Raw genomic sequence first — 56,181 nt, 5'->3', positions numbered from 1 at the left:
GCGGTGCTCGGATGCGGCAAGCAGGCGATCGCGGACCTGATCGACGTGCGCGCGCGCGAAGGCGCGCAACTCGCGACGATGCTGCTCGCCAACGTCACCGAAATGGAGACGATCGTCGTGAAGATCACCCCGCTCGTGCCCGAGCTGATTGCGCGACATCAGCAGAAAATCGTCGAGCGTCTGCAGGAAGCGCTCGGCATCGCCGCGCCGGATGCGGCCGTGACGATCGTGTCGCGCGAAGAGATCAACGAGCGGATTCGCCAGGAAGTGACGATGTACGGCATTCGCATCGACATCGCCGAAGAGCTGTCGCGCCTCACCGCGCACCTGAACGAAACGCGTCACGTGATCGAGAAGGGCGGCAAGGTCGGCAAGCGGCTCGACTTCATGATGCAGGAGCTGAACCGCGAAGCGAACACGCTCGGTTCGAAGGCGGCGGCGAAGGAACTCGCGGATTCGTCGATGACGCTGAAGCTCTTGATCGAACAGATGCGCGAGCAGGTACAGAATCTCGAATAAGGCTGGAGCACCACACATCATGACCGACCACCATCCACGCGAAACCGGCGCGGCGCGCCATTCGTACGCCGGCGCTTATCCCGGCAACCTGTTCATGGTCGTCGCGCCGTCGGGCGCGGGCAAGTCGACGCTCGTGAACGCTTTGCTCGCGAGCGACGACGCGATCCGTCTGTCGATCTCCTACACGACGCGCCCGCCGCGTCCGAAGGAGCAGGACGGGGAGCACTATCACTTCACGAGCGTCGAAGATTTCATGCAGCGTCACGACGCGGGCGAGTTTCTCGAAAGCGCGGAAGTGCACGGCAACTATTACGGCACGTCGCGCGTGTGGATCGAGGAGCAGATGAAAAACGGCCATGACGTGCTGCTCGAAATCGACTGGCAGGGTGCGCAGCAGGTGAAGAAGCAATTCAACAACGCGGTGGAGATTTTCATTCTGCCGCCGTCGCTCGAAGCGCTCGAAGAGCGTCTGAAAAAGCGCGGCCAGGACGAGCCGAACGTAATCACGCGACGCTTGCTCGCGGCGGGCGGCGAGATCGCGCACGCGGCCGAAGCGGAGTACGTCGTGATCAACGAGAATTTCGATCGCGCGCTGGCGGAGTTGCAGTGCCTCGTCGGCGCGACGCGCTCGCGCTTCGCGTCGCAGTACGCGCGTCACACGCAGCTTTTCATGCAGCTCGGCATCCACCTGCCGCACGCGTGAGCGCGGCGTGGTGTCAAGCACATAAGGTAGAATAAGCAACATACTGAGAAGGAACCCAACATGGCCCGCATTACCGTCGAAGACTGCCTCAAACAGATCCCGAACCGTTTCGAACTCGCGCTTGCCGCAACCTATCGCGCGCGTCAGCTCGCTCAAGGCCACACGCCGAAAATCGAAAGCCGCGACAAGCCCACCGTCCTCGCGCTGCGTGAAATCGCATCGGGTCAGGTCGGCGTCGAAATGCTGAAGAAGGTGCCGGTCTAAGGCGCACGGATTTTCGTTTTCGACTTGCCGGTATTCGCCACACCGGATTGCTCAACGTGCAGAACTGCGTCCAACCCTGACCGCTACCGGAGGCGACCATGAGTGCTACCCCGCCCACCGCCACGGAAGCGGAGCACGACACCGACTCGCCGTCCTCTGCACGCAAGTACATCGACGCGGTCCTCGAGCAGTCGTTTCGCCATCTGTTCGGGCCGACCGCCACGCCGGAGCAGCCGCGCCGGCATGACGTCGTCTCCATCGCCAATCTGACGTCTGCGCTGTCCGGCTATCTGCAGCCGGAAGAGATCAAGGACATCAAGGCGGCGTTCCACTTCAGCGACGAAGCCCACCTCGGCCAGTATCGCCAGAGCGGCGAGCCCTACATCACGCATCCGGTCGCCGTCGCGGAAATCTGCGCGGGCTGGAATCTCGACGCCCAGGCGATCATGGCGGCGCTGCTGCACGACGTGATGGAAGACCAGGGCGTGACCAAGGCGGAGCTCGCCGAGCGCTTCGGCGCGAAGGTCGCGGAGCTGGTCGACGGGTTGTCCAAGCTGGACAAGATGGAGTTTCGCAATCGCGAGGAAGCGCAAGCGGAGAACTTCCGCAAGATGCTGCTCGCGATGGCGCGCGACGTGCGCGTGATCCTCGTGAAGCTCGCCGACCGGCTGCACAACATGCGCACGCTCGGCGCGGTGCCGTCGGAGAAACGTCGCCGTGTCGCGCGCGAAACGCTAGACATTTACGCGCCGATCGCTCACAGGCTCGGCCTGAATAATACCTATCGCGAGCTGCAGGACCTGAGTTTCGCGAACTTCAACCCGCACCGTTACGCGACACTCGAAAAAGCCGTGAAGGCGGCGCGCGGCAATCGTCGCGAGGTGGTCGGCAAGATTCTCGAATCGGTGCAGCGCGCGATTGCGGACGCGAAGCTCGACGCCGAAGTCACCGGTCGCGAGAAAACCATCTTCAGCATTTACAAGAAGATGCGCGACAAGCAGCTGTCGTTTTCGCAGGTGCTCGACGTGTATGGTTTTCGCGTGGTCGTCGAGAGCGCGCTCGAGTGTTATACCTGCATCGGCGCGTTGCATGCGCTTTTCAAGCCTGTTCCGGGCAAGTTCAAGGATTACATCGCGATCCCGAAGGTGAACGGCTATCAGTCGCTGCACACCACGCTCGTCGGCCCGTTCGGCGCACCGATCGAGTTTCAGGTGCGCACGCGCAAGATGCACGAGATCGCCGAGGCGGGCGTTGCCGCGCACTGGCTGTACAAGAACGGCAGCGCGGATCTGAACGACGTGCAGATGCGCGCACACCAGTGGCTGAAGTCGCTGCTCGACATTCAGAGCGAAGCGGGCGATTCGAGCGAATTCCTCGAGCACGTGAAGATCGACCTGTTCCCGGATGCGGTCTACGTGTTCACGCCGAAGTCGAAGATCATGGCGCTGCCGCGCGGCGCCACCGCGCTCGACTTCGCGTACTCGATCCACAGCGACCTCGGCAACCAGTGCGTCGCGGTGAAGATCAACAACGAGCTGTTGCCGTTGCGTACCGAGCTGAAGAGCGGCGACATCGTCGAAGTCATCACGGCGCCGTATTCGAAGCCGAACCCCGCATGGCTTGGCTTCGTGCGCAGCGGCAAGGCGCGCTCGGCGATCCGTCATTATCTGAAGACGATGCGTCTGAACGAGTCGGTGCAGCTCGGCGAGCGTCTCGTCGATCAGGCGTTGAAGGGCTATGGCCTTGCGCTATCGGATGTGACGCCGGAGGCGTGGGAAAAGCTCGTGCAGTGGACGGGCAACAAGAACCGTCAGGAAATTTTCGCGGACATCGGTCTCGGCCGGCGGGTCGCCGCGGTGATGGCCAAGCGCATCGAAGTGCTGATGAGCGGGCGCGACGCCGACGACGACGGCTCGCGCTCCGAGTCCGGTTCGACGCCGCACGCGCCGCCGGTCGTCATCACCGGTACCGAGGGCATGTCGGTGCAACTGTCCGCGTGTTGCCGTCCGATTCCGGGCGACGACATCATGGGCTATATCGGCATCGGTCTCGGCATGGCGATTCATACCACCGACTGCCGCGTCGCGCAGCGTATCCACCGGCGCGATCCGGGCCGCTGGATCGACGTCGCGTGGGCACCGCAGCCGGGGCGGCTGTTCGATGTCGCGGTCAAGGTACTGGTCAAGAACACCAAGGGCGTGTTCGCCCGCGTAGCGGCCGACATCACATCGGCGGACGCGAACATCGTCCATATCGCGATGGACGAAGATCTGTCGCAGGAATCCACGATTCTGCGCTTCGTGATCCAGGTCAGCGACCGGGTGCATCTGGCCAATGTGATGCGGCGCGTGCGCACGAATCCCGATGTGATGCGCATCACGCGTGAGCGGCCGAGCGAAGAGGGGCATCACCGCCACGACGGCGGCATGCGCATCGACCGCGAGCGCGCGGACTACTGAACGGCTTCCGGCTGGGCGTCGGCGCAGCTTGGACTGGGGCGCTTCACGCCAGTCAGGCATCTTTCGTCCGGCGGCTCAGGATATAACTCAAGGCAGGTCTCACCTGAACTCCAGGGGGAACGCAGATGAACGTGTCCGACCTCGCTGACGTGGCGCTCGATTACTGGGTGGCGCGCAGCCTGCACGACTTCGTGCGCGAAATCTACTTTACCGATAGTGGCGAGACTGTTGCGATCCGCGGCAACGATCGTGGTCGTCCGTGGGACGGGCGTTTCACGCCTTCCGCATCATGGGAGGCGGCTGCCGTTGTGCTCGAGCGCGCGATGCGGATCGACGTGCGCGAGCAGAGCGATAAAGGCGCGGTATGCGTCGCTGAGTTCAAGGGCGGGCAGCGAGCCTCGGAGGGAATGGGCGACTCGCTGCGCATTGCTTTGCTGCGGGCGTTTGTCGTGAGCCGTTTCGGCGATACCGTCGACGACGTGCTGCGCGAGCGCCAGGCACTGACCGGCATGCGGACCGACACGATCAGCGAGCAAACGGTGGGCGGGGTCGTCGAGGACTTGCCGCACCCGGATGGGCAAATTGGGGATATCCAGTCGCCGCCGCGATGAGTTGCTGCTGGCGCACGGGCACGGCATGGTGCGCCAGAAAAAACAAAGGGCCTTCCGGTTGGAAGGCCCTTCACAGGTGGTGCGGCTGGCAGGATTCGAACCCACGACCCCTTGGTTCGTAGCCAAGTACTCTATCCAACTGAGCTACAGCCGCACGCAAAACGGTGATGCTTACTATAAAACTGATGAAACCTGAGAGCTCCCTGTAAGGGCGCTCTCGAATAAGGTGGCGCGGCTGGCAGGATTCGAACCCACGACCCCTTGGTTCGTAGCCAAGTACTCTATCCAACTGAGCTACAGCCGCACACAGAAACGAGATTATAGCCAACAGATTTGAAAAACGGAAGCCCATCACGGCGATTTGTGTCGCCGGCCCGATCGTGTAACCTTTTATGAGATTGTTGCTAGTTGCTGTTAACGGATGATTATGAACAAGGCCTTTGTCAAAGAGTCGAGCGAAGACAACGATGACGATCTCGACATCGCCCAGCCCGACGTGCCCGCAGGCACCAAAAACTACATGACTCCCGCCGGTCATCGGCGCATGCGTGATGAATTGCTGCATCTGATCGATGTCGAGCGGCCCGAGGTTGTCAAACTCGTGTCGTGGGCGGCGTCGAACGGCGACCGCTCGGAGAATGGCGACTACATCTACGGCAAACGCCGTCTGCGGGAAATCGACCGGCGCATCCGTTTTCTGACCAAGCGGCTCGATCTAGCCGAGGTCGTCGATAGCAGCCGGCAGGAAAACGTCGACCAGGTGTTTTTCGGCGCGAGGGTCGACTATGCGACCGAGGACGGCGAAGAGCATCAGGTGACGATCGTCGGTGTCGACGAGGTCGACCTGGACATCGGGCACGTAAGCTGGATTTCGCCCATTGCGCGTGCGCTGCTAAAGGCTAAAGTCGGCGATACGGTCACGCTGTTCACGCCGGCCGGTCCGCAGTCGATCGACATTCTCGACGTCAAGTATCCGTTGCCTGATAGCGGCCGCTAGGCCTCTGGCGAGGACCTGGGCTCACGTGCACGCACGCGGGCCTGCGCACAAAGCGGCAAAAACCCACGTCGGCACGGACATAAAAAAAGGCGCCGCGAACGGCGCCTTCTCTACTGCCAGTCCTTGCGCAGTGCTTAGAAGCGGTGACGCAGACCTGCGGTCACAGCGACTTGCTTGTTGTTGCCCGAAGCACCGCCCACGCCATTGATGTAGGCGTTAACGATCGAGTCTTCGTTTGCTGCCTGATACACGCCTTGCAGATACACGTCGGTACGCTTGGACAATGCGTACGCGGTTTGCAGGTTGACCTGGTTCCAGTGCACGTGCGAGCTCGACAGGTTGGCGCGGGTGTACGTGTACGCGCCAGCGATGCTGATTGCCGGCGTCAGCGCGTAACGGGCGTTGGCTTCAAAGTTCTGGAACTGAGCGCTGTTGGTCGGGAAGCCGATGCCGCTCGTTATGCCCGATGCGGCCGCGCTGATACCTGCCAAGCCATGCAGGTTCGTCTGCGAGTACACGAGGCCGACCGTTGCCGGGCCGAACGCGTAGTTGGCGCCTGCGCCCCACGTTTGCTGACGCTGAGCGAAGAACGTGTTGTCGCCCGACACCGCGCCACCCGAGTTGAACGCAGCGGCTGCGCTGTTCGCGCCATTGCTGTTCAGTTGCATGTACGCAGCGGCAACGTTCAGGCCGCCCCAGTTATACGACGCGCCCGCACTGTAAGCGCGGTTGTTGGCGAAGCCGGCAGCCTGGTTCGAGAAACCGTACAAGCCGCCAAACTTGAAGCCGCCGTAGTTCGCGCTCTGGAATTTGGCCGAATTGTTGATACGGAACGAGTTGTTCAAGTTGTCGTTGTCGAACGGGTGCGCGAACTGCGTGCCGCCGTACTGCGTGCCGGTCAGTGCCAGCGGGCCGACGTAGTCGACCATGCTGTCGTATTGACGGCCGAGGGTCACGGCACCGAACTGGTCGCTCGACAGACCGACGAAGGCCTGACGGCCGAACAGACGGCTGTTCTGCTTGAGCGTGCCGTCATTGATGCCGAAGCCATTCTCCAACGTGAAGATGGCCTTCAGACCGCCGCCCAGATCTTCAGCGCCACGCAGGCCGAAACGGCTGCCGTTCACCGAGCCGCTCGTCATCGCCACGTTGGCGCCGTGCTGGTTACTACTCGGATTCGGATGCTGGTTGTTCGTATAAGTGATTCCGGCGTCGATCAGGCCATACAGGGTGACGCTACTTTGCGCGTGCGCTGCCGTTACGAAAACGCCCGACAGGGCAGCGACCATGAGTGTCTTCTTCATTGATATAACTCCAAGAGCGAGAGAGATATAAAACCCTGGCTTAGGAGACCTTCACGCGAGCGCTGCGAGAAGCGGAATCCGCGTGAGAAGCGCGTTGACCAGATCCGCGCCGGTTTCCGATTAGGCAGAGTGTAGAGAGACACTTCCGGGAGTTGGCGTTCCGATTCGCGCAATAAAGTATTACGCGAGAAGAAACGATCGTTAATCGCCATTCGAGCCTTATGGATAAAGGCTTTGCGCCGACTGGGCGGATTCGGCGTCTGAATTTTCCTAAAGCGCGTTGCTGATTCGCGACACCGAACGATGCGGAAAAACAACGGGAAGAAATGCGGGAAAACGATTGTTGTTGTTGCGGCAATAGACGATTGTTAATTGTGTGAATAATCGAACTTGCATATGACCGCTATACTGTTATCTCTGCTTTCCGAAGCAGACTTTTTCGTTGACGAAAAAGATCTCCAAACCTTTGTCAGCGCGACCTTCCAGTCGCGCTTTTTTTATGGCGGACGAGTTTCGCGAATGTCTCTAATGAGCGGGCGCAGTACCTTCCACGTCGTCCCAGTCCGCCTGCGCGGGCACGCTCCAGTCTTCCATCACATAACGGCGCGCATCCATTGGCGAGGAGAGCAGGTTCTGCCAGTGGTCTCCGTGCCACATCGGATCGAAGTCGAAAACGGTGCGTGAATCCCCGATCTGTGCGGGCTGGTCTGATATGACCTTTGCGTGCGAATGAGTGAGCCAGGTGAAGAGACGGTGAATTTCCTTGGACAGCATGGCAACCTCCTGAAGCGCATCGCTACAACTGACTTGCATCATGCGAGTGAGGCGGCGCCGCAACAAGTCGGACAAACACTTACGCAAAGATAGACTTTGTTACATTCGTATTGCATATTTTCGCAAATTTTCCCGTTTGCGGACTCGGATTATTTTCGTTCAGGTAAATTTGACGCGCCGACCTATATCCGTGTAGTTTGAAGTCTTATCTTTTTATACGCTAAACGCATATGAAAAGTTTACTTGCGGTCATTCTCTGTTCCCCGTATAACGGCAAAGCCGAATTTGATTGGCTGTTTCTGTCTTGATCAGATATAGGCAATTGAATCGGGGTTGGATCGATTCAAGGGCAACGCCCGCTTTGGATAAATCACCGAGGGAAAACAGGAAATGGAAACTGGTGTCGTCAAATGGTTCAACGATGCTAAGGGTTTTGGCTTCATCACGTCGGATGTGGGTGGCGAGGATCTGTTCGCACACTTTTCGGAGATCCGCAGCGAGGGCTTCAAGTCGTTGAAGGAAAACCAGCGCGTGTCTTTTGAAGTCAAGACCAGCCCGAAGGGCAAGCAGGCGGCCAACATTCAGCCGCTGTAAATGCGCTGGGCTGGGCGCGCCGCCCGCGCAATCGGGAGCGAAAAACCCTCGCCGTCGCGCGAGGGTTTTAATTTTTATCTAGATGTCTCCCCAGGTCGGATCTTCGGTAACTGCGTGGTTCAACAATACGCATTATTGTCGGAAGATAATCCATCGAAACGAATTGACTACGTCAGGATTAATGGTCTGGTTTAAGCGTCTGCGGGATTTCAGCGCAAAATCGACGGTCCATGCCGACGCAGTTTCCAGCTGCGCACGCGGCGCTGTCTGGATGCGCAACGTCCAACTGGTGCATACTTGCCGCAAATTCATGCGCCCGAATCCCTTGTCCCATGTCTGAACTGCTTTCGCCGGAACCGGCACTCGATGCACCCATCGTTTTCGTAGATCTCGAAACGACCGGCGGCTCCACGAGCGAGCACCGCATTACTGAGGTTGGCGTCGTCGAAGTCGGGCTGGCCGGCGTCTCGCGCTGGAGCAGCCTGATCGACCCGCAGCAGCCGATTCCGTCGTTCATCCAACAGCTGACCGGCATCACGAACGACATGGTGCGCGGCGCACCGACGTTCGAGTCGATCGCGCCCGCGTTGTTCGAGCGTTTGAACGGCAAGCTGTTCGTCGCGCACAACGCGAGTTTCGATCGCGGATTTTTACGCAGCGAATTTCGTCGCGCGGGAATCGCGTTCGATCCGGACGTGCTGTGCACGGTGCGGCTGTCGCGCGCGCTGTTTCCCGGCGAAAAGCGCCACGGTCTCGATGCGCTGGTCGAACGCCATGCGCTGGTGCCGTCCGACCGCCACCGCGCGCTCGCCGACGCCGATCTGATCTGGCAGTTCTGGCAGCGTCTGCCGACGCTCGTGCCGCTGGAAGCGCTGCGCGCGCAGATCGAGCGCACGACGCGTCGCTACCGGCTCGCCGGCGACATCACCGAAGATTTGCTCGACACCGCGCCGGCTGGCTGTGGCGTGTATGCGTTTTATGGCGAAGACGATGCGCCGCTGTATGTCGGTCGCAGCGTGCGCGTGCGTCAGCGGCTGCGCTCGCATCTGACTGGCGAGCGGCGTTCGTCGAAGGATATGCGGCTAGCGCAGCTCGTGCGACGCGTCGAATGGCACGCGACTGGCGGCGAACTCGGCGCGATGCTCGCGGAGGCGCAGTGGATCGCAACGCTGCGGCCGGGCCACAACCGCTTGCCGCGCGTGACGAAGAGCGATCCCGCGAACGCGCCGTGGCCGTTCGAGGGGCCCATCGTGTTCGAGGAGCGTGAGGACGCGCAGGGTATCTTCCACGTGGTCGATCGCTGGCGCTACCTCGGGCACGCGCCCTCGCTCGTCGCGGCGGCGCAGCTGCATGCGTCGATGCTGGCTGGGTCGTTCGAACTCTCGACGTACCGTATCCTGCAAAGCCATCTGGCGCGAGGCCTGCGCGTGATGCCGTTGAGCGTGTCGCGCAGCCCTGAGTCGAGCATCGTCGCGTGACGCTTATGCGACGTGCGCGCGCCGTGGCGTTACCGGAATCAGCCGGTGGCGCCGACTCCGCCCGTTTCGCACACGTGACCTAGTGCGTGCGTCAACGCGCTCGAATGCGCAGAGTCATAGCGCGTCAGCGCCTTCCAGTTAGCCAGCGATTGCGCGACCCGCGACGGACAATCGTCCGCCGCGCGCAGCGGCTGCACGCGCGCCAGACTCGCCATCAACGACTGTGTCAGCTTGTCGAGCTGCGGTCGGGTGCTGGTTGCGAGATCGGGTGCGGGACCTTGCGGTGGCTGGGTGCGACGCCAGTTCGCGAAGAGCGCGTTCTGCACGTCTTTGCTCGCATCGATCTGATCCTGGAAGAACGCGCGGGCGAACGCCGGGTCGACGTTTGCCGCCGCGGCGCGCTTTTCCACCTCGGCGAGCAGCGCGTTTTCACGCGGCGTATCGGTGATCGGCTGGTGGTTCGCCCACTTCCAGCGTGCGACCGGTTCCGCGAGTGCAAGGCGCTGCGAAACCAGCGCGATCAGGCTCGTGAGCGCGGTGTCGTCACCGTCGGCGAGGGCGGGGGCGGGCGAGAAGGCGAAGGCGGCGGCGATGACGAGCGCGCATGACGCGCCGAAGCGATGCAAATGGTTCATGAGGTGGACGTGGCCGGGCGGCCGTTGACGGAAAACCAGAAGAATAAATGATGCGCCGCAACCTGCGAGCACCGGGTCGATTCACACGGATCGTCGGGGGAAGTGGGCGAGAGAAGGACGCGCGTACACGCTCGAGCCGCGTGGCCCAGTGCAACTGCTGTGCTCAGGCGAGCTGATCCAACGTCATGACGGAGATGTCGGACGCGTAATGAGGACGCGAGTATTCGCTGCGCGTGAAATCAACGAGCGCGAATGCTGCGCCGCGCCAAGGAACCGTTACTTCGGGTCGCACGACTTGCGTTGTTCGTCAAAGAAAGCGCGAACATGCTCGGGCAGCTCGGCTCCCAAAAACTCGACGGCCACAGGTTCCGGATCCGGGTAAAGAACTTTGTCCGGGGTCGGAATCTTCGGTGGTTTGGCATCCATGATCTTTCTCCTTTGCGAATCGATTATCGGCCTCGTTCCCTGCATCGCACCAGTGTCTGATGCGAGTCATACACACTCTGTTGCTTTAACGGCACAAGCCGACACACCAGCGGAAGGATTGAATAAAATTTATCGTCTGACTATTGCCTGCGTTTCGCGGTCTGCTTGATCCGCTTAATTGCCAGCGCGAAATCAACTCCTTCCCGCTCCTTCTGCCAGTCCCTCTGAGCCTTGCCCAGCGTAGGGTTTAGCACGACCGATCGATATTTTCGCCGCGCTGCATCTAACGTTGTCGCATGACTAAAACGTGACAAACTTGTGCATTGCCGCATCAACAGGTTTTTCGCTTTTCCTGAGCTGAACGTACGCAATTTGCCGATTGCATAACTTGCAGTCTAATTCTTTGTAAACGACCCATTCCCCATCGCGTTGACCGTGCAAAACACTATTTAAAGATTTGGTCGTTAATCAACTGACTGACAGGGGTTGGCAAACAGATTCCCGCATTGCTGTGACAAAAGGACCTCATTTGGTGACAAGTCATGCGCAGCGCACCGGGCCACCTATGATTGAAGCGACTACTGATGGCTCGACGTGCGCTGGCAGACGGACACGCGAGGCGCAGCGCGGATGATGACGTTGTTCATGTTCGGGGAGAGGTCGCGATGGAAAACGCTGTCTACTGGAACGGATGTCAGGTTGGCATCGAATGCGCTGGCAGGATCTTGTGGTTCGCGTCGGCACCCGCGCAAGCGATAGCGGCATACGGCGCGCCACGCCAGCAGCCGAGCGCACAGGCCGATACCGTCGTTGCGCGCAACCTCGCGATGCCACGGTCGTACGACCCGCTCCACGTTCCCGACCAGGCTGGCCATGCGTTGCGCCACGACGTCGCGCCGGACGCGGCGCAACGCTGACCGCAAACGGCTGTATCAGGCCCGAAGCGACTCGTCGGCGCACCCTCGAGACCTTACCGATCAGGTGGGGTGTTAGCGCACACACCGCGTTGCGGCGAACTTATACGATGCAATTGCCGTGCTGCCGTCGGCCTCTCACCCGTTGTCGGGTGAACCGGCAACCACACCCGCATCAGTCTGCAAACAGCCGATACCGAAGGCCGGCTGCGCGAGGAGGGTAGGCCTGTCTCGCAACCTCGTTGCGTCAACACTATTTGCCGCTGGGAGCCGCGCATCGCGTGGCCGCACCTCTTTTACCTGGCGCTGCGTCGTGCTCACTTGCGTGATCGCCGGGCAATTCAATGCGAAAGATCTACGGCCTGACTGGGCTGCGTGCATTCGCGGCGTTGCTCGCCGTCGTTCATCACTTTGCCGACAACGAAGGGGGCTGCCACCGGGCATTGTTCAACTCGTCGATAACTGGGCTTGGGGCGTTGACATCTTTTTCATGCTGCGCGGCTTCATCCTTGCCTATACGTATCTTCCTTCGCGAGCGACCGCGTTCGGCTGGGTCGACTATCGATCGTTTATCGTCAAGCGGTTTGCGCGCGTGTATCCGCTGTATCTGGTGACGTTTCTGGTGTTCGTCGGCCGATGTTTCGTCGCGAAGCGAACTGGAACTTCGTGTCGTGGTCGATCAGCGCCGAATGGTTCGCCGTTCTGTTTCTGTTTTCGCTGTGCGCGAGAGTGCTGAGCCGGCTGTCGCGCGTGACTTTCGGTGTGATCGTGCTGGTGTGCTGGCTGACGTTGTGCGTGTACTGCTTCCTCTATAACGACGGCGATGTCGGGCTGACCACGTTCGGTATGCTACGGATCGTGTTGCAGGCATGGCGCGGGACATCTGGGATGACTTTGCCCGACGAAATGGCGCTCCCAGAGTGCGATGCGAAACTACCCACCGAGGCTGGTGAACCGGCGAATCGGGATAACCGGCAAACGGCGGCGCAGCGGATAGCGGATGAGTTGTTCGAGCGCGATACCGCAAATGGTTGTCGTGACTCGCTCGCTGGCTATTCGCAACGGGTGGTAGAGGAAATGAACGAGCGCTGGCGGTGTTTCAACGCGTATTTGCGCACGAACTGGCCACTGCGCTCCGCGATGCCAATGCGGCGGTTTCGGCAAATCTCGTACGTGGGTCGCATATGCGTGCATTGATGCGTCGGACAGCGAAGCGCAGGACGGGGCGCGATGAGGCGCCTGAAATCTATTTCCACGTCACGCATACCATGCACTAGTACTTGCGTGGCCTCGCGCGAGCACGGAGAGGAACTTCTGGTTTCGGCCCAGTTTGGGTCGTTCAACAAACAAGAGTTGAGTCCTGATCTCATTGTCAACGAGCGAATCCGGCATCCATCAGCGGCTCTTTTAGCGGTCGCGGTTTAAGCGCGTACAGCACCGCATCTACAGCTCGTTCCCAGATGACCAGCGCGTTCCTCCTTGCCCGTCCGCTCAGGCGACGAAGTGTAGTTGAACGAGCCAGTTTCAGCGCTACGCCGGTTGAGCACCTTTCCTTACCGGCTTCACCTGAGTGGAGCGAAAGGCCTAGTCGCGAGTGGCGCGCTGGATTGCGCCATACCTATCAATGCGCGGATCTTTGCGGCAGGCCTTTCGGTGCGCTCAAGAATCGGTATAAGCGGATACCGCACCACTCCGAATACTCCACCAAATAAGTTGTGACTGGCTTGAATTCAACCGGCCTTAACTCACGATGCACCACTGGCAGCGAGCTTGACAAATAGTCTGGCTGCTTCGTTGCCATGGGACAAAGCGCGCAGTGCAAGGGAGAGCGCTAGCTGTGCGTCGTGGGAGGCCGCGCTACGATCCTGATCGAAGAGCTTGACGGCGTGGCGCATATGCTGCGCCGCCTGCATGTGAAGCTCCACGGCCGCCGCATGATGTTTTGCCACGTCCGCGGCACTTGCGGCTGAGCCTGTCGATGGAGGCGTTATTGATGGCGTATTGGCGCTGTGCGCGCCAGCGTCGTGTGCCTGATCGATCGCATGCAACGTGTGGCCATGGGCCATCATCGCCTGATGTGCGGCGTGGGCAAAGTCTTGACCGTCATCGAAATGCCGCGACGCCTCGCGGTGATGTCGCGCGGCCTGCTCGTGGTGCGACGCCGCGGCTTCGAGATGACCTTTCTTGCTGTGCTTCGTGTTCATGCCGGCTCCTGTGCAACTTCAGGACTGGTTCGGATGGCGACCGATTCGAAGACACAGTGGCAGGTCGCAACAAGATCCTAATCTACACGCCCTTGCGCCTTCTGTGGCATTTGCGTCTCGCGGAGAATCGTCGCGCTGTGGCGATCACCGCGCGGTCAGCATCCGGAGGATTTTCTGCACGATGCGCTCATGCTGCTCCAGCGCCTCATCGAGCGTACTTGCTCCATAGCTCGTGTTGTCTCGCGCTTCCAATCCGGCGATGCGCGTCACGAATAGCGAAACCTGCCCGGTTTTCGGTTCGGACACACCGCGGAAGCGGGTCGTGACCGTCACGCCGGATTCGTCCAGCAGCGTGCGGCGGAAGACCAGTTCGTTCTCAGTCATCCAGCGCGACCACTCGCCGCGGTCGAACACCTCGACAGGCCTGCTCTTCGCATCGAGGACATAGAAGCGTTTCCAGCTCGACGGGACGGAGCGTGCTTTCATATTTCAATGCGAAGGCGTGAGCAGGAAGCCGATCGCCTCCCGCCACGAGGTTTCGTCGACGCGGCCCATCCAGTCGTTATGTTCAGCCGCCTTCACCACCATCAGTTGTCTCGGTTCGGCCAGCGAGTTGTAGAGCGCTTCGCCGAAGCGCGGGACTGCTGCGCGCTTGCCGCTATACTTCCCCCTCCACCAACGGACACGTAGCCGGCACGCATGGCCACGTTCGTGCAATTCGTCTTGCAACTGGACCAGGACCTCGAAGCGCTGCTGGTCCGGCATGGGCCGTTGGCCTACGCAATCCTCGGGGCGATCGTCTTCTGCAGTGTCGGCGTACTGCCGCTCGTCATTCTGCCCGCGGACATGCTCCTGTTCCTGTCCGGCGCGCTCGCTGCCGTCGGCGTGCTGCAGCCTGTGTGGCTGGCGCCGTTGCTGGTCGCGGCCGCGGTTGCAGGAAAAGTGTTCAACTATGCGCTGGCACGTGCCGTCGCGTCGGTATGGAACCCGAAGCGCAGCGGCTGGATCGACAAGGTGACTGCGCGAACGCGCGCGCTCTACGTACGTCACGGCGCCGCGCTGCTGCTGTACTCTCCGTTCATCGCAATCGTCCGGGCGGTCGCGCCCGCGCTCGCCGGCGCGACGAAGATGCCGTTTCGCCGCTTTGTGCGCTTCGCGACCGGCGGCGCGGTGATCTGGATATGCTCACTTGCGGGTCCCGGGTATTTTTTCGGCAACGTGCCGTGGGTCCGCTCGCACCTGCCGGCTGCGATGGCGATCGTGATCGGCGCGGGTGTCGTCGCGCTCGTCGTCAGCCTGCTGTGGCGAGGACGGCGCAAGCGCCGCACCGCCGACCCGACGCTACCCGACGAAAAGTCCCCCTGCGACTGACGCGGCGGCCCACAACCCGCCAGGCAGCGCTGCTCGCGAGGAAACGCATGGACCCGGGCCTGCTGAAATGCACATGTGCGGCCGTGCTCGCCACACTGCTCGGGTGGGGACTGTATGTCGGCCGCCCCGTGCTGGTGCCAATTGCGTTCGGCATCATCGCGACGTACGTGGTCTTCGGTCTTGCCAACCTGCTGCGCCGCATTCCCTACCTCGGTGCACGCCTGCGGGACGGCCTGCGCCACGCGATCGCTGCGACGCTGATGCTCTTCACGGTCTACCTGTCGGTCGACCTGCTGCTGTCCGACAGGGACCGGCTGATGGCCGTCGCGCCGAAGTACGAGGCGACGCTGCTCGTACTGTTTACGAAGTTCGCCGCGCTGCTGCACATCGAAACGGAGGCCAACTGGGCTGCGATCCGCCGCGACCTGTTAGCGAGCGTCAACGTGCAGGCGATCATAACCGCCACGCTGTCGTCGGTGTCGTCGCTGCTCGCGGCGATCATCGTCGTGCTGCTTTATGCGACGTTCTTTCTCATCGAGCACGCGAAATATCGCCGCAAGCTCGTGAACTTCGCGGGCGACTCGACGCGGATCGTGTCGGTAATCGACGAGATCAACTCGAAGATCGGCGTCTATCTCGCGATGAAGACCCTGCTCGGCGCGATCCTTGGCATCGCGAGCTGGGCCTGCATGCGGCTCGTCGGACTCGAATTCGCGGGGCTTTGGGCGGTGCTGGCCGGCCTACTGAACTTCATCCCGTATGCGGGCTCGTGGATCTCGGTCGCGGTGCCGACGCTGCTCGCCGCGCTGCAGTTCGGCCAGTGGAACGCGGCGATCGTGCTGTTCATCTCGCTCACGCTCGCGAACTTCGTGGTCGGCCATCTCCTCGAACCCGTGGCTGATGGGCGGCTCACTGAACCTGAGCCCGCGGTGATCCTGATCAGTCTGGCGGTGTGGTCGTCGATCTGGGGCATCGCGGGCGCCTTCCTCGCAGTGCCGATCACCGTCGGCCTGGTCATTGCGTTTTCCACGTTCGAATCGACACGTCGTTTCGCAGTTCTCCTGACGAACGATGACTAACGTTGTTGGCCTGTCGGTGACGTCCGTTAATTTCAGGGATACTTCGTGCGCGTGGCGCGCGCCTCATCACTCTCATAAAGGGATGCGATACTGGCGAACCGAGGACGTATGTCCGCTGGACCTTTAGATGGGGACGCTGGCGCCCGTTATGCGATGGCCAACCGCTTCGGGTCGGGAGCCGGTGTTCCCTTCGCGCTACAGCTGTAGGCCGCCGCCTCGAAGGGGTTGGGCGTCGCGGGCAATCGGTGCCTCGAGGAGACAACCAAACTCGCGGGCAAAGTCGACGGAGACGCGCGCGTGGACGGCACCCTGCTTGTCAAAGAACCGCTGAGTTCCTTCGAGAGTGAACACACCTTCATGCCAGATGTTTGGATGGATGTAGAGGCCCTGCTGTCCATCAAAGCGAAAGCACACGAACTTCTCTGGCGCTATGTCGTCCCCGGGCAGCGCCAAGGGAACGTAGAACGGGCGATGGTCGAGAGGAAAGAACAGTTGTCCACCGTCTGGGTGGTAGTTCGCGTGCCAAAGCAACATGCGCTCCGGTACATCGGTGTTGTCGTCACGGGCTGCTTCAGGCTCCACTGCGTACGCAAGGATGTAGTTGCCGCCCACAGCCTCGTTTCGACCGTACAGAATGTCCCCGCGCCATTCGCTCACAAATGTGCCTTCGGTCGTGCCTGCCTCATCACCGGTTCCAGGGTCAACGGGCCTTGCACCCACTGCCGGCCACTGCACAATCTCGATCGAACACTCGCTCGGGTCTGCTACAAGCCTGCCGAATCCATCAAGCGTTGTGGGGGTCGCATCGACCACGGGCATTGACACGCGCCGAAGGCCAGAAGGAAGGCTGGGATTGAGGTAATCGATTTCTTGGGTCATTGCGGCAGTCTACAGGAGTAGAACGTACCGACTGCCGATGGTCGAACAAAGAGTTTGACCGCCGCTTGTCCACGTGGAAACGGCCACTGGCGCAACGTCGGACCTGACGTCGGAAGTGGGTCGAGTGCAGCCCGTCGCGGCCATCAGGCGGCGCGATGGCAAGAGTATGAAGTCTGATGGTTCAGCACTTTGGCCACCGAAACTTCAATGCTCAAACCAGCTGGCCATAAGAACGTAACTCGGCGGCGAAGTCCAGCGTTTTCCGTGCGTTCGAGTCTAGCCAAGCTTGCCCAAGCCCAGCTATTTCCGTTTCCCAACAGCACGGCAAATTGTGTCCGTCCTGAAGGGAGGAGCCTAAACATTTATTTGCTTTTCGAAACGCACTACTAAGATGAAGTGTTGGGCGGTTTGGCGGCTTTCGGGCTTGCTTTCCTGGTCGCAACATCCTGCGTTCCGCGACAACGACTTTTTCTGAATAGTCGTGACAATTCGGTGACACCGAAGAGGAGGATGTATGTCACACGGAACGCAGACCTGTCCGAGCATCGCGGTCATGTTGCGCGGCCTTTACGCACTACTGCTGATCGCAATAGCGCACCCCGCCGCAGCGCAGATCATCAGCACCTTCGCCGGCCCCGGTCTCGGCGGCGTGGGCGCGCCCGGAATCCAGGCCGAAGCCATCACGGCGGACCGATGGGGAAACATATATACAGCCGAACCGACATATCGCGTTGTTCGACGCATCGATCACAAAAACGGAACGGTGACTATCATTGCCGGCACCGGGCAAGAAGGCTATAGCGGCGACGGCGGCCCTGCGACGCAGGCCATGCTCGACTATCCGACAGGGGTTGCGCTTGACAGGGCAGGGAACGTATTCATTGCCGAACCGTTCGCCCATGTAGTGCGAAAGGTCGATCGGGACACCGGCGTCATTACCACGGTTGCTGGCCCGGGTGCTCCCGACGTGCCCAATCGCGGCGACGGTGGGCCGGCCACGCAAGCAACCATGTATGCAAACGATGTCGCCGTGAATCGGGAAGGCGATCTGTACATTGCCGATTCGGCGGTCGGCCGCATCCGGCGCGTGGACCATCAAACAGGAATTATCTCGACCGTCGTCGACCTGGGCAACACCTACATCGTGACCATGGCCTTCGACCCGCACGGCGGCCTATACTTGGTCGATCCCGCTCCGCCAAATGTCGTCCGATTTGACGCAAGAACTGGAGTTGTCGCCAAGGTAGCCGGCGCGGGGGGCTCCTGCCAGGAGGTTGGGAGCCCGGCGTGCTACAACGGAGATGGCATTCTGGCGACCGACGCGTTTTTGAACTTCCCGACGCACATCGCATTCGACTGTGCGGGCAACCTGACGATCAGCGATACCTTCAACTTCCGCGTGCGCCAGGTGGATAGGCAAACCGGCATCATCACGACGATTGCCGGCAACGGGCAGGACTCTTACGGCGGCGACGGCGGCCTTGCCACTCAAGCTAGCATAGGTGGTGGTCCCAGGGGGCTCGCGTTTGGACCCGAGGGGGATCTGTTCTTTGCTGAAGCTGAGGGGAGCTCGGGGTACATTCGCAAGGTAAGTGGCCTGCCGAAAGCCGGGCGCCGCTGCGAAGAACGTGATGAGGACCGCGACGGCGGCGATGCGGGGCGCCGCAGTGATCGCACCGATCGGAAAGATGGCGGTGCGTTGCTTCCATGGTGGTGGTGACACCGCTTTCGTTACGCCAGTATCGCGCGCGCAGATGATCGCGCGCGCGCCTGCGCCGGATGCTGAAAAGACGAGGGCAGCCTGCTGGCCAGCAGGCTGCTTTGGACCACCCGGCGTCGTTCAGAGATTCACATGACAGTTCCACTCGGTAAGCGGTCATTCGCTCGCCGAGGCCGCCTCATACTTTATGGTGCTGAGGCGAGCGCAAGTTGCGTCTCTGAAAACTGATGTCTACGTTCTAGCCTTGGGCCTCTGTCAGCCGAAGCGGAGCACTATTTTTCGTGCGCGCAATACGCTGGAAAAAGAACGCTAGGACGTTTCTCGCTCTGCCACATGCTCGAGCAAATGCGCAACAAAGCGTGTGAGCTTCGGCAGCGGTCGCCGGTCGCGGCGATAGACGATATGGATAGGGTGTGGCTTGGGCAAGTAGGCTTGCAGCACCTGCACCAACGTCCCGCTTGCCAGATCGTTGGCCACCAAGACCTCCGGCTGCAGCAGCAATCCTGCACCTGCGATGGCGGCGTTGCGTAGGCCGTTTCCATCATTGCATGTGAACACTGGCTCCGTCGAAAAGTGCGGACTATCCCAGCCTCCGAGCTTCCAGCCGTTACGGCTATGCCACATCGTGTGAGACAGGCAGTGATGCGCGCTCAAGTCCAGCGGCGTCTCTGGACGCCCGTGTTGAGCGAGATAGCCCGGCGACGCACAGATGACCATGCGATACATGGTCAACGGTTTTGCAATCAGGTCGGCATCGCCCAATTCACCAATGCGGATCGCCAGATCGAAACCCTCGTCAATAAGGTCGACGTTGCGATTGTTCAATTCCAATTCGACGCGCACAAGCGGATACATCTGCTGGAAAGTCGCCGCCAAAGGAGCGACGACACACGCACCAAAGGTGGTTGGGGCACTCACGCGCAACGTGCCGGATGGCGATGCGCGCAACCGTTCGATCGACGTCTCGGCCATACGCACCTGTTCAAGCGCACGCTTGGCGTCTTCGCAAAAAACGCGACCAGCATCAGTCAGGCTCTGGCAAACACGAAATTATTCGCGTCGGTCGCACCCAAGGTGACTATCAGGTTGACATCACCAGTGATGACAACGTGGGCGCGTTGTTCAAGAAGATCGGACAGATCGACGCCATCATTGCTGCCGCAGGTAATGTAATTCTGGCTCCAATCGAAAAGATGACAGCAGCCGACTTCAACAAAGGCTTGCAGGACAAGCTGCTAAGTCAGGTGCGCGTCGCGCTCGTTGGTCAGCATTACCTGAACGCCGGCGGGTCAATCACGCTGACCTCTGGCATCGCTGTCGATGATCCGATTGCGCAGGGTTCCAATGCCGCAGCGTCGAATGCTGGGATTGAAGGGTTCGTGCGTGCCGCTGCGTGCGATTTTCCACGGGGCATCCGTATCAATGCCGTTAGCCCGACATTGCTGACGGAATCTATGGACCGGTTTGGTCCGTTCTTTCCCGGCTACGAAAGCGTGCCGGCGACACGTGTGGCAATGGCCTATCGACGCAGCGTGGAGGGCGTGCATAGCGGCCGCGTATATCGGGTTGGTCATTGAAGTAAAGGGCTCGCGGCACTTTGTGGTGCGCCTCAACTGCCACGACAACACCAAAAACAAACTGAGAGGGCAGACGCGATTGATGCCCGCCAAACGTCGATCTGTCCGGTTGAGCTGTACTTCATCGCCGGGCGCTGAAAAGTCTCAGGATCAAATCTGACCGTTTCGCCGTTACGTACGTAAACGTCCGAATCTTGACGGCACCCCGATCTCGTGAAACGCAAACGAATCCTTGTTGGCGATGGCGGCTGACCGCCCCTGTCTGCTGCTGTTGCCGCGCAAATTCATCCCTCGAATGGCCGCTATACTTCAAACGGGCCACAAGGGTCGCGCGATGGCGACCGGCAGCAGTGGGTCGGCTACGGGAGTTGGCGGGGATGCTGCGGCGCAACCGCAGCAACGCAGGTCGACCGTCCGGGCCCGGCCCTTTCGGCCGTTCGACACGGTGGGCTGGATTGTCAACAATGCGTTCTGGAACGCATTAGCGAGGCGATCTATCGCTTCCTCTGACGCCTCGATCGCTTTTTCTGGCTTGACCGGATACCGCTTCGCAGCGATGTAGTCTCCGCGTCATAGCCATTTCAAGCAATTGAAAAGCTCCCATGCCAAGAACCGTTCACCGTAGCGAAAAACAGTCATATCGCATTCCGTTGCTACGAGGCGCGGTGACGCTCTGGACTCGAGGTACAAATCCCGATTCACAATCTCGACAAAGGGCTGCTCTATTGTAAGTTCCGTCTTGGGGGACGTGAAATGCCTACGCAGCGCCTACACAGACGCCAGAAAACAAAAAGCCCAGTCGCGAGGACTGGGCTTTTTGCTTGAAACTTGATGGTGCCGGAAAGAGGAATCGAACCCCCGACCTTCGCATTACGAATGCGCTGCTCTACCGTCTGAGCTATTCCGGCATCAGGAGAAACGAAATTATAGGGACTACTTTAGTGCCTTGACAAGCCCCTTGAGGCATTTTTTTCTTTCGAGATCACTTCTTCGCTTCGAGGTGATAGCGGGTCACGCGATCGACCTCGTTCTTCGAGCCGAGGAACACCGCGACGCGCTCGTGCAGGCTCTTCGGCTGGATGTCGAGAATGCGCTTCTCGCCGTTGGTTGCGGCGCCGCCCGCCTGCTCGACGATGAACGCCATCGGATTCGCTTCGTACATCAGGCGCAGCTTGCCCGGCTTGTCCGGCGTGCGCTTGTCGGCCGGGTACATGAAGATGCCGCCGCGACTCAGGATGCGATGCACGTCGGAGACCATCGACGCGATCCAGCGCATGTTGAAGTCGGCCTGACGCGAACCTTCCTTGCCCGCTTTCAGCTCGCCGATGTATTGCTGAACCGGCGGATACCAGTGGCGTTCGTTCGACGCGTTGATCGCGTACTCGCGCGTTTCGACGGGAATGCGCATGTCGCTTTGCGTGAGCACCCACGAGCCGAGCTCGCGATCGAGCGTGAAGCAGTTCACGCCGTTACCAGTGGTCAGCACGAGCACCGTTTGCGGGCCGTACACCGCATAGCCCGCGGCGACCTGCTGCGTGCCCGGCTGCAGGAACGATTGCTCGGTGGCCTGATGGCCGTCCGGGCAGCGCAGCACCGAGAAGATCGTACCGATCGACACGTTCACGTCGATATTCGACGAGCCGTCGAGCGGATCGAACACGAGCAGATATTCGCCCTTCGGATAGTTGGCCGGAATCGGGAAGAATTGTTCCATTTCCTCGGAGGCCATGCCCGCGAGGTTGCCGCCCCATTCGTTCGCCTCGAGCAGAATTTCGTTCGAGAGGATGTCGAGCTTCTTCTGCACTTCGCCCTGGACGTTTTCGCTGCCCGCCGAGCCGAGCGCATCGCCGAGCGCGCCCTTGCTGACGTGGTAGCTGATCGCCTTGCACGCGCGCGCGACGACTTCGATCAGCAGGCGCAGGTCGGCGGGCAGGTTGTTGGTTTCGCGCTGCTGCTCGATCAGGTACTTCGTGAGAGTGGTACGACGTTGCAAAGACATTGCTGTACTCCGGAAGGCTAGAAGAATGATGGGATTTTAACCGCTCGTTTGTGTCGGCTCCGTGCTTTTGGTTGCACGGCCGGCTTCAGGTCTTGCGGCGCGCCTTGGCCGAGACGGTGCCGCTGACGCTGGCCGCGAGGGCCGCGGCCCGGGCGTGTCCGGCCGGCACGCGGGGCAGTTTCGGGCGCTCGGCGCGCGGCATCGGTTCGATTTCCCGTTCGATCTGCTCGCCGGCGGCGGCGGTGGCGACGCGCAGGTCGAAGGCGATTTGCAGATTGAGCCAGAACTGCGCGCTGGCGCCGAAGTAGCGCTCGAGCCGCAGCGCGGTATCGGCGGAGATTGCGCGGCGGCCGCGCACGACGTCGTTGATGCGCGGCGCCGGCACCCGCAGCGCGAGCGCGAGCGCGTTGACGGACATGCCGAGCGGCTCGAGGAACTCGCTGCGCAGAATTTCGCCCGGATGGATCTCGGCAATGGCCGCGCCCGTATCGATGTCGGAGAAATCGATGCTGTTGAGCGCGGAGCGTTTGATGACCATGTCGGTCTCCCAGTAGTCAGTGATAGTCGATGATCTCGACATTCAGCGCGTCCTCGCCGACGAAGGGAAAACAGATGCGCCACTGCGCATTGATGCGGATGCTCCATTGCCCGCTGCGCTGGCCTTGTCTGCGAACGTCGTGATCATCGAATCGTATAACGTACCGCGTTAAATGTAAACCATCAAACCTGTAAGTATACTTTCTGCCCGGCGAGGCCCGATGAACAGTCGGCCAAACGGCTAACGGCGCGACACGAGCGCGTGAACGCAGCTGAAAACAACGCGAAAAAAAAGCCGGCAACGCGTGCCGGCTTTCCGATGTGACTCGGGAACTCAGAGAGGCATCACGCCAACGCCTTCTCGACGATCTCGCGCACGTCGCGCGACTTGACCTGTGCGGCCACTTTCTCGAGCGCCGCGCGCATGCTGTCGCGCAGCGCCGGCGTGAAGCGTCGCCACAGTTCGAGCGAGCGCGCGAGGCGCGCGGCCACCTGCGGATTGAGCGCGTCGAGCGCGATCACCTGCTCGGCCCAGAATGCGTAGCCGGAGCCATCTGCCGCGTGGAACTGCGCGGGGTTCGCCGCGCAGAAGCTGAAAATCAGCGAACGCGCCCGGTTCGGGTTCTTCAGGTTGAAGGCCGGATGCGTCATCAGCTTGCGCACCGTATCGATCACCGGATGTCGTGCGCCGCCGCGCTGGGTGGCCTGCAACGCGAACCATTTGTCGATGACGAGCGGCTCCTTCTCGAAGCGTCGATAGAAGTCGTCGAGCGCGTGCTGCGCCTCGGGGCTGCCGCCTTGCGGCGCGGCCGCGTTGAGCAGTGCCGACAGCGCGGCGGCGCGGTCGGTCATGTTGTTCGCGGTTTCATATTGCGCGGCCGCGAGACGCACGGCGTCCGCCGAGTCGTCGAGTTCGGTCAGATACGACAGCGCCAGATTCTTCAGCGCGCGATGACCGGCGGCCTCGGGCGTCGTTTCATAGGCGCCCGGCGTGCGATGCTGCTCGTAGACCTTCAGCCAGTCGTCACGCAGCGCATTCGCGAGGCGCTTGCGCACGAACTGCCGTGCCGCGTGCACCGCGGCCGGATTCGATTCGGCCATCTGCTCGGCCAGATACGCTTCGGACGGCAGCATCAGTGCGAGCTCGCGGAACGCCGGCGACAGCGTCTCGTCGGTCAAAACGCGCGCGAACGCGGCGACCACCGAGTCGTCGAACTGCAGCGCCGCGCCCGTGGCCGCGCGCGCGGCCAGCGCGAGCAACTCGCGCGTGGCAAGCCGCTGGCCGGCTTCCCAGCGGTTGAACGGATCGCTGTCGTGCGCGAGCAGGAACGCGAGCTGTTCGCCCGTGTAGTCGTATTCGACGATCACCGGCGCCGAGAAATTGCGTAGCAGCGACGGCAGCGGTTCCTGCCCGACGTTGACGAACGTGAAGGTCTGCTCGGTCTGCGTGAATTCGAGCACGCGCGTGGTCGACTCCGACGCCTTCGGCTCGCCGTCGAGCTGCAGCGGCAGATCGCGGCCGTCCTTGCCGATCAGACCGATCGCGAACGGAATCAGCAGCGGCCCCTTCTGCGTTTCGCGCGCGGCCGGCACGGCATCGCCGTAGCCCTGGCGCAGTGTCACGCTGTAGCGCTGCTGCGCGGCGTCGTAGCGCGTGCGCACCGACACGCGCGGCGTGCCGGCCTGGCTATACCAGCGCTCGAACTGCGCGAGGTCGCGGCCGTTCGCGTCGGCGAGCGCGTGACGGAAGTCGTCGCAGGTCACGGCCTGGCCGTCGTGACGCTTGAAGTACAGGTCCATGCCGTTGCGAAAGCCGTCGCGGCCGAACAGCGTCTGATACATCCGCACGACTTCCGAGCCTTTCTCGTAGACGGTCATCGTGTAGAAGTTGTTGATCTCGACGTAGCTTTCCGGGCGCACCGGATGCGCCATCGGGCCCGCGTCCTCGGCGAACTGCATCTGGCGCAGCACCCGCACGTCCTCGATGCGCTTGGTCGCGCGCGCGGCTTCGTCGGTGGCGCCGCCCGCCATGTCGGCCGAGAACTCCTGATCGCGGAACACCGTCAGGCCTTCCTTCAGGCTCAGCTGGAACCAGTCGCGGCAGGTCACGCGATTGCCGGTCCAGTTGTGGAAGTACTCGTGGCCGACCACCGCCTCGATGTTCGAGAAGTCGGTGTCGGTGGCCGTTTCGGGGTTCGCGAGCACGTACTTCGTGTTGAAGATGTTGAGCCCCTTGTTCTCCATCGCGCCCATGTTGAAGTCGCTGACCGCGACGATCATGAAGCGGTCCAGATCGAGCTCGAGCCCGAAGCGCTGTTCGTCCCAGCGGATCGAGTGGATCAGCGAATCCATCGCGTGACGGGTCTTGTCGAGATCGTGCGGCTCGACCCAGACCTGCAGCAGCTTTTCCTTGCCTGAGCCGGTCTTCACGCGTTCTTCGAGCGCGACGAGCTTGCCCGCGACGAGCGCGAACAGATAGCTCGGCTTCCTGAACGGGTCTTCCCAGCGCGCGAAATGGCGGCCGTCGGGCAACTCGCCTTGTTCCAGAAGATTGCCGTTCGACAGCAGCACCGGATAGTCGGCCTTGCTCGCGCGCAGCGTGACCGTGAAGCTCGCCATCACGTCGGGGCGGTCGAGGAAATAGGTGATGCGGCGAAAGCCCTCGGCCTCGCACTGCGTGAAGAAGTTGCCGCTCGACACGTACAGCCCCGACAGCGTGGTGTTTTCCGCGGGATTGCAGATGCTGGTGAGGGTCAGCTCGAAGCTGTCCGGCACGTCGTCGAGCAGCAGGCCGTGCTCGTGGGGGTGCGCGTTCGGGAATGGCTTGCCGTCGATCGCGGCGCTGACGAACTCCAGTTGCTCGCCCATCAGTTCGAGATGCGCGGCGCGCGACGCATCCGGGTTGCGGCGAACACGCATCGTGTTCCTGACGACCGTGCGTTCGGGGACCAGATCGAACTCGAGCGCGACGGTGTCGATCAGGAAGGCGGGCGGCGCGTAATCGGCGCGGCGGATCAGATTGGGCGTTGCGGTATCGGCCATGGCGTTCTGTGGTGGTGTACTCGAGCGGTCGGGCGCGCAAACGGCGCGCAAGCCGGGCTTGGTCGACTCATTGTACAAAGCCTCGGGCAATCGTGCGGAAGGGAAGGGGGCCGAGTCTCGGCGCCGGGTAGCGCTGCCGCTTTCGACGGACAGGGGAAGAACCTTTTACCGGCTGGCGAGGTCAGCGTATTATCGGGCGCCGCGCGTGGCGGAGCGCCGGCATCGTCCGCCGGGCAGCGGATCGCGCGACGGAATAATCTCGAGTGAAGCAGAGTTTCAACTGAAGCAGAATAGATGCAATCAGATGCAATCAGAGGCATCACGAGGCAGACCATGAACATCGATCGATGGACCCGCCGCGTCGCGCTGCTGTTCGTCGCGCTGGCGGCGCTGCTGTCCGGCTGCACGACCTACGTGACCACGCAGGTCACGGCGTTCTCGGACTGGAGCGGAAGCGACGCGACGCGCACCTATGCGTTCACGCGGCACGAGGATCAGAAGAACAATCTCGAACTGAGCGCGTACGAGCGGATCGTCGCGAACGAGCTCGCCTTGCATGCGTTCCGCGAAGTCTCGCACGACGACGCGCGCTATCTGGTCGAGCTCGCCTATGGCATCCGCTCGGACATCGTGACCGTCGCGCAGCCGGTCTACTACAACCCGTGGCCCGGTCCTTACTGGGGCCGGCCGTTCGATACGTGGGGACCGTGGGGGCCTTTCCCGGCGACGTACGTGAACCAGAGCTATCCGGTGTTCACGCATCTGCTCGGCATCCGGATCACCGAGCGCGCGAGCGGCCGGGAGGTCTACAACGTCACGGCGCGCAGTGTCGGCGAGGAGTCGTCGCTGGTGCGGGCAATGCCATATCTGGCGCGTAGCGCGCTGGCTGATTTCCCGCTGGCCAACGGCGCGGTGCACACCGTGAAGATTCCGCTCGGCGGTGGCGGCGCGGACGCCAACGAAGTGTCGCTGCCGGCGGCCATGCCCCCCGCGGGCGCGGCGTCGGCGCCGAAGGCCGCGCAGTAGCTCAGACCCCGACCCCGAACAACGCCATCGCGCCCAGCACGACGAACATCACCGCGGCGATGCCGTGCACGAGCCTGGTCGGCAGGCGATGCGCGAAGCGGTCGCCGAGCAGGATCGCCGGCACGTTCGCGATCATCATGCCGAGCGTCGTGCCGCCCACCACGCCGAAGAAATCGTGAAAGCGCGCGGCGAGGGCGACCGTCGCAATCTGCGTCTTGTCGCCCATCTCCGCGAGGAAGAACGTGACGACCGTCGCGCCGAACACCCCGAAGTGCGTGCGGTTCGTGTTGGCTTCCTCTTCGTCGAGCTTGTCGGGCACGAGAATCCACAGCCCCATGCCGATAAACGACGCCGCCAGCGCCCAGCGCATGATGGTCGGCGTCAGCATCGAGCCGAGCCACGCGCCGAGCGCGCCGGCTCCTGCGTGATTGATCAGCGTCGCCGTGAGCACGCCGATAATGATCGGCACGGGCTTGCGATAGCGCGCGGCCAGCACGAGCGATAGCAGTTGCGTCTTGTCGCCGATCTCGGCGAGCGCGACCGCTCCGGTCGAAATCAGAAAAGCTTGATTCACGTTGAATGGATTCCTCGGGCCGAAGATGAACGAGCGACGACCCACGACACGCCGGGCCCTGTTGCGGCGCGTGTGGATCATCGGTCTCGCCAGGCCAGAGGCTGCGACTGCCATGGCCGTGCAGGCCAAGTCTGTTGACAGGCGCCCCCGCGAACCACACGTGCGACGCACCGGCGAAGCGGTGCGGACGTGCCGCGGGGCGGCTACTCCCCAATGAGGGCCGGAGTATAGCAGGCGCGGGCGCATCGTTGCCACGAATGTTGTTTGCACGGACGACGCGGCGTCGGTGTTTTCGCTCTGCGGTGCATTCGAAGAAAGACGAATGAAAGGTTTTTCGGCGGTTCCGGCGGCGTTGTCGCGCCAGCGCCGACGCACGAGATCGCCTTCCGGTGCGTCGGCGCGGCCGGTCTTGTCAAATCGTCTAACAATGTGTTGCGTGACAGGCGCGGATACAGATGGATACGTCTTTCCTCGCCGATCTGATTCAAAATACCCGGTACTATTCGGCCACAAAAGGAGCCCGAGCCGCTATCCACTACACCGATTGTCAGGGGCGCCTGACAAATCGGGCCCGATCGCCGGTGCTGCATTCCCTGACAGGCAGACTGGTCGGTCCCGGGCTGGAACTTCCCGATCCGCGCGGCGGCGCTCGCCGTGACGGCTGTGTATTCCGTCAGGCGCTTGAGCCCCTTCCCCGTTTCCACGCGCGAACACCAATATGCCCGATCTGCACTGGACCATTCCGGTCGGTCGCTGGTCTAGCTGGCCGGCTACCTCGTCTGCCGCACCCGATATCGGCTTCATCGAGCCGATCGTGCGGCGGCGTCTCAGCACGCTGTCCAAGCTGGCGCTCAAGGTCGCGCACGACTGCGTCGCGCAGGAACCCGCGCGCGTGGTGTTCGCTTCGCGGCACGGGGAGTTGCGGCGTACCACCGACATCCTGCGCAGCATCAGCGCCGGCGAGCCGGTATCGCCGACCGCCTTCAGCCTGTCGGTGTTGAACGCGATGACCGGCGTGTTCGGGATTGCGCGCGGCGACCGCTCGGCCGCGAGCGCGGTATCGGCTGGAGCGCAGACGCTCGGCTATGCGCTGCTCGAAGCGTACGCGCAATACGCGACGCAACCGGATGCGCCGGTGCTGCTCGTATATGCCGACGAACCGGCCGATCTCGCGTACGGCACGATCGAAGACGAAGTGCACGGCGGTGCGATCGCGATATTGCTCGACAAACATGCGTCGGCTGGGCAGGTTGTTTGCTCTTTGACCCGCGCTGACGAGGAGGTAGCCGAGCAACGCGGCGACCCGCGATCCGCGTTGAGCGACGCCCCGAGCTTTCCGACCCAGAGCCAGGCGCTGCTGCACTGCCTCGAAACCGGCCGGCCCGCGCGCTGGCAGCGCGCGGGCGCGCTGTGGCACTGGAGGTGGGATGAGCGCGCGGCTTGATTACGCGTGGCGTTTTTGCGCGACTGGCCTTGCTTTCGTCGCGTTCGGCGTGTGCGGCGTGCTGTTTTCGGTACTCGTGTTTCCGCTCGCGTGGCTGTGGCCGCATCGCGCGTCGCGGCAGCGCGCGGTGACCGTCGTGATTCACCGGTTTTTCCGCGCGCTCGTCGCGGTGCTGCGCGGTCTCGGCGTGATGGAACTCGAAGTGTCCGGCGTCGGGGCGTTGTGCGCGGGCGGGCCGGCGATCGTCGTCGCGAATCACCCGACTTACCTCGACGTGATGGTTCTGCTGTCGTTGACGCCGCGCGCGTGCTGCGTCGTGAAGCACGCGCACTGGCACAACCCGTGTTTCTGGGGCATCGTGCGCGCGGCCGAATACGTGAGCAACGCGGACGCGATCGCGCTCGTCGAGGCCGGCGCGAAGCAGCTCGCGGCCGGCTATACGATGATCATTTTTCCGGAAGGCACGCGCAGCCCGGCGCCGAACCGGCTGCACGCGTTCTCGCGCGGATTCGCGCACATGGCGCTGAAGGCCGGCGCGCCGATCGTGCCGGTATTGATGGATTGCGATCCGCCCGCGTTCACGCGGCAGATGCGCTGGTACGACGTGCCGGCGCGCGCTTTCCGGATGCGCGTGAACGTGCTCGCGCCGCTTGGCGTCGCCGAGCTGGCCGCGCATGACACCACCGCGGCCATCGCGGCGCGCAGCGTGACGAATGCCGTAGAAGCCCACATTACCCAGCACCTGTTCGACTATGGATTCTTTAAAACTGGAAATTAAAAAGCTTCTGATCGAAGCCCTCGATCTCGAAGACCTGAGCCCCGCCGATATCGACGACGACGCCCCGTTGTTCGGTTCCGACGGCATCGGTCTCGATTCGATCGACGCGCTCGAAATCGGCATCGTGCTGCGCAAACAATACCAATTGACCATTGTGGCGAACGACGAACGCACGCGCGAGCACTTTCGCTCGATCAACACGCTTGCCGCGTTGGTCGAGAGTCAGCGCGAAGCGGCGCACGCTGCGAACGAAACCGCAAGGAAGGGAGTTTAATCGTGACCGAGACTGAGATTCTTGAGCGCATCCGCGCGATCTTTCAGGAAAACTTCGCGATCGAGCCGCAGCGTGTGACGCCCGACGCTCACCTGTTCGAAGACCTCGATCTCGACAGCATCGACGCGGTCGATCTCGCGATCAAGCTGCAGGAGATGACCGGCCGCCGCATCAAGCCGGAGAACTTCAAATCCGTGCGCACGGTCGGCGACGTGATCGGCGCGGTCGAATCGCTGCTCGCGGCGCAAGGCTGATGCCGGTCGCGCACCCGCGCAAGCAGATGTCGCAGCCACGTCCCGCCGCAAGCGAATCCGGCGCTCGGCCTCACTGGAGCAGGACCGTCCTGCAGGTGCTGCTGAAACTCGCTTACCCGGCGCTGATCTTGTGCGCATGGCGCTGGGACGCGCCGCGTCTCGTCGGCGGCATGCTGCTGGTGACTTTATGGCTGCAGCGCTGGGCCGGTGGCGGTCCGGTTGCGATGTCGCTGCGGCGGCTTTCCACGCTCGACTGGAGCGTGGTGGCGATGCTGAGCTGCGCATCGGCGACCATCGTCGTCACCGATAGCGAGCTGCTGCTGCGCTTCTATCCGTCGCTCGTCAATCTCGGTTTGCTGATCGCGTTCGGCGCGACGCTCGTGCGCGGGCCGTCGATGATCGAAAAATTCGCGCGCCTCGGCAGTCCCGATCTGCCGCCGGGTGCGGTGCGCTATACGCGGCGCGTGACCCAGGTCTGGTGCGTTTTCTTCGTGCTGAACGGCGCGTTTTCCGTCTACACCGCGCTCTATTGGAGCCGCGCGGCCTGGTCGCTGTACAACGGCGCGATCGCCTATGGACTGATCGGCGCGCTGCTGGCGGGCGAATACGTATGGCGACGTCTGTTCGTGCTGCCGCGCGCCGCGCGAGCGGATTCGGAGGCCGCCTGATGCTCGCGCTGCATGATCTGTTGTCGGCCGATGCCGCGCTTGCGACGTCCGCCGCACCGGTGTGCCGCGATGGCGCCGTGCTGCTCGATCGCGCGGCGTTTCGCGCGCGCGTCGAGGGCTTGATCGAGCTCGTGCGAATGCCCGACGCGCGGCGCTGCGCGCTCTGCATCGACGATCCGTTCGAGTTCGCCTGCGCATTGTTCGCGCTGTTCGCGTGCGGCAAGGAGCCGGTGATTCCGGCCAATGCAACGCCGGGCTATCTCGCCGATCTCGCGCACGCCTACGACTTCCTGCTGACGGATGCGGATCTGCCGCCGTTCGTCGCAGCGACGCATCGCACGGCTCACACCGCCCACCCGATCGACGCCCATGCGCCGATGACGCTCTACACATCCGGCAGCAGCGGCACGCCGAAGCCGATCCGCAAGACGCTCGCGCAATTCAACGCCGAAGTCCACACGCTCGAGCGGCAATGGGGCGCATTGCTCGGCGACGCGACGATGCTCGCGAGCGTGCCGCATCACCACATCTACGGTTTGCTGTTTCGCGTGTTGTGGCCGCTCGCGGCCGGCCGCGCCTTCGATCGCGCGATCGGCGGCGAGCCGCTGCAACTGCAGGCGCGCATCGCGCAATGCGGCGCGACGGCGGTGGTGTCGACTCCCGCGCAGCTGTCGCGTTGGCCCGCGTTGCCGGGCTTCGCCGCGCTTACGCCCGCGCCGCGCGCGTTCTTTTCGTCGGGTGGCCCGCTCGCGGCCGACGCCGCGCAGGCCTATGCGGCGAGCTACGGCGCGGCGCCGCTCGAAATCTACGGCAGCACGGAAACCGGCGGGATCGCGTGGCGGCGTCAGGATCAGGGCGACGCGTGGCAGCCGGTCGCCGGCGCCGAGGTGCGCCGCGACGACGACGGCGCGCTGTGCGTGCGCTCGCCGCATCTCGACCACGACGGCTGGCATCGCACCGGCGATCGCATCGCGTTCGATGCCGACGGGCGCTTCCGCTTGCAAGGGCGCCTCGACCGCGTGCTGAAGCTCGGCGGCAAGCGCGTCTCGCTGCCGGAACTCGAGGCGCGTCTCGCGCTGCATCCGTATGTCGCGCAGGCGGCGCTGGTGCCGCTCATAGGCGCGTCGCGCGAACGCGTCGGCGCGGTGGTCGCGCTGACCGAAGCGGGCGGCGCTGCGTTGTGCGACGAAGGCCGCGTCGCGCTGGCGAAAACGCTGCGCCGGCATCTGGCCGATTACTTCGATGCGGTCGTGCTGCCGCGTCATTGGCGTTTTCGCGTGAGCCTGCCATTCGACGCGCGCGGCAAGCTGCCCGCGAGCGCGGTTGCGGCCGCGTTCGCGCCGCTCGCCGAGGGCATGGAAGTGCTCGCCGAAACGCGCGTCGGCGACACGCTGCACTACGTGCTGCGCGTGCCGCAGTCACTCCAGCATTTCGCCGGCCACTTTCCGGGTCTGCCGATTCTGCCGGGTGTCGTGCAGGTCGACTGGGCAGCGCGGCTCGCGGCGGGGCATTGGCCGCGCGTGCGAGAGGTGGCATCGGGTCGACCGCCTGAAGTTCATGGCGCCGGTGTCGCCCGGTGCGGTGCTCGAGCTCACGCTCGCCTATGATGCCGCGCGCCGGCGCGTGCAGTTCGCGTACCGGCTCGACGGACGCGAATGCGCGTCGGGCTTGCTCGTGCATCGGGAGCACGCGTGATGACGTTCGCGCCCTGCATCGTCATTCCGATCTACAACCACAAGGACGCGATCGGAGCGAGCGTCGCGCATCTCGCGGTGCACGGCCTGCCGATCTTCGTCGTCGACGACGGCAGCGACGCGCCGACCCAGCGGGTACTCGCCGCGCTCGCCCTGCAATACGCGCAGCAGATGACGCTGCTGCGTCTGCCCGCAAACGGCGGCAAGGGCGCGGCAGTAATGGCGGGCCTGCGCGCGGCGCGCGCCGCGGGCTATACGCACGCGCTGCAGATCGACGCCGACGGCCAGCACGATGCGACCGACGTGCCGCGCTTCATCGATGCCGCGCGCGCCGAACCCGGCACGGTGATTCTCGGCCGTCCGGTCTACGACGACAGCGTGCCGAAGGCACGTCTGTACGGCCGCTATCTGACCCACGTGTGGGTGTGGATCGAGACGCTGTCGCTGACGATTCGCGATTCGATGTGCGGCTTTCGTCTGTATCCGCTCGCGCTCGCGTGCGAGCTGATCGACAGCGTGCGACTGCCCACGCGCATGGACTTCGACATCGAGATCCTCGTGCGTCTCTACTGGCGCCGCGCCGCGTTCCGCTCGGTCCCGACACGCGTGACCTACGCGGCCGACGGCGTGTCGCATTTCGACGTGCTGTGGGACAACGTGCGAATCAGCCGCAGCCATACGCGGCTCGTGTTCGGGATGCTGTGGCGTCTGCCGATGCTGCTCGCGCACAAGCTGATGCCGCGCCGCGGCGCGCTGGCCGACGCCGCCGATGAAGCCCGGCCCGAAGCATGGTGGCGCATCGCCGAACGCGGCAGTCGCCTCGGCATGAGCCTGCTCGCGCTGAGCTGCAAGCTGTTCGGCCGCCGCTTCACCGCGCTGTGGCTGCATCCGGTCGTCGCGTATTTTCTGCTGACGGGCCGCGCGGCGCGCGCCGCGTCGGACAACTACTTCGCGCATCTGAGCGCGGTCGCGCCGTCGGCGGATACGCCGCGCCCGGGCTGGCTGTCCGCGTATCGCCATATGCTCGCGTTCGCGCAATCGGGCTTCGACAAGCTCGCCGCATGGACCGGCCGCGTCGACGACACCGACGTCACGTTCGACGATCCTGCGGCGTTCGAAGCACTGATCGCGAGCGGCAAGGGCGCGCTCGTGATCGGCGCGCACCTCGGCAACCTGGAGATGATGCGCGCGCTCGCCATCCGCGGCGAACACGCGAAGGTCACGGCGGTCGTCTACACCGGGCACGCGCGCCGCTTCAATGAGGTGCTGGCGTCGTCGAATCGCGACTTCGCGCGGCATCTGCTCGAAGTCGGCGACTTCGGTCCCGAGACGGCGGTGCTGATGCAGCAGCGCATCGATGCGGGCGAACTGCTGGTGATCGTCGGCGATCGGGTGCCGGCGCGCGAGGCGGGACGCACCACCGACGCGCAATTTCTCGGCGCGAGCGCGCCGTTCGCGCAAGGACCCTACGTGCTCGCGCATGCGCTCGGCTGTCCGGTCTACCTGTTCTTCTGCCTGAAGGAACGCGACGGTTACCGCATGTATTTCGAGCCGTTCGCCGAGCGCATCGAGCTGCCGCGCCGCGAACGCGCGCAGCATCTGGCAGCGTGGGCGCAACGCTACGCGCTGCGCCTCGAACACTACTGCCGCAAGGCCCCTTACCAATGGTTCAATTTCTTCGATTTCTGGGCCAGCCCCGAGCGAGGCGCAAATGGCCGACCATGATCTGAACGATGTACGGCACCTACGCGCTGTTACGAGTGCCGCGGCGCATGTGGATGCCGGTGCCGCTGCCGATCGCCAAGGAGTCAACGCATGAGCGAGCCCGCGAAAACGCAGCACGTGCTCGCCGCGAGCGCGACCGTCGAAGTGCCGTTTCACGACGTCGACGCGATGAACGTGTGCTGGCATGGCAATTATCTGAAGTACTTCGAGTTGGGCCGCGCGGCCCTGTTGCGCGCGTTCGACTACGACTATCGCGAGATGCGATCGTCCGGCTATCTGTGGCCGATCGTCGAGGCGCATCTGAAGTACGTGCGGGCCGCCGTGTACGGACAGAAGATCGAGGTGCGCGCGCAACTGCTCGAATACGAAAACCGCCTGAAAATAGGCTATGAAATCGTCGATTGCGCATCGGGCGCGCGGCTCACGAAGGGCTATACGATCCAGGTCGCCGTCGATGCCGCCACCGAGGAATTGCAGTTCGTGTCGCCGCCGGTCGTATTCGAAAAGCTGGGACGCGTATGGGGACGGTGAACCGGTGCGGGCTGGGAGCGCTCGTGTCGCGGCCGGCGGGGGCGATCGTCGCAATAGGGGCGCTTGCCTTGGCAGCGGCGTCGGCCGATGCGGCCACCGCCAGCAATACGGCTCCAGCCGCCAACGCCGCCAGCAACGCCAACGCCGCCAGCAACGCCAACGCCGCGCTCGTCTCGCAGATCGCCGCGCATCTCGCGCAGCCCAAGGGCGTGCGCGCGCAATTCACGCAGACGCAGACGCTTGCCGCGATGAAGCAGCCGCTCGTCAGCAACGGCACCTTGCTGTTCTTCCGCGAGCGCGGCGTGATCTGGCGGATCGACACGCCGTACAAGGCCACCTACGTGATCACCGACGCAGGCGTCGCGCAGCTCGACGCCAGCGGCCACCGCGTGAGCACGCAAAGCGCGCAGGGCAGCCGCGGCGTCGCGCAAGTGTCGAAGATGATGCGCGCGATGCTCGGCGGCGATCTGTCGGCGCTGTACTCGCAGTTCGACGTGAGCGCCGAAGGCAGCGCCGCGCAATGGCGCATGCGACTCACGCCGAATCAACCGCAGCTCGCGCAATCGATCAAGGGCCTCGACATGAGCGGCGGCGATTATCTGCAAAACCTGCGCATCACGCTCGCGAACGGCGATGTGACGAAGCTCGAGTTCGCGAACAGCGCGGCCGTTGCCGAGCCGACGCCGGACGAGCGCAGCCTGTTCGGAGCGCCGTGATGGACATGCCGCAGCAGCGAACCGCGAAACATGCGTGGGGCGTGCGCGCCGCATGGCTCGTGCTCGCGCTGCTGGCGTCGCTGTATTGCGGCTGGCGCTTCGCCGGAGCGTCGCCGCTCGAAACCAATCTGCTCGCGCTGCTGCCCGCGACCGAAGCGGACCCGGTCGCCGAGAAAGCGGTCGACACGCTCGCGAGCGCGCTCGGCGATCGCACCGTGCTGCTCGTCACGAGCCGCGACGATGCGCACGCGAAAGCGGCCGCGAAGCAACTGGGCGCGTCGCTGCGAAAGAGCGGCGCATTCGCATCGGTGACGGCCGAACTGCCGCCGTTCGACCTGTCGCAGATCTCGGCGCTGTATCTGCCATACCGCTTCGGCCTGCTCGCGCCGGCCGATCGCACCGCGCTCGCGACCGCGCGCGCGACGACGCTGCACGACATGCTCGCGCAGCGCATCTACAGCCCGCTGCAAGGCGGCCTCAGTACGCAACTCGCCGACGATCCATTCGGCTGGCTCGAACGCTGGCTCGGCAATCTGCCGCTCGCGACGTCGAATCTCGAAGTCGAGGACAACCTGCTGGTGTCGCATCGTCACGACGCGCATGGCGACATGACCAGCGTGCTGGTCATCGCGACCCTGCCGGGCTCCGCCTACGAAACGAAGACGCAGCGCGCGGTACACGCCGCGCTCGCCAATGCGGAAAGCGGATTGCGTCAGACGTTCCCCGACGTATCGGTTGCACGCACGGGCGCCGTGTTCTACGCCGAGGCCGCGCGCAGCGCTTCCGAACGCGAGGTGCACGTGATTGGCATCGCGTCGCTCGCCGGCATCGCGCTGCTGATGATGTGGGTGTTCCGCTCGCCGCGTCTGTTGCTGCTCGGCTTCGTATCGACCGCGCTCGGCATCGTCTGCGCGCTCGCGGCGACGCTGCTGATCTTCGGCAAGCTGCATCTGTTGACGCTCGTGTTCGGCGCGAGCCTGATCGGCGAGGCCGTCGATTACTCGATCCAGTATTTCGTCGTCTATCTCGGCGCGGGCCGCGACTGGGATGCGCGGCTCGGCGCGCGGAGGGTACGGCCCGCGCTGGGCGTTGCGCTGGCGACGAGCCTGCTCGGCTACGCGATCCTGATGTGGGTGCCGTTCCCCGCGTTGAAGCAGATCGCGTGCTTCGCGATGGTGGGCATTACGACCGCGTTCGCGTCGGTGCTGTGGCTGCTGCCCGCGCTGCTCACGCGCGCGCCGAAGCACAGCCCTCGGCGCCTGTTCGCGGGCGCGGCGCGGCTGCTCGCGCGCTGGCAGCATGCGCTCGGCGGCAAGCGCGCTTGGCTGGTCGCCGCGCTGCTGCTGATCGCGTCGGTGCCCGGCTGGCTGCGTCTGAGCAGCGACGACGACATCCATCTGCTGATCCAGCGCGATGCGTCGCTGGCCGCGCAGGAAGACACGGTGCGCGAGGCGGTCGGCGTCGATAACAGCGCGCAGTTTTTCGTCGTGCGCGGCGCGACCCAGGAAGCGGTGCTGCAACGCGCCGAAGCGCTCGGTGCGAAGCTCGATGCGCTGAACGGCAGCGCCGATAGCGTCGGCGGCTACCAGTCGGTCGCGCAGTTCGTGCCGTCCGCGCAACGTCAGCGCGAGGATCGCGCGCTGCTCGCGCAGCATGTGTTCGGCGACTTTGCCGCGTTGCGTGCGACGCTGCTGCAAGCAGGCTTCAAGGACGAAGTCGCCGATGCGTGGCTCGCCGGCTTCGCCAAGCCGCCCGCGCCGCTGACCGTCGAGCGCTGGCTCGCGGCGCCGTGGTCGCAGCCGTATCGGCATCTGTGGCTCGGCGCGGTGGGATCGAACGACAAGAATCGGGCTCATCAACCTGGCTACGCGGCCGTCGTGATCCCGCAAGGCGTGACGCCGCGCAACGAGCCCGCGCTGATCGCGCTCGCGCGCGGCCTGCCCGGCGTCGTGTTCGTCGATAAGGCCGCGAGCGTGTCGAGGCTGTTCGGCGCGTATCGCGTGGATAGCGGCTGGTGGCTCGGCGGCGCGCTCGTGCTCGTGTGCGTGCTGCTGATGCTGCGCTATGGGGCGCGCGGGGGTATCGCCACGACCTTGCCCGTGCTGTTCGCGGTCGGCGTCGCGCTGGCGGTGTTCGGCTACGCGGGCGTGCCGCTCAATCTGTTCAACTGGCTCGCGCTGATGCTGGTGCTTGGCGTCGGCGCAAACTATGCGGTGTTCCTGCGCGAAGGCTGCGCGCGCGCAGAGGCCGATCTCGGCGCGGTGTGGACCGGCGTGCTGCTGTCGGCGGCGACCACGTTGTTGTCGTTCGGCATGCTCGGCGTGAGCGCGATGCCCGCGCTCAAAAGCTTCGGCACCACGCTCGCGCTCGGCATCGCGGTGGCGGTGCTGCTCGCGCCTCTCGGCATGCCATCGGCAGCGCGCTCGGGCAAGTCATCGGAACCACGGAGGGCGGCATGAAAGCGCCAACAGTTTATTTGCACGCGCTAGGCATGATCAACGCGCTCGGCGGCGACGTCGACGAGATCGCGCCGGCGCTCGCCGCCGCGCGCTCGCCCGGCATGGGCAATGTGCATACCGGCATCGGCGACGCGTTCGTCGGCAGCGTGCTCGCGCCGCTCGATCTCGCGCCGCGCGCCGACCTTGCGCGCTACGACTGCCGCAACAACCGGCTGCTGCTCGCGGCGCTCGCGCAGATCGCGCCCGCGCTCGAAGCCGCGCGCGAGCGCTACGGCCCGCAGCGCATCGGCGTCGTGCTCGGCACCAGCACGTCGGGCATCGAGGCGGCCGAAACCGCGTTCGTCTATCACGCACGAGCCGGCGCGTTGCCGGCCAATTTCAACTATCGGCAGATGGAAATCGGCACCGCCGCGCCGTTCGCTGCCGCCGCGCTCGGCGTGCACGGGCCGGCGTTTACGATTTCGACCGCGTGTACGTCGAGCGCGAAGGCGTTCGCGTCGGCGCGTCGGCTGCTGCAATTGCAGCTATGCGATGCGGTTGTCGTCGGTGGTGTCGATTCGCTATGCGAATTGACGGTGCAGGGCTTTGCGTCGCTCGAATCGACCAGCAGCGCGCGCACCAATCCGATGAGCCGCAATCGCCGCGGCATCAACGTCGGCGAGGGCGCGGCCGTGTTCCTGATGAGCCGCGACGAAGCGGCGGTGCGGCTCGCGGGCCTCGGCGAATCGAGCGACGCGCATCATATTTCGGCGCCGGACCCGCAGGGCGTCGGGGGCGAACTCGCGCTTCGCGAAGCGCTCGCGGACGCGGGCATCGCGGCCTCGGCGGTCGGCTATGTGAATCTGCACGCGACCGCCACGCAGAAGAACGACGAAATGGAAGCGCGTCTGATGGCGCGCGTGTTCCCCGGCGGCGCGTCGCCGCGAGCGGCACCAAGCCGTTGACCGGCCACCTGCTCGGCGCGGCCGGCGCGACCGAACTCGGCTTCGCGTGGCTCACGCTCGCGCGCGAAAACGCGCCGCTGCCGCCGCATCTATGGGACGGCGAGGCCGATCCCGCGCTGCCCGCGCTCGATCTCGTCGCGGGCGCGCGCCATCTGCCGCGCGGCACGGGCACGCAGTACGCAATGAGCAATTCGTTCGCGTTCGGCGGCAGCAATGTCAGCCTGATTCTCGCCAGGTAAAGCGCATGACGACTCCGCCACTCACTGTCGAGCAACTCGTGCGTCAGCCGATCGAAGCGATCATCCCGCATCGCGGCAGCATGCTGCTGCTCGATGCGATCGACACGTTCGCCGACACCACGCTGAGCGCCATCGCCAACGTCGACCCGCACGCATGGTATGCCGACGCCGCCGGCGCGATGCCCGCGTGGATCGGCATCGAGCTGATGGCGCAGGCGATCGCCGCGCACATCGCGCTCGTCGCGATGCGCGGCGGCGGCCACGCGCGTCCCGGCGTGCTGCTCGGCTCGCGCAGCTATCAGGCGTTGCAGCCGGTGTTCCAAAGCGGCGCGCGTTTGCGCGTTCACGTGAGCGAGCTGCTGCGCAGCGACGCAGGCCACAGTGCCTACGAATGCACGATCGACGACGGCGACGCGCGCTGTGCCGAAGCGGTGATCAAGGTGTTTCAACCGCCCGATTTCCAGTCATTCATCGAAGGGAGTATGAGTTCATGAGCCGGCGAGTTCTCGTTACCGGCGCAAGCCGCGGCATCGGCCGCGCGATTGCGTACAAGTTGGCCGCCGACGGTTTCGCCGTGACCGTGCATTGCCGCACCGGACGCAGCGAAGCCGACGCGGTCGCGACGGGCATCGCCGCGCAGGGCGGCACGGCGCGCGTGCTGCAATTCGACGTGCGCGAGCGCGCCGCGTGCCGCGAGGCGCTCGAAGCCGACGTCGCCGCGCACGGTCCTTACTACGGCATCGTGTGCAGCGCGGGTGTCACGCGCGACGCGGCGTTTCCGGCGCTCACCGGAGAAGACTGGGACGTCGTGATCGAAACCGGCCTCGATGCCTTCTACAACGTCGTGCATCCGCTGACGATGCCGATGGTGCGCGCGCGCCAAGGCGGCCGTATCGTCACGATCGCGTCGGTGTCGGGCGTGATGGGCAATCGCGGCCAGGTCAATTACAGCGCCGCGAAAGCGGGACTGATCGGCGCGACCAAGGCGCTCGCGGTCGAACTCGCGTCGCGCAACATCACCGTCAATTGCGTCGCGCCGGGGTTGATCGAAACCGGCATGCTCGAACAGGTGACGCTCGATCACGCGCTGAAGACCGTGCCGATGAACCGTGTCGGCCAGCCGGCCGAGGTCGCGTCGGTGGTGAGCTTTCTGATGTCGGATGGCGCGTCGTATGTGACGCGCCAGGTGATCGGCGTGAACGGCGGGATGGTCTGATGAAGCGCGTCGTCATCACCGGCATGGGCGGCGTGACCGCGTTCGGCGATAGCTGGGACGCGGTTCAAGCGCGCCTGAAGCGCGGCGAGAACGCGGTGCGGCGCATGTCCGAGTGGGATTACTTCGAGTCGCTGCATACGCGGCTCGCGTGTCCGCTGCCCGGGTTCACGATCCCCGCGCATTACCCGCGCAAGAGAGTGCGTTCGATGGGCCCGGTGTCGCTGTACTCGGTGCGCGCGAGCGAACTCGCGCTCGCCGACGCGGGTCTCGCCGACGACACGAGCATCGCGGATGGCCGCATGGGCGTCGCGTACGGTTCGTCGTCGGGCTCGGTGCAGCCGATCCGCGCGTTCGGCACGATGCTCGAAACCGGCTTGATGAGCGACGTCACGTCGAACAGCTACGTGCAGATGATGCCGCACACGACGGCCGTCAACGTGAGCCTGTTCTGGGACCTCAAAGGCCGCATCATCCCGACCTCGTGCGCGTGCGCGTCGGGCAGCCAGGCGATCGGCTATGCGTACGAGGCGATCCAGTCCGGCAAACAGACGCTGATGCTCGCGGGCGGCGCGGAAGAGCTGTCGGGTCCCGCGGTCGCCGTGTTCGACACGCTGTACGCGACCAGCACGCGCAACGACGAGCCGCATCTGACGCCGCGTCCGTTCGATGCCGCGCGCGACGGCCTCGTGGTCGGCGAGGGCGCGGCGACGCTCGTCCTCGAAGAATACGAGCATGCGCTGGCGCGCGGCGCGCGGATTCACGCGGAAGTGGTCGGCTTCGGCTGCAATTCGGACGGCGCGCACATGACGCAACCCACCGCCGACACGATGGCGCTCGCGATGCAACTCGCGCTGCGCGACGCGCAATTGCCGCCCGAAGCGATTGCCTACGTGAACGCGCACGGTACGTCGACCGACCGCGGCGACATCGCCGAAAGCCATGCGACCGCGCAGACCTTCGGCGCTCGCATGCCGATCAGCTCGCTGAAAAGCTATGTGGGCCATACGCTAGGCGCGTGCGGCGCGATCGAGGCGTGGTGGACGATCGAGATGATGAAGCGCAACTGGTACGTGCCCACCCTGAATCTCGACCACCTCGATCCGGCTTGCGCGCCGCTGGATTACATCGTCGGCGGCGCGCGCGAGATCGACGCCGAGTACGTGATGAGCAACAACTTCGCGTTCGGCGGCATCAACACGTCGCTGATTTTCCGGCGCGTTCGATGAGCACAGGCCTGCAACGCGTGGTCGTGACCGGCATGGGCATCGTGTCGTGTCTCGGCAATACGCTCGACCAGGTCTGCGCGGCGTTGCGCGCGGGGCACTCGCGAATCGAGCGTATCGATGCGTGGCGCGAGCGCGGATTTGCATCGCAAGTCGCGGGCGTGGCGTCGGTCGCGCACGAGGCGCCGTTCGAGCGCAAGCTCGAACGCTTCATGGGCGACACCGCGCGCTTTGCGTGCCACGCGGCGCGACGCGCGATCGACGATGCAAGGCTCGACCTCGCTTCATTGCAGTCGCCGCGCGCGGGTGTCGTGATCGGCTCGGGCGTCGGCACGATGGCGAGCTACGACGCGGCGCTCGCGATCGCGCACACGCGCGGCGTCGACAAGGTGCCGCCGTTCACGGTGCCGCATACGATGAGCAGCACCGCGTCGGCGAACGTCGCGCAGATGTTCGGGCTCGAAGGCGTCAGCTATTCGCCGTCATCGGCATGCACGACGTCGGCGCTCGCGATCGGGCAGGCGATGCAGCTGATCCAGAACGGCCGCCAGCAGATCGTGCTCGCGGGCGGCAGCGAAGCGCTGCACGACAACACGACGCTGATGTTCGACGCGATGGGCGCGCTGTCGCGCCGCTTCAACGACACGCCCCACAGTGCATCGCGGCCGTACGACACGCAGCGCGACGGTTTCGTGATCGCGTCGGGCGGCGGCGTGCTCGTGCTCGAAGCGCTCGACCATGCGCTCGCGCGCGGCGCGCGCATCTACGCGGAGCTGAGCGGCTTCGGCGATTGCACCGATCGCGCGGGCATGGTCGCGCCGCGTGCAGCCGGCATCGCGCGCGCGATGCGTGGCGCGCTCGAGCAGGCGGGCCGGCGTCCCGACTACGTGAACACGCATGCGCCGTCCACACCGCTCGGCGATCTCGAAGAGCTGCACGCGTTGCGCGACGTGTTCGGTGCATCGGCGCAAGGGTTGCCCGCGTTTTCGTCGACCAAGGGCATGACCGGGCATTCGCTCGGCGCGTGCGGCGCGCACGAAGCGATCTATACGCTGTTGATGATGCGCGACGGCTTCATCGCGGCGACCGCGCTGGTCGATACGCCGGAGCCGCAAGTGCGGGACATGCCGCTCGTGCGCTTGCCGCGCGACGCGCGCATCGACACGGCGATGTCCGTTTCTTTCGGGTTCGGCGGGAGTTGCGCGAGCCTGATGTTCGAAGCGTGGCGAGGCTCGCATACGGCGCGGCAACGCACGCAAACCGTTGGAGGGGTGATTTGAACAGCGATTCTTCAAAGCGGACCGTGGTCGACGTCGCGATCATCGGCGCGGGTCCCGCCGGCGCGGTGGCCGCCGCGCTGCTGCGTAAGGCGGGCCGCTCGGTGCTGGTGCTGGAGCGTCAGCACTTTCCGCGCTTCTCGATCGGCGAGAGCCTGTTGCCGCAAAGCATGGCGTACCTCGAGGAGGCCGGCATGCTGCAGGCCGTCGTCGAGGCGGGCTTCCAGTACAAGAACGGCGCGCACTTCGTATATCGCGACCAGAGCTCGTCGTTCGATTTTCGTGACAAGCATTCGCCGGGCTGGGGCACCACGTACCAGGTCGAGCGCGCGCTGTTCGACGACGTGCTGATTCGCTGCGCGGCCGCGCAGGGTGCCGAGGTGCGGTTCGGCCACACCGTGAGCGCGGTGCGCACGGGCGCGGCACCGGTGCTCGACGTCGTCGATGAAAGTGCCGGCGCGTATCGGGTCGAAGCGCGTTTCGTGCTCGATGCGAGCGGCTTCGGGCGCGTGCTGCCGCGCCTGCTGAAGCTGGAGGCGCCGACGCGCATGCCGACGCGCGCCGCATTGTTCACGCACGTGCGCGACGGCCTCGCGCTCGACGACATCGATCGCAACAAGATCTGCATCGCGACGCATCCCGAGCGTCGCGACGTGTGGTTCTGGATGATTCCGCTCGCGGGCGGCCGTTGTTCGGTGGGATGTGTCGCCGAGGCGAATTTTCTCGAGGTGCCCGAAACGCAGTGCGAGGCGACGCTGCGCGCGCTGATCCGGCAGGAGCCGACGCTGAACCGGCTGATCGGGCAGGCGCCGTTCCTGATGCCGGTGCGGCAGATCGGCGGCTACGCGGCGAGTGTCGCGAGTCTGCACGGGCCGGGCTATGCGCTGCTCGGCAATGCGGGCGAGTTTCTCGATCCGGTGTTTTCCTCGGGCGTGACGATCGCGCTGCGCTCCGCGCATATGGCGGCGCGCGCGCTGAACCGGCAGCTCGACGGCGCGACGGTCAACTGGTCAGCCGACTACGACGTGCCGTTGCGCAAGGGCATCGATACGTTCCGCGCATTCGTCGAGCGCTGGTACACGGGCGAGCTGCAGGACATCATCTACTACCCGGAACAGGTGACGCCGATCCGCCGCATGATCAGCGCGGTGCTCGCCGGTTACGCGTGGGACGAGTCGAATCCGTATGTCGCGGATCCGGTGCGGCGCCTCAACGCGTTGCACGAGGTGTGCAAGGCGGGCTGAGGCGGGCCGGCGCTTTGGGCGTGTCCCAGGGATCGAGGGCAGTTGAGGTTTTGGGCTGTCGCCCATATACGGACGACCCCGAGCACGGTATCTATCTGGATGCTGCCAATCCGGGCAGCAACTTCAAATAGATCGTCGACACGCCTATGTCCTTGTCCGTATTTGAAATGCACTCCGTGGAGCTGCGCTGTCAAAGGCCCCTTGGTGCCTGTTATGTCATCTGCGATGAGCGGCACTACAAGGCGTGCCTCGGAAGGGCCGCAGACCTTCAGAAGGCCAAGGCGGAGACCCAGGAATTTCTCAGTATTGTCAGATTGAATCAGCGAAAGTGGGAGGAGGACCTAACGCTGGTCAGGCGTCTCATTGATCGTCAGTTGCTGGCGTTTGATGGTGTGCGAAACTGGAACCCCAACACCGATGGCTGGTGGATCATTAATGCGCTTCTCGACGATCTGCGCAGAGGTGCTCGTCTTGCCATTAAAGGCCCTCGGGCTGACCTGTTTCCATCCCCCCACAGCACGCCGTTGAGCAATCTCGGGGCGAGGGCCGTCGGTCTCCCGAACGGGGAACCCATGCTGTCCGGCCGGGCTGATCCAGCCACCCGGCAAACCGGGCTGATCGCTCCACGCGCAGCCACGGCAGCCAGCAACAGCGACGGCGATCTGGCCCACGATGCGGGCGCCTCAACGCTGCTCGGCGATGCCCAGCCGTTTGCATACTACGCTAACGACTTGTCGGGGGATTCGACGAAACTGGCTGGAATCCCGTTTGAGGGTATGCCCAACGCGTGGGTTGAGAACGTGCCGGGGAAAAAGAAGCAATGGCGGATGTACGGTTCACAAGGCACCCCGACCGTTGATATTGACTTCGACAACCATCATGGCCAGCCAAATCCGCACGCCCACAACTGGGACGACCAGGGCCGCGATCACGGCTGGCCGGTCTCCATACCTCCATAGGACAAGCCACCATGACCATCACAGATGCACTGGAACAGTTCGGCGGTTTTCATGACTGGTACCTGGATGCGATTGCGACCAGCAAGGAAGGTGGCGCCAATACACCAAACGTACTAACACTTGGGTTGTACGATGAGAGCCGGCGCGCGACCGTTACCTTTCTTGGAGTGACGCGAGCAAGCATCATTGATGGTGGATTGTTGAACATCGTCAATTCGATTGAGGTGTTGAAACCCGGTGATGAGGCATACGCCGCGGCAATCGAGGTACTCAAGAAATCCGCGCATTTTGGAAAGCGCCGTGCCGACCATATCGCATACGTTTTCTCAACAGTTGGCGCTGAGATTGCCGTCGAATTTGAGACGCTCGAAATTGACACTGAATAGCCAATTTGTGAGCACTCGCGGACCAAGACGCGCACTAGCGTTTCGTCTGCAACTGGGGCGTCTCAACCGAAGCTGGTGTCATGTCAAGCCGCGATCTTCGCGCGTCCCGGCACGCGCTGGCGCGCGTCGTCGCGGCGATGCACGCACTTGCCGGCCGCATACGTTTCATACACGGCGCGATCGTCACCGAGCAGCGCGAACGCGAACAGCAGCTCCTCGAGCGATTCGCGCCGCGCGGTGCGGCGCGCGAGCAGCGGCGTCGCCTGCGGATCGAGCACGACGAAGTCCGCTTCCGAGCCGTCCCTCAGCGTGCCGATCTTGTCGCCGAGATCGAGCGCTTCGGCCGCGCCGGCGGTCGCGAGATAGAACATGCGCGTCGCCGTCAGATGATGGCCGCCGAGGCGCGCAACCTTGTGCGCTTCGTTCATCGTCTGCAGCATCGAGAACGACGTGCCGCCGCCGACGTCGGTCGCGAGCGCGATCGGCATGCCGGCCGAGTCGGCCTTGTCGAAGTCGAACAGGCCGCTGCCGAGGAACAGGTTCGAGGTCGGACAGTGCGAGGCGAGCGCGCCGGTTTGCGCCATGCGCTTGCGGTCCTCGTCGTCGAGGTAGATGCAATGGCCGTACACCGCGCGACGGCGCAAGAGCCCATAGTGATCGTAGATGTCGAGATAGCTGCGGTGGCCGGGGAACAGCTCGGCGACCCATTTCACCTCGTCGGTGTTCTCGGCCACGTGGCTCTGAACGAACACGTCCGGATGCAGCCGCGCGAGCGCGCCGCATGCTTCGAGCTGCGCCTCGGTCGAGGTCGGCGCGAAGCGCGGCGTCAGCGCGTACATCTGGCGGCCGCGATCGTGCCAGCGGCCGATCAGCTCGGCGCTGTCGTCGTAGCCCGATTGCGCGGTGTCGCGCAGGAACGCGGGGCAGTGGCGGTCCATCAGCACCTTGCCAGCGACCATGCGCAGATTGCGCGCTTCGCTCTCGGCGAAGAGGGCGTCGGCGGATTCCTTGTGGACCGTGCAGTACACGAGCGCGGTCGTCGTGCCGCAGGCGAGCAGTTCGTCGAGAAAAAAGCTCGCCGTGTCGCGGGCGTGCGCGATGTCGGCGAAGCGGCGCTCGGTTGGGAACGTGTACGTGTCGAGCCACGGCAGCAGACCCGGCGCCGGCGACGCGATCATGTCGGTCTGCGGATAGTGGATGTGGGTATCGATGAAGCCCGGCAGGATCAGCTTGTCGCGCCGCTCCACGACCTGCGTGCCGGGCGCGAGCCGCGACGCGAGCGCCGCATACGCGTCCGCCGCGACGACGCGGCCGTCTTCCACGATCAGGAGACCGTCCTCGTGAAACACCACGGCGTTCGGCGCGTGCGCCGGATCGCCGTTGAAGGTCAGCAGAGGGGCGCGGAATGCCGCTTGCGCCGCTTGCGCGGTATGAGCCGATTCAGTCATGGAAAAGCTGTCTCCGAATGTTGAAAGCTGGGCGGCGCAGGCAGCGGCAGCGGCTTCCCGGTTCGGGTCGTTGCCGTTTGCCCGAACGAAGCGAAGCCGCCGGCCGCCGGCGTCGGTCGAGGCCTGTCAGTTGAAATCCGTCGGCGCGCGGCTCAGTGCCGCCACTCAGTGCCGCCAATACGCGTCGAGCTTACCGATCAGCATGGCGCGTTCCTCGGGCGTCACGAACGACGCCTCGAAGCCGTTGCGGATGATCGTGTAGACCTCGGCGTCGTCGAGCTTCAGCGCGTCGATCGTCGCCAGATAGTTCGCGTTCACGTAGCCGCCGAAATAGGCCGGATCGTCGGAATTGACGGTCACCGCGACGCCGCGATCGAGCAGGTCTTTCAGCGTGTGCCTGGTCAGGTCGTCGAACACGCACAGCTTCAGGTTCGACAGCGGGCACACGGTCAGCGCGACGCGCGTATCGGCGAGACGCGTGACGAGCGCGGGGTCCTCGATGCTGCGCACGCCGTGATCGACGCGGTCGACCTTCAGCACGTCGAGCGCCTCGTAGATGTAGGACGGCGGGCCTTCCTCGCCCGCATGCGCGACGAGCTTCAGACCGAGCGCGCGCGCCTTCGCGAACACGCGCTCGAACTTCGACGGCGGATGACCGCGTTCCGACGAATCGAGCCCCACGCCGATCAGCCGATGCTCGTACTGCTCGAACAGCGGCAGCGCTTCGTCGAAGGTGGCGAGCGCATCGTCCTCGGACAGATGGCGCAGGAAACACAGGATCAGCTTGCTCGACATGCCGCGCTTCTCCGCGTCGGCGAGCGCGCGTTCGATGCCGGCCACGACGGTCGCGATCCGCACGCCGCGCTCGGTATGCGTCTGCGGGTCGAAGAAGATTTCGCTATGCACGACGTTGTCGGCGAGACAGCGCTCGACGTAGGCCATCGTCATGTCGTAAAAGTCCTGCTCGTGCAGCAGCACGCTCGCGCCCGCGTAGTAGATGTCGAGGAACGATTGCAGGTCGGTGAACGCATAGGCGGCGCGCAAGGCTTCCACCGAGTCGTAGGCGAGCTTCACGCCGTTGCGTTGCGCGAGCGCGAAAATCAGCTCGGGTTCGAGCGAGCCTTCGATGTGGATATGCAGCTCGGCCTTCGGTGCGCGCGCGGTTTTGTCGGCGAGCGTAACGGAGGAAACAGGGGTAGCGGTTGTCGGGTTCATCGTGGTTTGGAATTGTGTGTTGGGTAACGAGTGGCGCCGGCCGCGTATCAAACCGCCTGCGTCGGGTGGCGCGCACCCGCGTTCGCCTCGACGGCCTGCAACACCTGCGCGGCCGCCGAGATCGCGATGACCTCGGGCGACTTGTCGACGATGCCGTCGACGCCGAGCGGACATTTCATCCGCGCGATCCGCGCCGGATCGATGCCGCGAGCCGCGAGCCGATGCTCGAACTGCTTGCGCTTGGTATGCGAGCCGATCATGCCGAAGAACGCGAAGTCGCCGCGCCGCAGGATGCGTTCGGCCAGTTCGAGATCGCGCGCGTGGTTGTGCGTCATCACCACGAAGTACGTGTTCGGCGCGGCCTGATCGATCGCCTCGTCGGGTGCGTCGTTCGCGTCGATCCTCACGTTCGGCGCGTGCAGCGCATCGAGCGACGGAAACTGCGCGTCGCGCTCGTCGACCCAGCGCACCGTGCAAGGCAGTGTCGCCAGCACGCGCACGAGCGCCGCGCCGACGTGACCGGCGCCGAACAGCACGACGGCGAATTCGCCCGGCGCGATGGTTTCGGTCAGGAGCGCGCTGCTGTCGTCGAAACCGGCGCCGTCCCACAGCAGACAGTCGGCGCCGTCGATGCCGGGCTCGGGTTCGGACAGCATCACCGCATCCGGCGCGGGGCCGAATGATACGCTGCGCACCGTCGATTGCCCCGCCGCGAGGCGCTTGGCGAGCGACGTGAGCCAGCCGAGATCGCCGACGTCGAGCCGCTCGAACGCGAGGATCACGGCGCCGCCGCAGCACTGGCCGAGGCTCGGCCCCAGCGCGAAGCGTTCGAGCCGCCGCATGTGGGGCGCGCGCATGCCGTCGCGCAGCACCTGGCGCGCGGTCTCGATCGCCTTCCATTCGAGGTGGCCGCCGCCAATCGTATGCCTGGCCGCCTCGCGCGTGACGAGCATCTTCGTGCCGGCTTCGCGCGGCGCCGAACCTTCGACGCGCGCGACCGTCACCAGCACGGCGGCGTCGCCATGCGCGAGCAGATGTTGCAGGTCAGTGAGCCAGGCTTGCATCCGGCGATTCTCCGTGGGGGGCCGCGTGGGGCGTTTCCGCGGCGGGTTGCGTGTTTGTGTCGGTGCCATCGGGGTGCGCGGCGGCTTCGGTCGGATCTGCGGTCTGCGACGCGTTCATCGCATTCAAAGCGTCCAGCGCATCGAGTATCGCCTCGGGCGTCGCCGGCGCGCGCAACGGCGGAGCATGTCGCGCGCCCGGCACTGCGGCCGCGATCGCGTCGCGAATCGCGAGAAACACCGAAAACGGCAGCAGCAACGGCGGCTCGCCGACCGCCTTCGAGCGGAACACGGTCGGCTCGGCGTTGCTGTTGTCGTAGAGCCGAACGTGGAACGCGGCGGGCGTGTCGCTGACCGCGGGAATCTTGTACGTCGACGGCGCGTGCGTCATCAGGCGGCCGTCGCGGCTCCACCATAGCTCTTCAGTGGTGAGCCAGCCCATGCCCTGAATGAAGCCGCCTTCGATCTGGCCGAGATCGATCGCCGGATTGATCGACTGGCCCGCGTCGTGCAGCAAGTCCGCGCGCAGGAGCTTCCACTCGCCGGTCAGCGTATCGACGACGACCTCCGACACCGCCGCACCATACGCGAAGTAATAGAACGGATGACCGGTCAGCGACTTCGCATCCCAATGCACTTTCGGCGTCGCGTAGAAGCCGTCCGACCACAACTGCACGCGCGCGAGATACGCGGCGTTGACGATCTGTTCGAACGGCAGCGCGCCGCCGTTCACCGACACGCTGCCGCGCGCGAACTGCACGTCGTTGGCGTCGCCACCGAGCTGGCGCGCCGCGAGTTCCGCGAGCCGCGCGCGGATCGTCCGCGCGGCGGCTTCGGCGGCCATGCCGTTCAGGTCGCTGCCGGTCGAGGCCGCGGTGGCCGACGTGTTGGCGATCTTCGAGGTATCCGTCGCGGTCACCCGGACGCGCGCGAACGGCAAGCCGAACTGATTCGCGACCACCTGCGCAACTTTCGTGTTGAGCCCCTGGCCCATCTCGGTGCCGCCGTGATTGACGAGCACGGAGCCGTCCTTGTACACGTGCACGAGCGCGCCGGCCTGATTCAGGAACGGCACGTTGAACGAGATGCCGAACTTGACCGGCGAAAACGCGAGGCCGCGTTTGAGCACGGGACTCTTCGCATTGAATTCGGCGAGTGCCGCGCGACGCGCGCGGTAGTCACTCGAATCTAGCAGCGCGTCGGTCAGCGGCGCGATGATGTTGTCTTCGACGCGTTGTCCGTACGGCGTCGTATCGCGTTCGCCGACGCCGTAGTAATTCGCGAGCCGCACGTCGAGCGGATCGAGCCGCAGCTCGCGCGCGATGCCGTCGAGCAGCACCTCCATCACGAGCGCGCCTTGCGGTCCGCCGAAGCCGCGAAACGCGGTGTTCGACTGCGTATTGGTCTTGCAGCACAGCGCGACGATATCGACGTCGGACAGGTAGTACGCGTTGTCGACGTGGCACACCGCGCGCGTCGCGACCGCGCCGGACAGATCCGCGGAATAGCCGGCGCGCAATGCGATTTCGACGCGCACGCCGCTGAGACGCCCGCTGTCGTCGAAGCCCGCATCGTACTCGTAGACTGCATCGTGGCGCTTGCCGGTGATCAGAAAGTCGTCGTCGCGATCGGCGCGCAGCTTGACCGGGCGACGCAGGCGTTGCGCCGCAAGCGCGGCCACGCACGCGAACAGCGCCGATTGCGATTCCTTGCCGCCGAAGCCGCCGCCCATGCGCCGGCATTCGCAGACGACGTTATGCGCGGGCCAGTCGAGCATGTGCGCGACGACCTGCTGCATCTCGCTCGGATGCTGCGTCGAGCTGTAGACGAGCATGCCGTCCATTTCCTTCGGCACCGCATAGGCGATCTGGCCTTCGAGATAGAACTGCTCCTGGCCGCCGACCTCGAACCTCCCGGCCAGTCGATGCGGCGCGGCGGCGATCTTCGCGTCGGGGTCGCCGCGGCGCAGATGCAGTGGCGGCAGCACGAACTGCTTCGTGGCTTTCGCATCGGCGACGGTGAGGATCGCGTCGAGCGGCTCGTAGCGGATCACGTCGTCGCTTTTCGCGAGCGCGGCGGCGCGACGTGCGAGTTCGTGGCTCTCGGCGATCACCGCGAAGACCGGCTGGCCCAGATAGAGCACTTCGCCGTCGGCGAGGATCGGATCGTCGTGCAGCACCGGGCCGCAATTGTTTTCGCCGGGGATATCGTCGGCGCTCAGCACCGCGATCACGCCGGGCGCGTTTCTCACCGCGTCGAGATCCATCGACACGATGCGCGCATGCGCATGGCGCGACAGGCCGAGCGCCGCGTGCAGCGTGCCGTGCAGCTCGGCGATGTCGTCCGTGTAGGTCGCTTCGCCGCTCACGTGCAGCGCGGCGGATTCGTGCGGCAGCGGTACGCCGATCGACGCGTCCTCGCGTTGATCGGCACGCGCGCCCGCGGGTTCGATAAAGGCATCGGTCCGGTTCATCACGGCGACTCCTTCACGACGATTGCGTTGGCCTCGAACGCGAACGCGTTCACGTCGCAGAGCGCGAGCGGCGCGTCGTCACGCGTTTCGAGGTAGAAGCGCCACAGCAGATTGCGCGCGACCCTCAGCCGATACGCGCTCGACGCGCGCATGTCGGTGAGCGGCTGATAGTCGGCGGTGAGCGCGTCCATCGCGCGACGGGCCGTCGGTTCGTTCCACGCCGCGCCGTTGAGCGCGGCTTCGGCATGCGCGGCCCGCTTCGGCGTCGCCGCCATGCCGCCGAACGCGACCCGCGCCGCGCGGATCGTGCCATCTTCCGCGACGTGCAGCGCAAACGCCGCGCACACCGCCGAGATGTCCTGGTCGTAACGCTTCGCCACCTTGTAGGTGCGAAACCGCAGCGCGCCGGCCGGGCGAGGCACGCGCAGCGCGCTGACGAATTCGCCTTCCGCGAGCGCGGTCTTCTGATAGCCGAGGTAGAACGCGTCGAGCGGCACGGTGCGGGTCGTGCGATCGCAGCGCAACTCGACGTCGGCGCCGAGCGCGAGCAGTGCCGGCATCGAGTCGCCGATCGGCGAGCCGTTCGCGACGTTGCCGCCGAGCGTGCCCGCATTGCGGATCGGCAGCGATGCGAAGCGCGTCCATAGTTCGGCGAGTTCGGGGTAGTCGGCGGTGAGCGCCGCGTACGCGTCCTCGAGCGTGACCGCCGCACCGATGGTCAGCGTTTGCGCGTCGCGCGCGATCGTCTTCAGTTCCGCGACGTTGCCGGTGTACAGCAGATCGCCGAGATCGCGGAACTGCTTGGTGACCCACAAGCCGACGTCGGTGCTGCCCGCGACGATGCGCGCGTCCGGATGCTGCGCGCGCAGCGTCGCAAACGCGTCGAGCGTGAGCGGGGCGTGGAAGGTGGGCGAGCCGAAGGCGGCGCCGCGGGTGCCGGGCGCGCTGTATTCGAACGTGTCTTCGCGTTGCAGTGTGCGCAGCGTGGCCGCGATCGCGTCGCGGTCGAGCGCGACGCGCGGATGCTGCGCGTAGTCGAACATCTTCTGCGCGGCGTCGATGATCGGCCGGTAGCCCGTGCAGCGGCACAGATTGCCGGACAGCGCGGCGTCGATTTCATGGCGGGTCGGCAGGCCGGCGCTGACGGGCTGGTTCTCGTAGAGCGCCCACATCGACATGACGAAGCCGGGTGTGCAGAAGCCGCATTGCGAACCGTGGCAGTCGACCAACGCCTGCTGCACCGGATGCAGCGCGCCGTTCGCGGCGCGCAGGTCTTCGACGGTGAAGAGGGCGCGGCCGTAGAGTGTCGGCAGGAACTGGATGCAGGCGTTGACCGCCTTCAACGTGAGGTCGCCGCGCGCATCGAGTTCGCCGATCACGACCGTGCATGCGCCGCAGTCGCCTTCCGCGCAGCCTTCCTTGGTGCCGGTGCAGCGCAAGTCCTCGCGCAGGTGCTGCAGCACGGTGCGCGTCGCCGGCACGCCCGCGACCTCGCGGACGGACCCCTGATGGTAGAAGCGGATGGTTTGCGTTGTCATGGCGAATCGGAAGACAGTGCGGACCGGGCGCGCGTTACGCATGGGGTCGCAAAAAGCCGGCCTCGCGCACGTAGATCGCCATCCATACCCGAAGATAGCACTACCCCGGCCCGAAAATATTTCCCGTGTCGCATGAAGCTCATGCGGCGGCGGTCATGATCCGGGTACGATTCGCGCCGAGGCGAGAAGTTGCGTGCGTGGAGCGGGGACCGACAGGAACGGCGCGCGATCGCGGAACGTCGCGCAGAAAAAACGCCGGACTTCGGTGCCCGGCATGGACAACACGAAGTCCGGCGTCATTGGCGATGCGAATCGGTAAGCGCCCTGGCGGCGAGTTCGGCGCTTCAGACGGCGTTCGAAGCTCGCTCGGCCAAGTTGCCCGCCGTCAGGAGACCCGATGGCGATTGCGCACCAGGCTCAGCACCAGCGCGACGAACGCGACGATAAACGCGACGCCCGACCACATCGGCAGCGTCAGCCCGAGAAGCGGTGGATAGGCGGTTTCGCACAGGCCCGCAACCTTGAACACGCTCGGCAGCCAGTGCGCGGGGGGCAGGCTGTCGACCACCGGTTGCAGTGCGTCGAAGCCGCAGCTGAAGCCAGGATTCGCCTGGATGTACACATGGCGCGCCGCGGTCGCGATGCCGGCGAGCGCCGACAGCGCCGCCATCACTTCGAGCAGGCGCACGCCGCGCCAGTGCCTGAAGCTCGCGCCGAGGAACGCGAAGATCGCGATCAGCAGGAAGAAATAGCGCTGGATGATGCACAGCGGACACGGGTCTTCGCGCAGGCCGAACTGCAGATACAACGCACCGCCCACGAGGGCGAGGCAGATCAGGCCGAGCAGAACCAGCAGGGTGCGCTCGCGGCGCAGCATTGCGGAGTCGTTATTCATGGATCTTCGATTGGTCTGGAGACGAAAGGGCGGGTGCCCGCGATTCTAGCGCGAACCTTGGCCGCGCCACTTATTGCCTGAACATTGGCGCGGCGGCGACCGCGCCGGGCGGCCAACCCCGGCGCGCTTTACCGGATCGCTTTCAGCACTGCCTCGGCCGCGCGGCCGATCGCGAGCAGCGCGTCGTCGGCGTGCGGTGCGCCCGCCAGCATCAGGCCGACCGGCGCGTCGCCGCGCAGATGGCACGGCAGCGACAGCGCGCAGCTATCGAGGAAGTTGAACGCGCTCGGATTGCGCAGGATCAGCGCATTGGTGCGGCCGAACGCGTCGTCGTCGTTGAGCAGGTCGGCGAGGCGCGGCGGCACGACCGGCACGGTCGGCGCGACGAGCGCGTCGAAACGCTGCCACAGCGTGCGCGCGGCTTCGTCGAGCATCGCGTTGCGCTCGGCGACGAGGTCCAGATAATCGACCGCGCTGGCCGGCTGCCCCTTCATGATGCGCACGAGCACGCGCGGATCGTACTGTTCGCGATGCTTGTCGAGCAGCGGACGATGCCACGCATACGCCTCGATCGACGAAAAGCCGAAGCGGTTGATCTCCGGCAGCCGGTCGAGCGGCGCGAAGCGCACCTCGCTGACGATCGCGCCGGCCGCCTCCAGATGCTTGAGCGCGGTATCGATCGCGCGCGCGACTTCGGGCTCGACGCCGTCGGTCACGAAATTGGTCAGCACGCCGAGGCGCACGCCTTCGAGCGGCCGCGCGGCCGGGATGCGCGGCTCGAGCCCGGCGAGCATCCGGTCGACCAGCGCGCAGCATGCGACCGACACGCCGATCGGCCCGAACGAATCGAGCGTCGACGACAGCGGCACGCCGCCCTGCTTCGGGATGCGCGCGGCGGTCGGCTTGAAGCCGGTCAGCCCGCACAAGGCGGCCGGGATGCGGATCGAGCCGCCGGTGTCGGTGCCGAGCGCGACCGCGGCCATGCCGTCGGCGACCGACGCGGCCGCGCCCGACGACGAGCCGCCCGAAATCCGCTCGTCGCCCTTCACGCCGCGCCGGTACGGCGACAGCGGATGGCCGTAGTGCGGATTCAGGCCGAGTCCGGAAAACGCGAACTCGCTCATGTTGGTCCGCCCCACGATCACGGCGCCGGCCCGCTTCAGACGTGCGACCGCGACCGCGTCGGCCTTCGCGGCGGGCGCGTCGGCGAGCACGACGGAGCCCGCGCGGGTCGGCTGGCCTTCGATGTCGAACAGGTCCTTGACCGACACGGGAATCCCGGCGAGCGGCGAGAGCACGGTGCCGGCCGCGCGCAGGCGGTCGTGCGCGTCGGCGGCGGCGCGCGCGGCGTCGGTGTCGACGTGCATGAAGACGGCGGCGCCCTGGCCAGCCGGATCGGCGATTCGGTCCAGCGCGGTTTCGACGAGCGCGCGGCTCGTCGTGCGGCCGGCGGCGAGATCGGCGGCAAGCTGGGCAAGCGGCGGGAAAGGGGCGAATTCAGTGGCCATGATGTCGGTAGAAATCCGGTTGAGCGCAGCGCGGGCGCATGAGCGAGGCAGTGCGGAGCCAAAGGGAAAGGTCCGTCCGCATTGTAGAGCAAGGTTTTGCGGCCGAGCGGCCTGCTACTGGCGGCGCGGCGCGGCGCGCGACTTCGCCAAAAAGATGGCGGGTTCGTTTGCTACACTGCGCTTTCTGAGATTACTGTTTGTAAGGAAGGCGCTCATGCACCATGGCATCGGCTTCATCCAGGATCTGGCCGTCGTGATGGCGCTGGCCGGCGTCGTCACCGTGCTGTTCCATCGCCTGAAGCAGCCGGTGGTGCTCGGCTATATCG

51 protein-coding genes, 3 tRNA genes, 4 pseudogenes and 1 riboswitch (2 of these 59 only partly in view) are annotated in these 56,181 nt (G+C 64.6%); of the genes and pseudogenes, 34 read left to right on the top strand and 24 right to left on the bottom strand.

The features are described 5' to 3' along the window. From OKW37_RS18940 to OKW37_RS18920, 5 genes are all read left to right on the top strand, one after another. Positions 1-519 carry the 3' portion of a YicC/YloC family endoribonuclease gene (locus tag OKW37_RS18940; protein WP_090801455.1) on the top strand. Its footprint begins 405 nt before the window's first position, so 519 of the gene's 924 nt are visible here — the last part of the coding sequence; its start codon lies beyond the left edge, outside the window; its stop codon occupies positions 517-519. A 19-nt stretch (positions 520-538) separates the two neighbouring features. After that, a complete protein-coding gene (gene gmk / locus OKW37_RS18935) occupies positions 539-1,222 on the top strand; it encodes a guanylate kinase (protein WP_090801453.1) in 684 nt (227 codons plus the stop codon). Positions 1,223-1,282: 60 nt separating this feature from the next. Continuing rightward, positions 1,283-1,486, top strand: coding sequence for a DNA-directed RNA polymerase subunit omega (rpoZ, locus tag OKW37_RS18930; protein WP_008921215.1), 204 nt, complete (start codon positions 1,283-1,285; stop codon positions 1,484-1,486). A 98-nt stretch (positions 1,487-1,584) separates the two neighbouring features. Then, positions 1,585-3,945, top strand: coding sequence for a RelA/SpoT family protein (locus OKW37_RS18925; RefSeq protein ID WP_184023294.1), 2,361 nt, complete (start codon positions 1,585-1,587; stop codon positions 3,943-3,945). Positions 3,946-4,070: 125 nt separating this feature from the next. After that, complete coding sequence (locus OKW37_RS18920; RefSeq protein WP_429404753.1) at positions 4,071-4,556, top strand: phage protein NinX family protein; 486 nt, start codon at positions 4,071-4,073, stop codon at positions 4,554-4,556. 77 nt (positions 4,557-4,633) lie between these two features. Here the strand turns inward: OKW37_RS18920 and OKW37_RS18915 are convergent. Continuing rightward, positions 4,634-4,710 (bottom strand) — tRNA-Arg (locus tag OKW37_RS18915). 73 nt (positions 4,711-4,783) lie between these two features. Then, positions 4,784-4,860: transfer RNA gene (locus OKW37_RS18910), tRNA-Arg, on the bottom strand. Between the two features lie 123 nt (positions 4,861-4,983). Between OKW37_RS18910 and greB the strand changes: the two genes are divergently transcribed. Further along, positions 4,984-5,553 carry a transcription elongation factor GreB gene (gene greB / locus OKW37_RS18905; RefSeq protein ID WP_429335170.1) on the top strand — a complete coding sequence of 190 codons (570 nt, stop codon included), beginning with the start codon at positions 4,984-4,986 and terminating at the stop codon, positions 5,551-5,553. Between the two features lie 134 nt (positions 5,554-5,687). Here greB and OKW37_RS18900 read toward each other — a convergent pair whose 3' ends face one another. Both OKW37_RS18900 and OKW37_RS18895 read right to left on the bottom strand, forming a co-directional pair. Then, positions 5,688-6,857, bottom strand: coding sequence for a porin (locus OKW37_RS18900; protein ID WP_090801447.1), 1,170 nt, complete (start codon positions 6,855-6,857; stop codon positions 5,688-5,690). 525 nt (positions 6,858-7,382) lie between these two features. Further along, on the bottom strand, positions 7,383-7,631 hold the full coding sequence (locus tag OKW37_RS18895) for a hypothetical protein (RefSeq protein ID WP_184058062.1): 249 nt from the start codon (positions 7,629-7,631) through the stop codon (positions 7,383-7,385). Between the two features lie 390 nt (positions 7,632-8,021). On the opposite strand from OKW37_RS18895, the gene OKW37_RS18890 reads away from it, so the two are divergent. Next, positions 8,022-8,225, top strand: a complete 204-nt coding sequence (locus OKW37_RS18890) for a cold-shock protein (protein ID WP_018421456.1) — start codon at positions 8,022-8,024, stop codon at positions 8,223-8,225. Positions 8,226-8,557: 332 nt separating this feature from the next. Beyond that, positions 8,558-9,703 (top strand): exonuclease domain-containing protein, encoded by a 1,146-nt coding sequence (locus OKW37_RS18885; RefSeq protein WP_429404755.1) that lies wholly within the window; start codon positions 8,558-8,560, stop codon positions 9,701-9,703. Positions 9,704-9,741: 38 nt separating this feature from the next. Here the strand turns inward: OKW37_RS18885 and OKW37_RS18880 are convergent, their stop codons facing one another. Beyond that, positions 9,742-10,338, bottom strand: coding sequence for a chorismate mutase (locus OKW37_RS18880; RefSeq protein WP_184023301.1), 597 nt, complete (start codon positions 10,336-10,338; stop codon positions 9,742-9,744). Between the two features lie 276 nt (positions 10,339-10,614). Continuing rightward, positions 10,615-10,764: a hypothetical protein gene (locus tag OKW37_RS18875; RefSeq protein ID WP_018421453.1), complete on the bottom strand. Its 150-nt coding sequence runs from the start codon at positions 10,762-10,764 to the stop codon at positions 10,615-10,617. 665 nt (positions 10,765-11,429) lie between these two features. On the opposite strand from OKW37_RS18875, the gene OKW37_RS18870 reads away from it, so the two are divergent. Next, positions 11,430-11,681 carry a hypothetical protein gene (locus OKW37_RS18870; RefSeq protein ID WP_429404757.1) on the top strand — a complete coding sequence of 84 codons (252 nt, stop codon included), beginning with the start codon at positions 11,430-11,432 and terminating at the stop codon, positions 11,679-11,681. A 633-nt stretch (positions 11,682-12,314) separates the two neighbouring features. Then, complete coding sequence (locus tag OKW37_RS18865; RefSeq protein ID WP_184058056.1) at positions 12,315-12,875, top strand: hypothetical protein; 561 nt, start codon at positions 12,315-12,317, stop codon at positions 12,873-12,875. A 548-nt stretch (positions 12,876-13,423) separates the two neighbouring features. On the opposite strand, the gene OKW37_RS18860 is transcribed toward OKW37_RS18865, so the two are convergent. The 3 genes from OKW37_RS18860 to OKW37_RS18850 form a co-directional block, all read right to left on the bottom strand. Then, positions 13,424-13,882: a hypothetical protein gene (locus OKW37_RS18860; RefSeq protein WP_184058055.1), complete on the bottom strand. Its 459-nt coding sequence runs from the start codon at positions 13,880-13,882 to the stop codon at positions 13,424-13,426. A 144-nt stretch (positions 13,883-14,026) separates the two neighbouring features. Then, entirely contained in the window at positions 14,027-14,368 is a 342-nt protein-coding gene (locus OKW37_RS18855; RefSeq protein WP_429404759.1) for a hypothetical protein, read from the bottom strand. A 3-nt stretch (positions 14,369-14,371) separates the two neighbouring features. Continuing rightward, positions 14,372-14,647, bottom strand: coding sequence for a hypothetical protein (locus OKW37_RS18850; protein ID WP_429404761.1), 276 nt, complete (start codon positions 14,645-14,647; stop codon positions 14,372-14,374). Between the two features lie 6 nt (positions 14,648-14,653). On the opposite strand from OKW37_RS18850, the gene OKW37_RS18845 reads away from it, so the two are divergent. Together OKW37_RS18845 and OKW37_RS18840 are read left to right on the top strand one after the other, a co-directional pair. Then, positions 14,654-15,253, top strand: coding sequence for a DedA family protein (locus OKW37_RS18845; protein ID WP_260321038.1), 600 nt, complete (start codon positions 14,654-14,656; stop codon positions 15,251-15,253). Positions 15,254-15,300: 47 nt separating this feature from the next. Beyond that, positions 15,301-16,332, top strand: a complete 1,032-nt coding sequence (locus OKW37_RS18840) for an AI-2E family transporter (protein WP_429509892.1) — start codon at positions 15,301-15,303, stop codon at positions 16,330-16,332. Positions 16,333-16,527: 195 nt separating this feature from the next. Here the strand turns inward: OKW37_RS18840 and OKW37_RS18835 are convergent, their stop codons facing one another. Then, positions 16,528-17,211 carry an ureidoglycolate lyase gene (locus tag OKW37_RS18835; RefSeq protein ID WP_429404765.1) on the bottom strand — a complete coding sequence of 228 codons (684 nt, stop codon included), beginning with the start codon at positions 17,209-17,211 and terminating at the stop codon, positions 16,528-16,530. A gap of 514 nt (positions 17,212-17,725) precedes the next feature. Here OKW37_RS18835 and OKW37_RS18830 point away from each other — a divergent pair. Next, the gene (locus OKW37_RS18830; RefSeq protein ID WP_429404767.1) at positions 17,726-18,931 is read left to right on the top strand and encodes a hypothetical protein; all 1,206 of its coding nucleotides are present in this window, start codon (positions 17,726-17,728) and stop codon (positions 18,929-18,931) included. Positions 18,932-19,240: 309 nt separating this feature from the next. Here OKW37_RS18830 and OKW37_RS18825 read toward each other — a convergent pair whose 3' ends face one another. Further along, complete coding sequence (locus OKW37_RS18825; RefSeq protein ID WP_429404769.1) at positions 19,241-19,903, bottom strand: LysR substrate-binding domain-containing protein; 663 nt, start codon at positions 19,901-19,903, stop codon at positions 19,241-19,243. Positions 19,904-19,968: 65 nt separating this feature from the next. On the opposite strand from OKW37_RS18825, the pseudogene OKW37_RS18820 reads away from it, so the two are divergent. Further along, positions 19,969-20,508 (top strand): annotated as a pseudogene (locus tag OKW37_RS18820) (short chain dehydrogenase); the annotation flags it as partial. A gap of 832 nt (positions 20,509-21,340) precedes the next feature. On the opposite strand, the gene OKW37_RS18815 reads toward OKW37_RS18820, so the two are convergent. The 5 genes and pseudogenes from OKW37_RS18815 to pepN form a co-directional block, all read right to left on the bottom strand. Next, a tRNA-Thr gene (locus OKW37_RS18815) sits at positions 21,341-21,416 on the bottom strand. A gap of 74 nt (positions 21,417-21,490) precedes the next feature. Continuing rightward, positions 21,491-22,507, bottom strand: coding sequence for a class 1 fructose-bisphosphatase (locus OKW37_RS18810; RefSeq protein ID WP_184027398.1), 1,017 nt, complete (start codon positions 22,505-22,507; stop codon positions 21,491-21,493). Between the two features lie 85 nt (positions 22,508-22,592). After that, positions 22,593-23,045, bottom strand: a complete 453-nt coding sequence (locus OKW37_RS18805; RefSeq protein WP_429404771.1) for a HigA family addiction module antitoxin — start codon at positions 23,043-23,045, stop codon at positions 22,593-22,595. Between the two features lie 16 nt (positions 23,046-23,061). After that, positions 23,062-23,172, bottom strand: a pseudogene (locus OKW37_RS18800) (type II toxin-antitoxin system RelE/ParE family toxin); the annotation flags it as partial. 217 nt (positions 23,173-23,389) lie between these two features. Next, a complete protein-coding gene (gene pepN, locus OKW37_RS18795; protein WP_429404773.1) occupies positions 23,390-26,086 on the bottom strand; it encodes an aminopeptidase N in 2,697 nt (898 codons plus the stop codon). A gap of 333 nt (positions 26,087-26,419) precedes the next feature. Between pepN and OKW37_RS18790 the strand changes: the two genes are divergently transcribed. Then, the gene (locus OKW37_RS18790; RefSeq protein WP_184068756.1) at positions 26,420-27,112 is read left to right on the top strand and encodes a DUF4136 domain-containing protein; all 693 of its coding nucleotides are present in this window, start codon (positions 26,420-26,422) and stop codon (positions 27,110-27,112) included. Position 27,113: 1 nt separating this feature from the next. Here the strand turns inward: OKW37_RS18790 and OKW37_RS18785 are convergent, their stop codons facing one another. After that, positions 27,114-27,686 (bottom strand): TMEM165/GDT1 family protein, encoded by a 573-nt coding sequence (locus OKW37_RS18785; RefSeq protein ID WP_184068752.1) that lies wholly within the window; start codon positions 27,684-27,686, stop codon positions 27,114-27,116. A 10-nt stretch (positions 27,687-27,696) separates the two neighbouring features. Further along, positions 27,697-27,910: riboswitch (yybP-ykoY riboswitch) on the bottom strand. A gap of 494 nt (positions 27,911-28,404) precedes the next feature. On the opposite strand from OKW37_RS18785, the gene OKW37_RS18780 reads away from it, so the two are divergent. The 18 genes and pseudogenes from OKW37_RS18780 to OKW37_RS18695 all read left to right on the top strand — a co-directional run bounded on the left by OKW37_RS18780 (position 28,405) and on the right by OKW37_RS18695 (position 45,717). Beyond that, positions 28,405-29,130, top strand: a complete 726-nt coding sequence (locus OKW37_RS18780; RefSeq protein WP_429404775.1) for a beta-ketoacyl synthase chain length factor — start codon at positions 28,405-28,407, stop codon at positions 29,128-29,130. Next, positions 29,114-29,908 carry a lysophospholipid acyltransferase family protein gene (locus OKW37_RS18775; RefSeq protein WP_429404777.1) on the top strand — a complete coding sequence of 265 codons (795 nt, stop codon included), beginning with the start codon at positions 29,114-29,116 and terminating at the stop codon, positions 29,906-29,908. Before OKW37_RS18780 ends, OKW37_RS18775 begins: the two co-directional genes overlap by 17 nt. Continuing rightward, entirely contained in the window at positions 29,883-30,182 is a 300-nt protein-coding gene (locus OKW37_RS18770; RefSeq protein ID WP_090801395.1) for a phosphopantetheine-binding protein, read from the top strand. Before OKW37_RS18775 ends, OKW37_RS18770 begins: the two co-directional genes overlap by 26 nt. Before the next feature lie 2 nt (positions 30,183-30,184). Beyond that, positions 30,185-30,436: an acyl carrier protein gene (locus OKW37_RS18765; protein ID WP_013090186.1), complete on the top strand. Its 252-nt coding sequence runs from the start codon at positions 30,185-30,187 to the stop codon at positions 30,434-30,436. After that, positions 30,436-31,104, top strand: a complete 669-nt coding sequence (locus OKW37_RS18760) for a hypothetical protein (RefSeq protein ID WP_429404779.1) — start codon at positions 30,436-30,438, stop codon at positions 31,102-31,104. Before OKW37_RS18765 ends, OKW37_RS18760 begins: the two co-directional genes overlap by 1 nt. Further along, positions 31,104-32,799: pseudogene (locus OKW37_RS18755) on the top strand (AMP-binding protein). The gene OKW37_RS18760 and the pseudogene OKW37_RS18755 overlap by 1 nt, the downstream one beginning before the upstream one ends. After that, entirely contained in the window at positions 32,799-34,523 is a 1,725-nt protein-coding gene (locus OKW37_RS18750; protein ID WP_429404783.1) for a glycosyltransferase family 2 protein, read from the top strand. Before OKW37_RS18755 ends, OKW37_RS18750 begins: the two are co-directional and overlap by 1 nt. 90 nt (positions 34,524-34,613) lie before the next feature. Next, entirely contained in the window at positions 34,614-35,054 is a 441-nt protein-coding gene (locus OKW37_RS18745) for an acyl-CoA thioesterase (RefSeq protein ID WP_429404785.1), read from the top strand. Continuing rightward, entirely contained in the window at positions 35,042-35,770 is a 729-nt protein-coding gene (locus OKW37_RS18740) for a LolA family protein (protein WP_429404787.1), read from the top strand. Before OKW37_RS18745 ends, OKW37_RS18740 begins: the two co-directional genes overlap by 13 nt. Next, positions 35,770-38,229, top strand: coding sequence for an MMPL family transporter (locus tag OKW37_RS18735; protein WP_429404789.1), 2,460 nt, complete (start codon positions 35,770-35,772; stop codon positions 38,227-38,229). Before OKW37_RS18740 ends, OKW37_RS18735 begins: the two co-directional genes overlap by 1 nt. Then, a pseudogene (locus OKW37_RS18730) lies at positions 38,226-39,412 on the top strand (beta-ketoacyl-[acyl-carrier-protein] synthase family protein). Before OKW37_RS18735 ends, OKW37_RS18730 begins: the two are co-directional and overlap by 4 nt. 5 nt (positions 39,413-39,417) lie before the next feature. Further along, the gene (locus OKW37_RS18725) at positions 39,418-39,906 is read left to right on the top strand and encodes a hotdog family protein (protein ID WP_184068721.1); all 489 of its coding nucleotides are present in this window, start codon (positions 39,418-39,420) and stop codon (positions 39,904-39,906) included. Then, positions 39,903-40,628, top strand: coding sequence for a 3-ketoacyl-ACP reductase FabG2 (locus tag OKW37_RS18720; RefSeq protein WP_184068719.1), 726 nt, complete (start codon positions 39,903-39,905; stop codon positions 40,626-40,628). The genes OKW37_RS18725 and OKW37_RS18720 overlap by 4 nt, the downstream gene beginning before the upstream one ends. Beyond that, the gene (locus tag OKW37_RS18715) at positions 40,628-41,854 is read left to right on the top strand and encodes a beta-ketoacyl-ACP synthase (RefSeq protein ID WP_429404793.1); all 1,227 of its coding nucleotides are present in this window, start codon (positions 40,628-40,630) and stop codon (positions 41,852-41,854) included. The genes OKW37_RS18720 and OKW37_RS18715 overlap by 1 nt, the downstream gene beginning before the upstream one ends. Beyond that, complete coding sequence (locus OKW37_RS18710) at positions 41,851-43,131, top strand: beta-ketoacyl-[acyl-carrier-protein] synthase family protein (RefSeq protein ID WP_429404795.1); 1,281 nt, start codon at positions 41,851-41,853, stop codon at positions 43,129-43,131. The genes OKW37_RS18715 and OKW37_RS18710 overlap by 4 nt, the downstream gene beginning before the upstream one ends. Then, the gene (locus OKW37_RS18705) at positions 43,128-44,372 is read left to right on the top strand and encodes an NAD(P)/FAD-dependent oxidoreductase (RefSeq protein ID WP_429404796.1); all 1,245 of its coding nucleotides are present in this window, start codon (positions 43,128-43,130) and stop codon (positions 44,370-44,372) included. Before OKW37_RS18710 ends, OKW37_RS18705 begins: the two co-directional genes overlap by 4 nt. A 146-nt stretch (positions 44,373-44,518) precedes the next feature. After that, positions 44,519-45,331, top strand: coding sequence for a hypothetical protein (locus OKW37_RS18700; RefSeq protein ID WP_429404798.1), 813 nt, complete (start codon positions 44,519-44,521; stop codon positions 45,329-45,331). 11 nt (positions 45,332-45,342) lie between these two features. Next, the gene (locus OKW37_RS18695) at positions 45,343-45,717 is read left to right on the top strand and encodes a hypothetical protein (protein WP_184061309.1); all 375 of its coding nucleotides are present in this window, start codon (positions 45,343-45,345) and stop codon (positions 45,715-45,717) included. An 83-nt stretch (positions 45,718-45,800) separates the two neighbouring features. Here the strand turns inward: OKW37_RS18695 and guaD are convergent, their stop codons facing one another. The 7 genes from guaD to OKW37_RS18660 form a co-directional block, all read right to left on the bottom strand. Beyond that, the gene (gene guaD, locus OKW37_RS18690; protein WP_429404800.1) at positions 45,801-47,165 is read right to left on the bottom strand and encodes a guanine deaminase; all 1,365 of its coding nucleotides are present in this window, start codon (positions 47,163-47,165) and stop codon (positions 45,801-45,803) included. A gap of 165 nt (positions 47,166-47,330) precedes the next feature. Then, positions 47,331-48,380 carry an adenosine deaminase gene (locus tag OKW37_RS18685; RefSeq protein ID WP_184027573.1) on the bottom strand — a complete coding sequence of 350 codons (1,050 nt, stop codon included), beginning with the start codon at positions 48,378-48,380 and terminating at the stop codon, positions 47,331-47,333. A gap of 47 nt (positions 48,381-48,427) precedes the next feature. Beyond that, positions 48,428-49,444 (bottom strand): xanthine dehydrogenase accessory protein XdhC, encoded by a 1,017-nt coding sequence (gene xdhC, locus OKW37_RS18680; RefSeq protein ID WP_429404803.1) that lies wholly within the window; start codon positions 49,442-49,444, stop codon positions 48,428-48,430. Next, the gene (gene xdhB / locus OKW37_RS18675; protein WP_429404805.1) at positions 49,425-51,914 is read right to left on the bottom strand and encodes a xanthine dehydrogenase molybdopterin binding subunit; all 2,490 of its coding nucleotides are present in this window, start codon (positions 51,912-51,914) and stop codon (positions 49,425-49,427) included. The genes xdhC and xdhB overlap by 20 nt, the downstream gene beginning before the upstream one ends. Further along, entirely contained in the window at positions 51,914-53,452 is a 1,539-nt protein-coding gene (gene xdhA, locus OKW37_RS18670; RefSeq protein ID WP_429404807.1) for a xanthine dehydrogenase small subunit, read from the bottom strand. The genes xdhB and xdhA overlap by 1 nt, the downstream gene beginning before the upstream one ends. Before the next feature lie 385 nt (positions 53,453-53,837). Next, complete coding sequence (locus OKW37_RS18665; protein WP_429404809.1) at positions 53,838-54,347, bottom strand: disulfide bond formation protein B; 510 nt, start codon at positions 54,345-54,347, stop codon at positions 53,838-53,840. A 128-nt stretch (positions 54,348-54,475) separates the two neighbouring features. After that, positions 54,476-55,855, bottom strand: a complete 1,380-nt coding sequence (locus OKW37_RS18660; RefSeq protein WP_184061316.1) for an amidase — start codon at positions 55,853-55,855, stop codon at positions 54,476-54,478. 214 nt (positions 55,856-56,069) lie between these two features. Here OKW37_RS18660 and OKW37_RS18655 point away from each other — a divergent pair, with 214 nt between their 5' ends. Continuing rightward, positions 56,070-56,181, top strand: partial view of a cation:proton antiporter gene (locus tag OKW37_RS18655; RefSeq protein WP_429404811.1) — the start only. 1,646 nt of this gene lie beyond the right edge of the window; only the first 112 of its 1,758 coding nucleotides appear in the window; its start codon is at positions 56,070-56,072; its stop codon lies beyond the right edge, outside the window.

It is taken from the genome of Paraburkholderia sp. MM5482-R2 (assembly GCF_050436125.1).
In the GTDB taxonomy this organism is placed as follows: domain Bacteria; phylum Pseudomonadota; class Gammaproteobacteria; order Burkholderiales; family Burkholderiaceae; genus Paraburkholderia; species Paraburkholderia tuberum.
Note: the sequence above shows the minus strand (reverse complement) of the source record. Positions and strands in the feature narration are given on the sequence as shown.

Excerpts from the sequence above, each read along its gene's own strand:
- OKW37_RS18880 (WP_184023301.1), bottom strand. The coding sequence starts at position 10,338 with ATGAACCATTTGCATCGCTTCGGCGCGTCATGCGCGCTCGTCATCGCC.
- OKW37_RS18885 (WP_429404755.1), top strand. The coding sequence starts at position 8,558 with ATGTCTGAACTGCTTTCGCCGGAACCGGCACTCGATGCACCCATCGTT.
- OKW37_RS18700 (WP_429404798.1), top strand. The coding sequence starts at position 44,519 with ATGTCCTTGTCCGTATTTGAAATGCACTCCGTGGAGCTGCGCTGTCAA.
- OKW37_RS18715 (WP_429404793.1), top strand. The coding sequence starts at position 40,628 with ATGAAGCGCGTCGTCATCACCGGCATGGGCGGCGTGACCGCGTTCGGC.
- OKW37_RS18860 (WP_184058055.1), bottom strand. The coding sequence starts at position 13,882 with ATGAACACGAAGCACAGCAAGAAAGGTCATCTCGAAGCCGCGGCGTCG.
- xdhB (WP_429404805.1), bottom strand. The coding sequence starts at position 51,914 with ATGAACCGGACCGATGCCTTTATCGAACCCGCGGGCGCGCGTGCCGAT.
- OKW37_RS18895 (WP_184058062.1), bottom strand. The coding sequence starts at position 7,631 with ATGCTGTCCAAGGAAATTCACCGTCTCTTCACCTGGCTCACTCATTCG.
- xdhC (WP_429404803.1), bottom strand. The coding sequence starts at position 49,444 with ATGCAAGCCTGGCTCACTGACCTGCAACATCTGCTCGCGCATGGCGAC.
- OKW37_RS18875 (WP_018421453.1), bottom strand. The coding sequence starts at position 10,764 with ATGGATGCCAAACCACCGAAGATTCCGACCCCGGACAAAGTTCTTTAC.
- OKW37_RS18850 (WP_429404761.1), bottom strand. The coding sequence starts at position 14,647 with ATGCCGGACCAGCAGCGCTTCGAGGTCCTGGTCCAGTTGCAAGACGAA.
- pepN (WP_429404773.1), bottom strand. The coding sequence starts at position 26,086 with ATGGCCGATACCGCAACGCCCAATCTGATCCGCCGCGCCGATTACGCG.
- OKW37_RS18720 (WP_184068719.1), top strand. The coding sequence starts at position 39,903 with ATGAGCCGGCGAGTTCTCGTTACCGGCGCAAGCCGCGGCATCGGCCGC.
- OKW37_RS18770 (WP_090801395.1), top strand. The coding sequence starts at position 29,883 with ATGGATTCTTTAAAACTGGAAATTAAAAAGCTTCTGATCGAAGCCCTC.
- OKW37_RS18835 (WP_429404765.1), bottom strand. The coding sequence starts at position 17,211 with ATGACCCAAGAAATCGATTACCTCAATCCCAGCCTTCCTTCTGGCCTT.
- OKW37_RS18805 (WP_429404771.1), bottom strand. The coding sequence starts at position 23,045 with ATGGTCATCAAACGCTCCGCGCTCAACAGCATCGATTTCTCCGACATC.
- OKW37_RS18735 (WP_429404789.1), top strand. The coding sequence starts at position 35,770 with ATGGACATGCCGCAGCAGCGAACCGCGAAACATGCGTGGGGCGTGCGC.
- OKW37_RS18830 (WP_429404767.1), top strand. The coding sequence starts at position 17,726 with ATGTCACACGGAACGCAGACCTGTCCGAGCATCGCGGTCATGTTGCGC.
- OKW37_RS18750 (WP_429404783.1), top strand. The coding sequence starts at position 32,799 with ATGACGTTCGCGCCCTGCATCGTCATTCCGATCTACAACCACAAGGAC.
- OKW37_RS18695 (WP_184061309.1), top strand. The coding sequence starts at position 45,343 with ATGACCATCACAGATGCACTGGAACAGTTCGGCGGTTTTCATGACTGG.
- OKW37_RS18920 (WP_429404753.1), top strand. The coding sequence starts at position 4,071 with ATGAACGTGTCCGACCTCGCTGACGTGGCGCTCGATTACTGGGTGGCG.
- OKW37_RS18780 (WP_429404775.1), top strand. The coding sequence starts at position 28,405 with ATGCCCGATCTGCACTGGACCATTCCGGTCGGTCGCTGGTCTAGCTGG.
- OKW37_RS18865 (WP_184058056.1), top strand. The coding sequence starts at position 12,315 with ATGTTTCGTCGCGAAGCGAACTGGAACTTCGTGTCGTGGTCGATCAGC.
- OKW37_RS18665 (WP_429404809.1), bottom strand. The coding sequence starts at position 54,347 with ATGAATAACGACTCCGCAATGCTGCGCCGCGAGCGCACCCTGCTGGTT.
- OKW37_RS18660 (WP_184061316.1), bottom strand. The coding sequence starts at position 55,855 with ATGGCCACTGAATTCGCCCCTTTCCCGCCGCTTGCCCAGCTTGCCGCC.
- OKW37_RS18925 (WP_184023294.1), top strand. The coding sequence starts at position 1,585 with ATGAGTGCTACCCCGCCCACCGCCACGGAAGCGGAGCACGACACCGAC.
- OKW37_RS18890 (WP_018421456.1), top strand. The coding sequence starts at position 8,022 with ATGGAAACTGGTGTCGTCAAATGGTTCAACGATGCTAAGGGTTTTGGC.
- OKW37_RS18855 (WP_429404759.1), bottom strand. The coding sequence starts at position 14,368 with ATGAAAGCACGCTCCGTCCCGTCGAGCTGGAAACGCTTCTATGTCCTC.
- OKW37_RS18725 (WP_184068721.1), top strand. The coding sequence starts at position 39,418 with ATGACGACTCCGCCACTCACTGTCGAGCAACTCGTGCGTCAGCCGATC.
- OKW37_RS18900 (WP_090801447.1), bottom strand. The coding sequence starts at position 6,857 with ATGAAGAAGACACTCATGGTCGCTGCCCTGTCGGGCGTTTTCGTAACG.
- greB (WP_429335170.1), top strand. The coding sequence starts at position 4,984 with ATGAACAAGGCCTTTGTCAAAGAGTCGAGCGAAGACAACGATGACGAT.
- OKW37_RS18710 (WP_429404795.1), top strand. The coding sequence starts at position 41,851 with ATGAGCACAGGCCTGCAACGCGTGGTCGTGACCGGCATGGGCATCGTG.
- rpoZ (WP_008921215.1), top strand. The coding sequence starts at position 1,283 with ATGGCCCGCATTACCGTCGAAGACTGCCTCAAACAGATCCCGAACCGT.
- OKW37_RS18840 (WP_429509892.1), top strand. The coding sequence starts at position 15,301 with ATGGACCCGGGCCTGCTGAAATGCACATGTGCGGCCGTGCTCGCCACA.
- xdhA (WP_429404807.1), bottom strand. The coding sequence starts at position 53,452 with ATGACAACGCAAACCATCCGCTTCTACCATCAGGGGTCCGTCCGCGAG.
- OKW37_RS18825 (WP_429404769.1), bottom strand. The coding sequence starts at position 19,903 with ATGGCCGAGACGTCGATCGAACGGTTGCGCGCATCGCCATCCGGCACG.
- OKW37_RS18760 (WP_429404779.1), top strand. The coding sequence starts at position 30,436 with ATGCCGGTCGCGCACCCGCGCAAGCAGATGTCGCAGCCACGTCCCGCC.
- OKW37_RS18810 (WP_184027398.1), bottom strand. The coding sequence starts at position 22,507 with ATGTCTTTGCAACGTCGTACCACTCTCACGAAGTACCTGATCGAGCAG.
- guaD (WP_429404800.1), bottom strand. The coding sequence starts at position 47,165 with ATGACTGAATCGGCTCATACCGCGCAAGCGGCGCAAGCGGCATTCCGC.
- OKW37_RS18685 (WP_184027573.1), bottom strand. The coding sequence starts at position 48,380 with ATGAACCCGACAACCGCTACCCCTGTTTCCTCCGTTACGCTCGCCGAC.
- OKW37_RS18790 (WP_184068756.1), top strand. The coding sequence starts at position 26,420 with ATGAACATCGATCGATGGACCCGCCGCGTCGCGCTGCTGTTCGTCGCG.
- gmk (WP_090801453.1), top strand. The coding sequence starts at position 539 with ATGACCGACCACCATCCACGCGAAACCGGCGCGGCGCGCCATTCGTAC.
- OKW37_RS18745 (WP_429404785.1), top strand. The coding sequence starts at position 34,614 with ATGAGCGAGCCCGCGAAAACGCAGCACGTGCTCGCCGCGAGCGCGACC.
- OKW37_RS18740 (WP_429404787.1), top strand. The coding sequence starts at position 35,042 with ATGGGGACGGTGAACCGGTGCGGGCTGGGAGCGCTCGTGTCGCGGCCG.
- OKW37_RS18870 (WP_429404757.1), top strand. The coding sequence starts at position 11,430 with ATGGAAAACGCTGTCTACTGGAACGGATGTCAGGTTGGCATCGAATGC.
- OKW37_RS18775 (WP_429404777.1), top strand. The coding sequence starts at position 29,114 with ATGAGCGCGCGGCTTGATTACGCGTGGCGTTTTTGCGCGACTGGCCTT.